This is a genomic window from Klebsiella sp. MBT K-1, from assembly GCF_002556465.1.
GTDB classification, from domain to species: domain Bacteria; phylum Pseudomonadota; class Gammaproteobacteria; order Enterobacterales; family Enterobacteriaceae; genus Klebsiella; species Klebsiella grimontii.
In genome coordinates this window covers 398,652-455,657 of record NZ_PDEL01000002.1, presented here as the reverse complement: position 1 = coordinate 455,657, position 57,006 = coordinate 398,652, and the positions used below count along the sequence as shown (strand labels likewise).

Annotated in this window: 50 protein-coding genes and 1 pseudogene (1 of these 51 cut by a window edge); 25 read left to right on the top strand and 26 right to left on the bottom strand. The window is 57.7% G+C overall.

Features of this window, described 5'->3' with window-relative positions:
- Nucleotides 1-177 precede the first annotated feature (177 nt).
- From CMQ96_RS04630 to CMQ96_RS04620, 3 genes are all read left to right on the top strand, one after another.
- On the top strand, nt 178-495 hold the full coding sequence (locus CMQ96_RS04630) for a type II toxin-antitoxin system RelE/ParE family toxin (RefSeq protein ID WP_004138145.1): 318 nt from the start codon (nt 178-180) through the stop codon (nt 493-495).
- A 75-nt stretch (nt 496-570) separates the two neighbouring features.
- Nucleotides 571-867, top strand: coding sequence for a NadS family protein (nadS, locus tag CMQ96_RS04625; RefSeq protein ID WP_004138143.1), 297 nt, complete (start codon nt 571-573; stop codon nt 865-867).
- A 79-nt stretch (nt 868-946) separates the two neighbouring features.
- On the top strand, nt 947-1,393 hold the full coding sequence (locus CMQ96_RS04620; RefSeq protein WP_049103126.1) for a hypothetical protein: 447 nt from the start codon (nt 947-949) through the stop codon (nt 1,391-1,393).
- A gap of 40 nt (nt 1,394-1,433) precedes the next feature.
- Here CMQ96_RS04620 and CMQ96_RS04615 read toward each other — a convergent pair whose 3' ends face one another.
- From CMQ96_RS04615 to CMQ96_RS04605, 3 genes are read right to left on the bottom strand one after another with little or no spacing between them, the layout of a single operon-like run.
- Nucleotides 1,434-3,038 carry a carbohydrate porin gene (locus CMQ96_RS04615; RefSeq protein ID WP_049131182.1) on the bottom strand — a complete coding sequence of 535 codons (1,605 nt, stop codon included), beginning with the start codon at nt 3,036-3,038 and terminating at the stop codon, nt 1,434-1,436.
- A gap of 43 nt (nt 3,039-3,081) precedes the next feature.
- Nucleotides 3,082-4,464, bottom strand: a complete 1,383-nt coding sequence (locus tag CMQ96_RS04610; RefSeq protein ID WP_049086333.1) for a glycoside-pentoside-hexuronide (GPH):cation symporter — start codon at nt 4,462-4,464, stop codon at nt 3,082-3,084.
- Nucleotides 4,465-4,490: 26 nt separating this feature from the next.
- Entirely contained in the window at nt 4,491-6,062 is a 1,572-nt protein-coding gene (locus tag CMQ96_RS04605) for a family 78 glycoside hydrolase catalytic domain (RefSeq protein ID WP_064342630.1), read from the bottom strand.
- 203 nt (nt 6,063-6,265) lie between these two features.
- Between CMQ96_RS04605 and CMQ96_RS04600 the strand changes: the two genes are divergently transcribed.
- Nucleotides 6,266-7,087: a helix-turn-helix domain-containing protein gene (locus CMQ96_RS04600; protein ID WP_004138139.1), complete on the top strand. Its 822-nt coding sequence runs from the start codon at nt 6,266-6,268 to the stop codon at nt 7,085-7,087.
- Between the two features lie 145 nt (nt 7,088-7,232).
- On the opposite strand, the gene CMQ96_RS04595 is transcribed toward CMQ96_RS04600, so the two are convergent.
- Nucleotides 7,233-7,814 carry a flavin reductase family protein gene (locus tag CMQ96_RS04595; protein ID WP_024358247.1) on the bottom strand — a complete coding sequence of 194 codons (582 nt, stop codon included), beginning with the start codon at nt 7,812-7,814 and terminating at the stop codon, nt 7,233-7,235.
- A gap of 211 nt (nt 7,815-8,025) precedes the next feature.
- Between CMQ96_RS04595 and CMQ96_RS04590 the strand changes: the two genes are divergently transcribed.
- The 4 genes from CMQ96_RS04590 to nhoA all read left to right on the top strand — a co-directional run bounded on the left by CMQ96_RS04590 (nt 8,026) and on the right by nhoA (nt 12,429).
- Nucleotides 8,026-8,730: an ABC transporter ATP-binding protein gene (locus CMQ96_RS04590; protein WP_162685325.1), complete on the top strand. Its 705-nt coding sequence runs from the start codon at nt 8,026-8,028 to the stop codon at nt 8,728-8,730.
- A complete protein-coding gene (locus CMQ96_RS04585; RefSeq protein ID WP_004138132.1) occupies nt 8,727-9,695 on the top strand; it encodes an ABC transporter substrate-binding protein in 969 nt (322 codons plus the stop codon). The genes CMQ96_RS04590 and CMQ96_RS04585 overlap by 4 nt, the downstream gene beginning before the upstream one ends.
- A gap of 156 nt (nt 9,696-9,851) precedes the next feature.
- Nucleotides 9,852-11,507: an iron ABC transporter permease gene (locus CMQ96_RS04580; RefSeq protein ID WP_098066092.1), complete on the top strand. Its 1,656-nt coding sequence runs from the start codon at nt 9,852-9,854 to the stop codon at nt 11,505-11,507.
- A 76-nt stretch (nt 11,508-11,583) separates the two neighbouring features.
- Nucleotides 11,584-12,429, top strand: a complete 846-nt coding sequence (gene nhoA, locus CMQ96_RS04575; protein ID WP_098066089.1) for an N-hydroxyarylamine O-acetyltransferase — start codon at nt 11,584-11,586, stop codon at nt 12,427-12,429.
- Between the two features lie 129 nt (nt 12,430-12,558).
- On the opposite strand, the gene narI is transcribed toward nhoA, so the two are convergent.
- From narI to CMQ96_RS04545, 6 genes are all read right to left on the bottom strand, one after another.
- Nucleotides 12,559-13,239, bottom strand: a complete 681-nt coding sequence (narI, locus tag CMQ96_RS04570; protein WP_004138129.1) for a respiratory nitrate reductase subunit gamma — start codon at nt 13,237-13,239, stop codon at nt 12,559-12,561.
- Entirely contained in the window at nt 13,236-13,931 is a 696-nt protein-coding gene (narW, locus tag CMQ96_RS04565; RefSeq protein ID WP_004138128.1) for a nitrate reductase molybdenum cofactor assembly chaperone, read from the bottom strand. Before narW ends, narI begins: the two co-directional genes overlap by 4 nt.
- A complete protein-coding gene (gene narH / locus CMQ96_RS04560) occupies nt 13,931-15,475 on the bottom strand; it encodes a nitrate reductase subunit beta (RefSeq protein WP_049090359.1) in 1,545 nt (514 codons plus the stop codon). Before narH ends, narW begins: the two co-directional genes overlap by 1 nt.
- A complete protein-coding gene (locus CMQ96_RS04555) occupies nt 15,472-19,212 on the bottom strand; it encodes a nitrate reductase subunit alpha (RefSeq protein ID WP_098066086.1) in 3,741 nt (1,246 codons plus the stop codon). The genes narH and CMQ96_RS04555 overlap by 4 nt, the downstream gene beginning before the upstream one ends.
- A gap of 97 nt (nt 19,213-19,309) precedes the next feature.
- A complete protein-coding gene (locus CMQ96_RS04550) occupies nt 19,310-20,698 on the bottom strand; it encodes a NarK family nitrate/nitrite MFS transporter (protein WP_098066083.1) in 1,389 nt (462 codons plus the stop codon).
- 189 nt (nt 20,699-20,887) lie between these two features.
- On the bottom strand, nt 20,888-21,463 hold the full coding sequence (locus CMQ96_RS04545) for a TetR family transcriptional regulator (RefSeq protein ID WP_024358241.1): 576 nt from the start codon (nt 21,461-21,463) through the stop codon (nt 20,888-20,890).
- A gap of 119 nt (nt 21,464-21,582) precedes the next feature.
- Between CMQ96_RS04545 and CMQ96_RS04540 the strand changes: the two genes are divergently transcribed.
- Nucleotides 21,583-23,073 carry an MFS transporter gene (locus tag CMQ96_RS04540; RefSeq protein ID WP_098066080.1) on the top strand — a complete coding sequence of 497 codons (1,491 nt, stop codon included), beginning with the start codon at nt 21,583-21,585 and terminating at the stop codon, nt 23,071-23,073.
- A gap of 4 nt (nt 23,074-23,077) precedes the next feature.
- On the opposite strand, the pseudogene CMQ96_RS04535 reads toward CMQ96_RS04540, so the two are convergent.
- Nucleotides 23,078-23,916 (bottom strand): annotated as a pseudogene (locus tag CMQ96_RS04535) (IclR family transcriptional regulator C-terminal domain-containing protein).
- A gap of 172 nt (nt 23,917-24,088) precedes the next feature.
- Between CMQ96_RS04535 and CMQ96_RS04530 the strand changes: the two are divergent.
- The 7 genes from CMQ96_RS04530 (at nt 24,089) to benD (ending at nt 30,337) form a co-directional block, all read left to right on the top strand.
- Complete coding sequence (locus tag CMQ96_RS04530) at nt 24,089-25,255, top strand: muconate cycloisomerase family protein (RefSeq protein WP_176518976.1); 1,167 nt, start codon at nt 24,089-24,091, stop codon at nt 25,253-25,255.
- 12 nt (nt 25,256-25,267) lie between these two features.
- On the top strand, nt 25,268-25,558 hold the full coding sequence (catC, locus tag CMQ96_RS04525; RefSeq protein WP_004138111.1) for a muconolactone Delta-isomerase: 291 nt from the start codon (nt 25,268-25,270) through the stop codon (nt 25,556-25,558).
- Between the two features lie 70 nt (nt 25,559-25,628).
- Nucleotides 25,629-26,555, top strand: coding sequence for a catechol 1,2-dioxygenase (gene catA, locus CMQ96_RS04520; protein WP_098066075.1), 927 nt, complete (start codon nt 25,629-25,631; stop codon nt 26,553-26,555).
- Nucleotides 26,556-26,660: 105 nt separating this feature from the next.
- Nucleotides 26,661-28,043 carry a Rieske 2Fe-2S domain-containing protein gene (locus CMQ96_RS04515; protein WP_098066072.1) on the top strand — a complete coding sequence of 461 codons (1,383 nt, stop codon included), beginning with the start codon at nt 26,661-26,663 and terminating at the stop codon, nt 28,041-28,043.
- Nucleotides 28,043-28,528: a benzoate 1,2-dioxygenase small subunit gene (gene benB / locus CMQ96_RS04510; protein ID WP_024358234.1), complete on the top strand. Its 486-nt coding sequence runs from the start codon at nt 28,043-28,045 to the stop codon at nt 28,526-28,528. Before CMQ96_RS04515 ends, benB begins: the two co-directional genes overlap by 1 nt.
- A 9-nt stretch (nt 28,529-28,537) precedes the next feature.
- On the top strand, nt 28,538-29,554 hold the full coding sequence (benC, locus tag CMQ96_RS04505) for a benzoate 1,2-dioxygenase electron transfer component BenC (RefSeq protein WP_098066069.1): 1,017 nt from the start codon (nt 28,538-28,540) through the stop codon (nt 29,552-29,554).
- Nucleotides 29,555-29,563: 9 nt separating this feature from the next.
- Complete coding sequence (gene benD, locus CMQ96_RS04500) at nt 29,564-30,337, top strand: benzoate diol dehydrogenase BenD (protein ID WP_098066065.1); 774 nt, start codon at nt 29,564-29,566, stop codon at nt 30,335-30,337.
- Here the strand turns inward: benD and yddG are convergent.
- Entirely contained in the window at nt 30,334-31,212 is an 879-nt protein-coding gene (yddG, locus tag CMQ96_RS04495) for an aromatic amino acid DMT transporter YddG (RefSeq protein WP_004138101.1), read from the bottom strand. The two genes, benD and yddG, sit on opposite strands and share 4 nt — an antisense overlap.
- A 226-nt stretch (nt 31,213-31,438) precedes the next feature.
- Here yddG and fdnG point away from each other — a divergent pair, with 226 nt between their 5' ends.
- From fdnG to fdnI, 3 genes are read left to right on the top strand one after another with little or no spacing between them, the layout of a single operon-like run.
- Entirely contained in the window at nt 31,439-34,486 is a 3,048-nt protein-coding gene (fdnG, locus tag CMQ96_RS04485; protein ID WP_098066062.1) for a formate dehydrogenase-N subunit alpha, read from the top strand.
- Between the two features lie 11 nt (nt 34,487-34,497).
- A complete protein-coding gene (gene fdxH / locus CMQ96_RS04480; protein ID WP_024358231.1) occupies nt 34,498-35,382 on the top strand; it encodes a formate dehydrogenase subunit beta in 885 nt (294 codons plus the stop codon).
- On the top strand, nt 35,375-36,031 hold the full coding sequence (gene fdnI / locus CMQ96_RS04475; protein ID WP_024358230.1) for a formate dehydrogenase-N subunit gamma: 657 nt from the start codon (nt 35,375-35,377) through the stop codon (nt 36,029-36,031). Before fdxH ends, fdnI begins: the two co-directional genes overlap by 8 nt.
- Nucleotides 36,032-36,072: 41 nt before the next feature.
- Here the strand turns inward: fdnI and CMQ96_RS04470 are convergent, their stop codons facing one another.
- Nucleotides 36,073-36,396: a CcdB family protein gene (locus CMQ96_RS04470; protein ID WP_049086865.1), complete on the bottom strand. Its 324-nt coding sequence runs from the start codon at nt 36,394-36,396 to the stop codon at nt 36,073-36,075.
- A 544-nt stretch (nt 36,397-36,940) separates the two neighbouring features.
- On the opposite strand from CMQ96_RS04470, the gene araJ reads away from it, so the two are divergent.
- Entirely contained in the window at nt 36,941-38,092 is a 1,152-nt protein-coding gene (gene araJ / locus CMQ96_RS04460; RefSeq protein WP_098066059.1) for an MFS transporter AraJ, read from the top strand.
- Nucleotides 38,093-38,097: 5 nt separating this feature from the next.
- Here araJ and CMQ96_RS04455 read toward each other — a convergent pair whose 3' ends face one another.
- The 7 genes from CMQ96_RS04455 to adhP form a co-directional block, all read right to left on the bottom strand.
- A complete protein-coding gene (locus CMQ96_RS04455) occupies nt 38,098-39,189 on the bottom strand; it encodes an alkylhydroperoxidase domain protein (RefSeq protein ID WP_024358226.1) in 1,092 nt (363 codons plus the stop codon).
- A 9-nt stretch (nt 39,190-39,198) separates the two neighbouring features.
- Nucleotides 39,199-40,188 (bottom strand): putative FMN-dependent luciferase-like monooxygenase, encoded by a 990-nt coding sequence (locus CMQ96_RS04450; RefSeq protein ID WP_049090364.1) that lies wholly within the window; start codon nt 40,186-40,188, stop codon nt 39,199-39,201.
- Nucleotides 40,185-41,789: an ABC transporter ATP-binding protein gene (locus CMQ96_RS04445; RefSeq protein ID WP_049100062.1), complete on the bottom strand. Its 1,605-nt coding sequence runs from the start codon at nt 41,787-41,789 to the stop codon at nt 40,185-40,187. Before CMQ96_RS04445 ends, CMQ96_RS04450 begins: the two co-directional genes overlap by 4 nt.
- A complete protein-coding gene (locus tag CMQ96_RS04440) occupies nt 41,786-42,637 on the bottom strand; it encodes an ABC transporter permease (protein ID WP_049090366.1) in 852 nt (283 codons plus the stop codon). Before CMQ96_RS04440 ends, CMQ96_RS04445 begins: the two co-directional genes overlap by 4 nt.
- Nucleotides 42,634-43,578, bottom strand: a complete 945-nt coding sequence (locus CMQ96_RS04435) for an ABC transporter permease (RefSeq protein WP_024358222.1) — start codon at nt 43,576-43,578, stop codon at nt 42,634-42,636. The genes CMQ96_RS04440 and CMQ96_RS04435 overlap by 4 nt, the downstream gene beginning before the upstream one ends.
- 10 nt (nt 43,579-43,588) lie before the next feature.
- Nucleotides 43,589-45,211 (bottom strand): TIGR04028 family ABC transporter substrate-binding protein, encoded by a 1,623-nt coding sequence (locus tag CMQ96_RS04430; protein WP_098066056.1) that lies wholly within the window; start codon nt 45,209-45,211, stop codon nt 43,589-43,591.
- 383 nt (nt 45,212-45,594) lie between these two features.
- A complete protein-coding gene (gene adhP / locus CMQ96_RS04425) occupies nt 45,595-46,605 on the bottom strand; it encodes an alcohol dehydrogenase AdhP (protein WP_098066053.1) in 1,011 nt (336 codons plus the stop codon).
- A gap of 255 nt (nt 46,606-46,860) precedes the next feature.
- On the opposite strand from adhP, the gene CMQ96_RS04420 reads away from it, so the two are divergent.
- Complete coding sequence (locus CMQ96_RS04420) at nt 46,861-47,460, top strand: inorganic diphosphatase (RefSeq protein ID WP_024358220.1); 600 nt, start codon at nt 46,861-46,863, stop codon at nt 47,458-47,460.
- 201 nt (nt 47,461-47,661) lie between these two features.
- Nucleotides 47,662-48,618, top strand: coding sequence for a bifunctional helix-turn-helix transcriptional regulator/GNAT family N-acetyltransferase (locus tag CMQ96_RS04415; RefSeq protein WP_024358219.1), 957 nt, complete (start codon nt 47,662-47,664; stop codon nt 48,616-48,618).
- A 37-nt stretch (nt 48,619-48,655) separates the two neighbouring features.
- Here CMQ96_RS04415 and CMQ96_RS04410 read toward each other — a convergent pair whose 3' ends face one another.
- The 6 genes from CMQ96_RS04410 to CMQ96_RS04385 form a co-directional block, all read right to left on the bottom strand.
- Nucleotides 48,656-50,368: an ABC-F family ATP-binding cassette domain-containing protein gene (locus CMQ96_RS04410; protein WP_098066049.1), complete on the bottom strand. Its 1,713-nt coding sequence runs from the start codon at nt 50,366-50,368 to the stop codon at nt 48,656-48,658.
- Between the two features lie 322 nt (nt 50,369-50,690).
- Nucleotides 50,691-51,371 carry a hypothetical protein gene (locus tag CMQ96_RS04405; protein WP_098066047.1) on the bottom strand — a complete coding sequence of 227 codons (681 nt, stop codon included), beginning with the start codon at nt 51,369-51,371 and terminating at the stop codon, nt 50,691-50,693.
- Nucleotides 51,364-52,059 carry a glycosyl transferase gene (locus CMQ96_RS04400; protein WP_098066044.1) on the bottom strand — a complete coding sequence of 232 codons (696 nt, stop codon included), beginning with the start codon at nt 52,057-52,059 and terminating at the stop codon, nt 51,364-51,366. The genes CMQ96_RS04405 and CMQ96_RS04400 overlap by 8 nt, the downstream gene beginning before the upstream one ends.
- A gap of 152 nt (nt 52,060-52,211) precedes the next feature.
- Entirely contained in the window at nt 52,212-53,909 is a 1,698-nt protein-coding gene (locus CMQ96_RS04395; protein ID WP_004138070.1) for an NAD-dependent malic enzyme, read from the bottom strand.
- Between the two features lie 184 nt (nt 53,910-54,093).
- Nucleotides 54,094-54,234, bottom strand: a complete 141-nt coding sequence (gene sra / locus CMQ96_RS04390; protein WP_004101955.1) for a stationary-phase-induced ribosome-associated protein — start codon at nt 54,232-54,234, stop codon at nt 54,094-54,096.
- Between the two features lie 236 nt (nt 54,235-54,470).
- A complete protein-coding gene (locus CMQ96_RS04385) occupies nt 54,471-55,322 on the bottom strand; it encodes a Vmh family MBL fold metallo-hydrolase (RefSeq protein ID WP_049103571.1) in 852 nt (283 codons plus the stop codon).
- 114 nt (nt 55,323-55,436) lie between these two features.
- Between CMQ96_RS04385 and CMQ96_RS04380 the strand changes: the two genes are divergently transcribed.
- From CMQ96_RS04380 to CMQ96_RS04370, 3 genes are all read left to right on the top strand, one after another.
- A complete protein-coding gene (locus tag CMQ96_RS04380; protein WP_004138067.1) occupies nt 55,437-56,339 on the top strand; it encodes a LysR family transcriptional regulator in 903 nt (300 codons plus the stop codon).
- Nucleotides 56,339-56,818 (top strand): GNAT family N-acetyltransferase, encoded by a 480-nt coding sequence (locus CMQ96_RS04375; protein WP_098066041.1) that lies wholly within the window; start codon nt 56,339-56,341, stop codon nt 56,816-56,818. The genes CMQ96_RS04380 and CMQ96_RS04375 overlap by 1 nt, the downstream gene beginning before the upstream one ends.
- Before the next feature lie 79 nt (nt 56,819-56,897).
- Nucleotides 56,898-57,006 carry the 5' end (the start) of an OsmC family protein gene (locus CMQ96_RS04370; RefSeq protein WP_004138064.1) on the top strand. The gene runs 323 nt beyond the window's last position, so only the first 109 of its 432 coding nucleotides appear in the window; the start codon lies at nt 56,898-56,900; the stop codon falls past the right edge of the window.

The following is a 57,006-nucleotide window of genomic DNA, read 5'->3' as shown; positions in this document are numbered from 1 at the left end:
GCCCGGGCAAGGCGCTCTGCGCCGCCCCCGGGAGCGTGGGCACTGAAGCCAGGTCATGAGCGATACGTCTTGTCCTGGGCCAACGCGTCACAATGTACCGGGTACATAAAATCCTTTGATTACTGTACACAGTACATGTATATTGTCTGGTAAGTCGTAAGGACATCAGGGAATGAGATGTTTACTTTTATTGAACTACAAGGCTTCAGTAAACGACGCCAGGTGCTGTTACCGGATGATGAATTTCGGGCCTTTCAGGAAATCCTGATCAATGATCCTGAGGCAGGTGACACCATTTCGGGAACCGGAGGTTTTCGTAAAATCCGCTGGAGTCGTCCCGGAACGGGCAAGCGCGGCGGCGTGCGGGTGATTTACTATAATGTAACGATAAAGGGAAGAATTTACCTGGCGCTCATCTATCCTAAAAATGAACAGGATGAATTAAGCCAGGAGCAGAAAAAGATGTTAAGGCAGGTTGCTGAGTTATTAAACTAGCCAATAAACATAAAGTGAGGCTGAGCTATTAATGATTGAAACATCGATAGCGCCAGAGAGCCAACTGAGGTGTATATGAAAGACGAATTGTTTGCCGATCTGCTGGCTAGTGCAGAAGAGATGGTCAGGATTGAGAAGGGTGAACAAACGCCGAAGGTGCACCACGTTCATACCTTCAGCGAAGTTGATGTGAAAGCGATACGCGAAGCCACAGGTTTAAAACAGCAGGACTTCGCCGCCGCCGTTGGCGTTAGCTATGAGCTAGTTAAAAGCTGGGAAACGAAACGACGTCATCCAACCGGTGCATCCAGAAAGCTGCTTTTATTGCTTCAGGGCAATCCATTGATTATCAATTTGTTGAAGGTTATTTGAATCGTTACGCTTCGCAACGAAAATGGCAGGATCTGCACCCTTTCGTAACCGAGGACATTTAAAAAGGAGAGTATTATGTATGGAAGCCAATGATTCTATTTTGAAAGAAATCGAGAAATACAGCACTCATATTGATAGGTTTAGAGCGCGAGCAAACACTCATGGTATCTGGTTGTTTATTGCTACCCTTGGATGCTGGGGGGTAACTGAGCCCAGTATTCGGATATTGGCATTCGTTATGCTTTTCTTTATTTTTTTGTTTCTTCTACACGGTAGCTTTCCAGGTGAAAAGCGAACGTTTAAAAAGATTCACGATGATATAAAAAATAAAATACTTAATAATTTAACACCAGAACAACAGCAAGAAAGGTTTGACGATCTTCTCATCGTTGAGAAAAAACGAAAGTCACTTGTTGGAATTATAAAAACAACCTTTATCTTTTTAGCCTGTTATGGTTTTTATTTTATTAGTTTATTTTACTTCATACAGAACTGGCATAGCGATAAAGTTACAGCGTGTATTTAAATAAACCCGTCCAGGCGTTTGCCCCGGACGGGCAACTTTATTAAAACCAAATCTCCGTCTGTACCCCGAAGTTCCAGTTCCCCCCGGCGGTAAAGCCTTTACTACCGAAATCATCGTTAATTGCGTAGCGTTCCAGATCTTTATCCCAGTTCATCCAGGTCACAAAGAAACGAATCTCCGGTCGCGCTTTAATATCCAATACATCGCCCACTTTGAACGTCGGGGCGAAGGTCAGCTTGTAAAAATCGCCGCTCACCGCCTGGTATTGATGCACGCCGCTGTCGTAGCGATAGGTTCGTCCATGGGGATTGAGGTCCATATATTGCCAGGACGCCTCGTACAGCAGGGCGAAGTTGCGGGTGATCCCCTGCGAAACCCGCAGGTTGAAGGTCGCCCAATCGTAGCGGTCGCCGTCGCGGTAGCGATCTTCGCTATGCTGGGCGATAACCGATGGCGCAAGCTGCCAGTTTTTGCCCAGCGGCAAAATACCGTAGGACGCAAAGCGCAGAGATTTGGCGTTTTCAGTAAGATCGCCATCGCTGCCGGGCTGCCGCGCCTCGGCGCCCAGTCCGCCGCCGTACTGCAGGGCGCTCTCCGATACGCCTGGCGCCAGGCCGTAGAACCGCTGTTTATCGTGATACGCCAGCATCGCATAGTAGCCGTTCTTCGCCGTATTATCGCTGCGCAGGGCGTAGCTGCCGGTCGTCGACGTATTATCCTTTAGCGAATCGTTACCCTGCGCGGTCATTGCCGTGGTCATTAGCTGCCAGTTGTTCCAGAAGTGGTTGGCGGTGAACATCAGGTTCTGGATATCGTTATCTTCATAGTTATCGCTACCCAGATCGCCAAAGCTGCGCGCATAAACCGAGTAGTCGCCGCGCAGCGCGCTGTTCCAGTTGACGTCATTGATCCCGCCGCCGGTACCGCCGAGGAACATAATATCGCTATCGGTAAAATGGATATCGAAGTTATCGCGGTCGAAACGCTTGCCCGCCCAGATGGAGGCGTTCCTGAACGGCCCGGAAAAATCGGCGAAATTGCCCATCTCGACGTACAGCTGGCGCACGTTCAGGTGATGGCTATCGTTATCCTGCACCCACGGATCCGGGTTGGTCGCGCCGTCGGCCAGCATGGTTTTAAAGTGCGCCCACGACCCGTCGCTGAAGGTCATTTTCTTGCCGAAGCTCAGCTCGACGTAGTTATCTTTCTCGTTACCGAGACGGCCAACATGGGCGTCACCGTTGAGCGAACTGGCCGGCGAGATCCCCGGACCGCCGCGCGCGCCTTTGCCGTGGCTGTTGACCAGCATTCCGGAGCGGGCGTAGGCGTTAAATTCAAAGCCATCGCTCAGGCGGGTTTTCGCCAGCTGTTTGTCGGCAGCCTGCTGCTTTTGCTCCGTGGCATCGGTGCGCTGGCTTAACGTCTGCACCTGTTTTTCCGCCGCCGCCGCGCGCTGTTCTGCCGCGCTGGTGCGCAGCTCCGCCTGCTGCGCCTGACGCTTGGCCTCTCCGGCCTCCTGCTCCGCATGGTTAAGCCGGGCCTCCAGCTGCGCCAGACGTTGTTCAACGCTGAGCGGGGCCGCACTCGCGCCGTAAGCTGAAAAAAGGGCGCAGCAAACCGCTGCGCTAATCAAAGAGATACGCATATTAATCCTTATTTTTTCAGAGGTATGAAGGGTATGCAGCGCCTTACAGGGCGTGGTTTTCTCCGGCGACTGATGACGCATCCGACGGCGCGCGGCGTCCGGCATCAAGGTCGGCGCGGATCTGCTCGTACTGGTCGTCGAGGCGGTAGAAACGGCCTATCCACAGCATCGAGGCGACAATCAACAGCGCCGGGATATAGAGGTAGCAGGCTTTAATCGCCAGCATCGCGCCATCGCTTTGGGCCTGGTTGGCGATATAGCCGCCGGATGAGAGCAGTACCCCGGTAATAGCGCCCGCGCCCGCCATAGCCACTTTGCCAAGAAAACCGTTGATAGAGGTCAAAATGCCAGCGGTATTGATGCCGGTTTTCCACACCCCGTAATCCACCGGATCGGCCTGCATGGAGAAGTAAATTGCCGTGCGCTGTCCGGCGCCGAGCGATAGCACCACCGCGCCGGCGATCAGCCCCCAGCTGTTAACGCCTGCCGCCATCATCATGCCCATGCCGACCAGGTTGATCGCGCTGGCCACCAGGTAGACGTGGCGTTTTTTCATGCGGCTGGCGAGCAGCGGTACGGTGAGGGTACCCAGCAGCGGCACGAAGGTGGAGATCCCGGCGACGATCGCCGTGAGATCGTTATTGCCGACGTAGTAGTGGAAGAAGTAGACCAGCGCCCCGGTCTGGAAGAAGAACGCGCCCCACATCAGGAAAATATTAATGGCGAAGACGAACCATGGCCGGTTGGCGCGCAGGCTGACCCAGGCGCGTTTTAAAGTCATGCGCTCCTGGGTAATGCTGATATTTTCTTTAACGTTACGAAAGCTCACCAGCAGGAAAAAGGTGGCAATAACGCCGAAAACCACCGCCGTATAGAAGAAACCGTGCTGCTGATTGCCTTTCCCCAGCGCGCTAACCAGCGGCAGAGTGGCGACCGCGACAATGGTTGCGCCGAGCGAGCCGAGCAGGATACGCACCGCCGACAGCGTGGTGCGTTCGCGCGAGTCGTTCGTCAGAAACGGCAGCATGGCGCAGAACGGAATGTTGACGAGGGTATAGAGAAACGACAGGCACAGATAGGTGATAAAAGCGTAGATCAGCTTACCGGTGGTGCCGAAATCCGGCACGTAGAAGGCCAGAATACACAGCAGTCCAAAGGGAAGTGCGCCGATCAGCAGGTATGGACGACAGCGTCCCCAGCGGGTGGCGGTGTTGTCGATAACCAACCCCATCAGCACATCGGCAACGCCGTCCACCAGACGCGTAACGAGGAACATCAGGCCAACGTAATAGGCGGGCAGCCCCATCACGTCGGTGTAAAAGAACATCAGATAAAGAGAGATCATCTGCCACACAAGGTTGCAGGAGAGGTCGGCGATGCCATAGCCAAGGCGCTGCCGCCATAGGGTAAAGGTTGTTTCTGCCATAAAAATAAACTCGCTTATCGTTGTTGTTAAAGTCCGTACTGGCGAATAAACCAGGCCGGGGTGCAGCTCCACGCATGACAGTAACTGTTGATCAGTTTGCTGCCATAAGGGGAAAAGTCAGGATGCGCCGGGTCGAAGATTTCCCAGAAAGTATCGGCGCCGTAGTCGACCATGGCACCCCAGTAGGCCTTGATCTGCGCAATCGCTTCATCCCGCAGCCCGCACTGCAACAGGGCGGCGATATAGTGGTGACGCAGGTACGGCGTGTTCATGGCGATGGCGGGGGGATTTTTCTCCAGGTTGCGCATGATCTCCCGTCTCTGCTGCGGCGTGCCGACTTCCGCCAGCACCAGCCAGATTTGCGATGCCCATGAGACCTGGCGCAGCGGGCCGCTAATGTAGAAGCCTTGCCGCTCGTCCCAGAACGAATCAAGCGCCGCCGCTTTAAGCTGCTGTAAACGGGTGCGATAGCGGGCGGCTAATTCAGGCTCAAAGCGTTCCGCCAGCCAGACCGCGCGCTGCAGGCAGTAAATCAGCACGCCCTGCGCCGCCGCCTGTTTATTCAGCGACGCTTGCCAGTCGATAAACACCCACCAGTCGTCGCTATCGCGCACAATACCGGAGGGGCCGCAGCGGCTTAGCGCCAGCTCTACCTGACGGCGCGCCGTGGGCCACAGCTCGCGGGCCGTTTCAACGTCCTCGGCGCTTTGCCAATGGTTATAAAGAACGTCGACAAAAAACAATGAATAATCAAACAGAAAGGTATCGTCCGCAACGACATCCGGCTGGACGAACACGTTGGCCGACACCATCCCGTCCTCGCGAGTATGCCCGGCGAAAAGGTACAGACAGCGGCGCACCAGATCGTGGCGGGCGAAGGTGACATCGTTCACCAGCGCCTGCAGACGTAAATCGCCAAGCCACAGGCGGCGGTCGCGTTTGGGCCCATCTTCAAACACCTCCTGCATGCAGTTTTGTAGGGTCAAAACGGCGATGCTATCGATGGCCTGGAGCTGCGGGTCGGAGGTGGTCGCCGCCGGGCATGCGCCGCTGGCTGAGGTAACGGCATTAACCTGGATCTGGTCAAACTGCAGACGAAACTTGCGCGAAACGGCTTTGACCTCCACCTTCAGGTAGCGGAAACAGTAGCGACGCGGGAGGTCAACTTCGGCGGGCAGGACATCGAGCCACAGATCCTGCTGCTGCAGCCAGCTGCTGCTGAGCCAGCCCTGATAATCGCTGAACGGTTCGCACACTTCGCTCAGCGTTTCGCCGAAGGTGAACTGCAGATGGGCCGGAGCGTCCGGCGGGCTCCCGGCGCTCCGGCAGAGAAAATGCAGGTAACCAACGTAGTGGCTGCCAAAATCAATAATGACGCTATCGCCGCTGGTCAGCTCGCGCTGGTAAAACGCGGCCAGGGTGCTCACCGGCTCGGCGCGCCAGCCAAAGAGCGCCGCGGCGTCGGCGCGGGCTTCCACCACCGCGCTCGGCAGATGCGCCTGACGGCGCAGCGCGGGCCGGAGCGCCTCGGCGATGCGTAAAAAATGCGGGTGGCGAGTCATCGTGACCTGAGAATTATGCTGAATTGCCTGTGACATACTGCGTCCTCTGTGTTTAATTGTCCGCAGCATAAGACGCCGCCGCCCACGGCAACCACTCTGGCAATGCCAATGCATTTGACAAAATGGCACTGATAATGGGGTGGGCGGGTTGGCGATCACAATTCCACAAATCTGACTCGTGGCCGCCGGTGAAATGCATTATCTTGCCCGTGCACCGTATGTCGTTTTGGACTTAATCGATGATGTTAACCGTTGAGTATTATTTCACCCATCCGCAGGATAAGTTGGGGATGTACGCCAGTGACCCGGAAGATAATAGCCATGAACACAGTCACGAATTTGCTGAACTGGTGATCGTTGAGCAAGGACACGGTTTACACGTTATTAATGGCCGGCCATTATATATTCAACAGGGGGACGTTTTTTACGTTCAGCCGGGCGATGTACATTATTATGATGAGCTGGGAACGCTGAAGTTAATTAACGTATTGATTAACCCACTGGTTGAGTTCCATTATTTACAGCAGCTCGATACGTTATTGCAGACCTTCTCCGCGCGGAAGGCCGCCTGTTACGGCTGGCTGGCTCCGGACACCCGCCATACCTGCAAGGAGCTGGTTGACAAAATCTTTTCACGCGAGCTGCGGCAGGCAGGAAATATCGCCCTGAGAGAAGCCGCGTTTTTCCAGCTGGTAACGACGATTCTGCATGCGGAAACTGAAGCCGAATACAGTAATACCAAATATAAGCTGCATAAGCTGCTGACCTGGCTACAGGAGCACTGTTTTGAAGAACATAACTGGCAGCAGCTGGCGGATAAATTTCATCTGACTACGCGGACCGCTTTTCGTCATATTAAAGAGGCGACGGGACTGACCCCGGATAATTATTTAAAGCGGCTGAGATTAGTTTCGGCGCGCGTAAAATTACGCGAAACCGATATGACGATCACCGAAGTGGCTTATTTATGCGGTTTTGCCAACAGCAATCACTTTACCACCTTATATAAAAAGGTTTTTGGCCTGACTCCCAGCGAAGACCGGCGTCGTTTGCAGCGGTAGTTCTCTCCCCGGAGGCGATGCTGCGCATCTGTCCGGGCTACGCGCCCTCAGCGGTCTGCGGTCCGGTAGCCCGAGCAAGGCGCTCTGCGCCGCCCCCGGGATGAAGCGCGCAGGCCGCTAACCGCGCCTGCGTCAATGAGGGAGCCTACTCTTCCGGGGTATTGGCGCGGACGTGGCGACCGCTGGCGACAAAGTTGCCGGTGCCGAGATGATGCAGGGTATTAATTTTATCGTCGTCGAACTGCCAGCGGCCGGTGACGAAGGCGCGCTCATCGGCGGCGGCGGAAACCACTTCGCCAAACAGCGTATCGTACTGCTCCTGAGCCGCCGTTGCCGGCAGCAGTCGGCACTCCATCCACGCCAGACACTTTTCTTCAATCAGCGGCAATCCCAGCTCCGGGCCTTGCACCACCGGAATACCATAAGCGTTAAATTTATCCTCATCGCGCCCGCTGATGCTGCCGACCGCGTAGGTCCAGCTGGCGGCTTCGACGCCGGGGACGACGATGCCGAAGGTGCCGTTGCGCTCGATAATTTCCCGTGTCCAGGCGCTTTTATCCACCACGATGGCCAGCCGCGGCGGGGCGAACTCCACCGGCATCGACCACGCGGCGGCCATAACGTTGCGGCGTTGAGACGGGGCGTCATAGCTGGTTATCAGAATGGTCGGGCCATGGTTGAGCAGGCGACTGGCGTACTGGAGTTCCACGTGGCGAAAACGGCTCATATGCGTTCCTTGGTAAATGGGTCTGATGCCAGACAACACGTTAATCCGCAATGAAAATGTAATCAATACGTCATCGAGGCTCCCTATAGTCGGCGTCACTAAGTCCCAAAGAGGATAACAAGATGTTAGCTCCCCTGAATTTATCTCAGGTGAGCGCGCGCCGGCGGATGTTGACCGCGGGCAGAGCCTCGCTTTCCCATCGGGGAGGGCGATAATGCGCGCGCTGACCAGCATTAAACTCGACGGCGTTTCTTTCGCCTTCGGCGCCCACACCGTGCTTAATCAGATCGATCTGCATATCGATGCGGGCAGCACTGTTGCGCTGCTGGGGCCTTCGGGCTGCGGTAAAAGCACGCTGCTGCGCCTGCTCGCCGGATTAACCGTACCCGCCAGCGGCAGCATTCACTTTGGCGATCGCCTGGTGGCGAAAGCCGGCTGGGGGATGCCGCCGGAGCAGCGCGATCTCGGCATGGTCTTCCAGGATTACGCCCTGTGGCCACATATGACGGCGGCGCAGAACGTGGCTTTTCCGCTGCGCATGCGCGGCGTCGGGCGTCAGCAACGTCAGCATAGGGTCGAGGAGGCGCTGGCGCTGGTCGGCCTCAGCGGCTTCGCCGACCGCAAACCGTCAGGGCTTTCCGGCGGCCAACAGCAGCGCATCGCGCTGGCCCGCGCCATCGTCGCCGAACCGCGCGTGCTGCTGTTCGACGAGCCGCTCTCCAATCTCGACAGCGAGCTGCGCGAGTCGCTGTGCATCGAAATGAGCCGCCTGCTGCGCCAGCTGGGCATCACCGCCGTCTACGTCACCCACGACCGTCGCGAAGCCGAACTGCTGGCCGACAAGATTGTGCATTTATCCGCGGGCTGCGTTGCCGCCGTCCGCGCCGTTTCTTCATCCTCAGGGGAACCCGCATGAAAGCCGTTATGACCGTTAAGAAAGGAGCCGTGCTCGCGATGATGTTGTCCGCCACAATGATTTCCAGCGCCCACGCGCTCACCGTTTATACCGCCGGTCCGGGCTCGCTGGCGAAAAGCCTCGCCAGCGGGTATGAGCAGAAAACCGGCGTTAAGGTGAATATTTTCCAGGCCACCACCGGCAAGGTGATGGCGCGTCTTGAGGCCGAACAGGCTAACCCGCAGGCGGATGTGCTGATCTCCGCTTCGTGGGATACGGCGGAGGATCTCCATCATCGCGGCTGGCTGCTGCCGTACCAGAGCGCCAACGCCGATAAGGTTCCGGCCAACCTGAAATCCGCCGATTACGTTGCCCAGGGTATTTCGGCGCTGGGGATTGTGTGGAACAGCAAAAGCGGCACCCCGGAGCCGAAAGAGTGGCGCGACCTGACCGAAGCGGCGTTCAAAAACAAAGTGACGACGCCGGACCCGGCGCTTTCCGGCGCATCGCTGGATTTGCTGATCGGGTTACAGAATGGCATGGGCGATAAAGCATGGGCGCTGTTTGACGATTTAAAAAACAACGGCATGGTGGTTAGCGGGCCGAACGCCCAGGCGGTGACGCCGGTGATGCAGGGGGCGAAAGCGGCGGTGTTCGGCGCGGTCGATTATGTGTCATACGGCAATATCGATCAGGGCGAATCGCTGAAGGTGATTTTCCCGGCCAGCGGCACGGTGATTGCTCCGCGGCCGATGATGATCCTCAAAACCAGCCAGCATGCTGACGATGCAAAAGCCTTCGTGGATTATGTGCTGTCGCCGGAAGGCCAGGCCCGGGTCGCCGATGCCTGGCTGATGCCCGCCCGCAGCGATGTTCCGGCGAAGCGCCCGCTGCTCAACGAGCTAAAAATTCTGCCAACCGTCAGCGATGGCAAGAGCGATCGCAGCGCGGTGCTTTCCCGCTTTAATACGCTTTTCGCCCAGTAAACCGATTTTGCCCGGGGCTGCGAAAATTTGCCCCGGCACATTCCCCGGAGGCGGCGCTGGCGCGCCTGTCCGGGCTACCGGACCGCAGATGGCTGTGACCCTGTAGCCCGGCTAAGCGCAGCGCGAGCCGGGTAAGATCGTATCCAGGAAAATACCGTGAAACAGAAACTGATTTCCGCTGGCACGCTGGCGGTGCTGCTGGTGCTGGTGGCGTTGCCGCTGCTCTTTATTATTCTGCAGGCGATTTTCCCCCGGTTTAGCGCCGGATCGCTGGAAGGCGCGTTTAACGGCGTGGCGGCGCTGATTGCCGACCCGCAGCTGCCAATGATGCTCGGCGGTACCCTGTGGGTGGCCTGCGGCGTGGCGCTGATGAGCGTGCTGATCGGCCTGCCGCTGGGCGTGTTGCGCGGGTTGTTTAATGTGCCGTTGCCGCGGCTGTGGGATGTGTTGTTTCTGATCCCGTTTCTTACGCCGCCCTATATCGCTGCGCTGGCGTGGACGCTGTTGCTGCAAAGCAACGGCTATCTGCAACAGCTAACCGGCTGGGATCTCAACGATCTGCTGTTTAGCCGCAGCGGGATCGTGCTGGTGATGACGCTCAATATTTTCCCGGTGGTCTATTTTGCCGTTTCGCGCAGCCTGCTGGCGAGCGGTCAGCGGCTGGCGATCGTCGCTCGGGTGCACGGGGCCAGCGCCTGGCGGGCGTTCTGGCACATCACGCTGCCGATGCTTTCACCGGCGCTGGCGGCGGGGATGCTACTGGCGTTTACCCTGGCGATTGAAGAGTACGGCGTTCCGGCGGCCCTCGGGCCGCGCGCGGGTCTGCTGATGCTCACCGTGGGAATTGAGAAAAAGCTCGCCGACTGGCCTATCGATCTCCCCGGCGCGTCGCTGCTGTCGCTGCTGCTGATGGCGGTGGCGCTGCTGGCCTGGTGGCTGCAAAAACGGCTGACAGGCGATAAAGAGGTCACCAGCGTCACCGGCAAACCGGGAGAGAATAGCGGGGCGGAGTTGGGCTGGCTGGCGCTTCCTGCGACGTTGTTAATGGCGAGCGTCGGGGGCGTGGCCGTGATGCTGCCGGGAGCATCGATGGTGCTGACCAGCCTGATGAGTACCCTGTCGGGCGGTATTCATGGCGATAACTTTACCCTCCGCCATTTCACGGCGCTGTTTGCCCAGCAGGGCGACGCGCTGTCGGCGCTGGGCACCAGCCTTTCGCTGGCGCTGGCTTCGGCGCTGATTGTCGGCGTCATTGGCCTGCTGGCGGCATGGCTGGTGCTGGTGCAGAAAATGAAGGGCAGCGCGATCGTCGATGCGCTGTCGTTGATGCCGGCGGCTTTGCCGGGCGTGGTGGTCGGCGTCGGGCTGATTCTGCTGTGGAACCAGCCGTTCTGGCCGGTGTCGCCTTACAACACCGGGTTTATGCTGCTGCTGTCCTACTGCTGTCTACTGCTGCCGTGGCCGGTGCGCTACGTTGGCAGCGCGCTGCGCCAGCTTGGTCATAACCTTGAGCCCGCCGCGCGGGTGCACGGCGCCACGCCCCTGCAGGCGCTGCGCCTGATCGTCCTGCCGCTGGTCTTTCCGGCGCTGCTGGCGGCGATGCTGATGGTGTTTGCCATCGCCTCACGCGAGCTGGTGACCTCGCTGCTGCTGGCCCCCGCCGGGACGCAAACCGTGGCGGTGTTTATCTGGCGTCAGTTTGAGCAGGGATCCCCAGGACAAGGCATGGCGATGGCCTCGCTGACGTTGTTTACCGGTCTGGGGCTGATGCTCAGCGCGCTGGCGTTGATGCAGCGGGGCGCGCGCGAATAACGCCGATCGCACAAAATACGCCATCAGGCGACAAAAAAAGGCTATAAATGTCGGACACCGATTGCTGGAGGCATTGATGAGTCCCTTTTTAAGCGCCTATTTTTCTCGCCTGGGCTGGGTGGGCACCCCGGATGTATCTCTGAACACCCTGCGCGAACTACATATCCATCATAATGGCGCCATCCCCTTTGAGAATCTCGATGTGCTGCTGCCCAGAGAGATTCATCTCGACGATCGTACCCTTGAGGATAAGCTGATTCATGGTCGCCGCGGCGGCTACTGCTTTGAGCAAAACGGCCTGCTCGAGAGGGCGCTGCGCGAGATCGGTTTTAACGTGCGCAGCCTTCTGGGCCGCGTGGTGCTGGCCAATCCGCCGCATATGCCGCCGCGAACCCACCGGCTGCTGCTGGTGGACGTGGAGGGTGAACGCTGGATTGCCGACGTCGGCTTCGGCGGCCAGACCCTCACCGCGCCGATTAAGCTGCTGGCGGATATTGAACAAGCCACGCCGCACGGCGAGTATCGTCTGATTTACGAAGGGGATGAGTGGGCGCTGCTGTTTAGCCATCACGGCCACTGGCAGTCGATGTACCATTTTGATTTAGGTCGCCAGTACGCTGCTGACTATGTGATGGGCAACTTCTGGTCGGCGCACTGGCCGCAGTCGCACTTCCGCCACCATCTGCTGATGTGCCGCCATTTACCGGACGGCGGCAAGATGACGCTGACCAATTTCCACTTTACCCATTGGGATAAAAACCATGTGGTCGAAAAGCTGGATTTAGCGGATGTTCCGGCGCTGTATGAAGCGCTGAAAACGCGTTTTGGTCTCGGCGTCGATGATGCCAAATACGGCTTCAGCGAAGCGGAGCTGGCGGCGGTGATGGCGGCGTTTGATACCCATCCCGAGGCCGGAAAATAAACATCGTACAGAACCATTGGCTGTCAAACGTTGATGTTACCCGGCTTGCGCGATGCTTAGCCGGGCTACAGGCTCCTGTGGCCCGGGTTAGGCGTTGACGCCGTCACCCGGGATGATTGCCGATTTTGCTCAGCGTCTTGAACGCACCACCTGGTAGCGGCGGGTGAAATATTCAAACGGCGCGCTCCAGACGTGAACCAGGCGGGTGAACGGGAACAGCAGGAAAATCGTCATCCCCAGCACCAGATGCACGCGGAAGACAAAGGCGACGCCGCTGAGCATTTCAGACGAGCCGCCGCGGAAAGTCACGATGCCCTGCGCCCAGCCAACCAGCTTCATCATTTCACTGCCGTCAGGATACTGCGCCGAGAAAGGAATCGTGCTCAGCCCGAGCAGACACTGAATCAGCAGAATGCTCATAATGATAATGTCCGGCATCGTCGAGGTGGCGCGCACGCGCTGGTTGGTCAGACGGCGCCAGAGCAACCCCGCGCCGCCAATCAGCGTCAGAACGCCGCACACGCCGCCGAGCACCATCGCCATCTGCTGCTTGACCGCAATCGGCAAAAACCAGGCATACATCCAGTGCGGCGTTAGCATGCCGAACAGATGGCCAAAGAAAATGCCGAGTATGCCGATATGGAACAGATTCGACCAGATTACCATCCCGCGTTTATCCAGCATCTGGCTGGAGGAGGCGCGCCAGGTGTACTGACCGTAGTCGTAGCGCAGCCAGCTGCCGAGGAAAAAGACCGTCGCGCAGATGTAGGGGTAGATGTCGTAAAAAAAGACGTTCAGGTACTGTATCATTTCGGGCCTCCCGCGCTGACGTCGACGTACTGCGGCGCCACGTCCTGGCTAAAGCGTCGTTGATATTGCTGTAACGGTGAGCTGTCACAGGCCGTAGCGTTGTCTTCGATAAATTTCACCTGTTCTTCTTCCCAGACCGCATCCAGCGCCTGCCGGGTGTCATCCCGTGTTTCTTGCTTGACCTGCTTCGTGACACTGTCACTTGAAAGAGGGCTTCCGGCAAGGTTCAGCAGGGCGTCAAACAGCAGGTACCACGGCGTATCGCGCTGCTTGAGCCGCCCGCCCAGCAGGGCCAGAATCGGCGCGACGTTTTGCAGCCCTTCGCGGGCTTCGGCTTCCGGCAATATGCTGAGGTATTCCAGATACAGCGGCAGATGGTCGGGAAGTTCGCGGCAGTCGAGCACCAGGCCCGCTTTTTCATACTGGGCGAGCAGATCGACCATCGCCTGGCCGCGATCGCGAGACTCGGCGTGAACATGTTCAAACAGCAGCAGCGACGTGGCGCGGCCCCGGTCGAACACTTCGCACCATTCGGCCTGCTTGTCCAGCAGCGGGGCATTCAGCATCGCCGCGGCGAAGTCGTCGAGCAGGGGGGCGTCGCGACGCACCATGCTCAGCACCTCCTCCTTGCACTGCCAAAGAAACTCATCCGGGTACTCCATCAGCAGGCCGATCGCTTTGAGGATTTGCATCATTCCCCCTCCGCTTTATCGCGCACTTCGGTGATGTTGATGGCATCGATACGGCTACTGTTGAACAGGTTGAATTTGCTGTCGGAGCCGTGGCAGCCGTCGCCAAAGGTAAAGCCGCAGCCGTTGCGCTCGGGGAAAGCGTCGCGCGCCATTTCGCGGTGGCTGGTCGGGATCACGAAGCGGTCCTCGTAGTTGGCGATCGCCAGATAGCGGTACATCTCCTCGACCTGCTCAACGCTTAAGCCCACCTCCTCGATGGCGCGGGTATCGGTGACGCCTTCCACCGTTTGCGAGCGCATGTAATGACGCATCGCCATCATGCGCTTCAGCGCGCGCAGCACCGGGCCGGTATCGCCCGCGCTGAGCATATTGGCGAGATACTGCACCGGAATACGCAGGCTTTCGATGGCCGGAAGCACGCCGTCGCTTTTCGGCAGACCGCCGGCGTCGGCGTAGGACTGAATCGGCGACAGCGGCGGCACGTACCAGACCATTGGCAGGGTGCGATATTCCGGATGCAGCGGCAGGGCCAGCTTCCAGTCCATCGCCATTTTGTACACCGGCGAGCGCTGGGCGGCATCAATCACGTTGTGCGGAATCCCCTGTTTCAGCGCTTCTTCAATCACCGCCGGGTCGTGGGGGTCGAGGAACACCTCGCACTGCCGCTCGTAGAGATCGATCTCGCGCTCGGTGCTGGCGGCTTCTTCAATACGGTCGGCGTCGTACAACAGCACCCCGAGATAGCGAATACGTCCGACGCAGGTTTCCGAGCAGACGGTGGGCTGTCCGGACTCGATACGCGGGTAGCAGAAGATGCACTTCTCCGATTTGCCGCTCTTCCAGTTGAAGTAGATTTTTTTGTACGGGCAGCCGCTGATGCACAGACGCCAGCCGCGGCATTTGTCCTGGTCGATCAGCACGATGCCGTCTTCTTCACGCTTGTAGATGGCGCCGCTCGGGCAGGTGGCGACGCAGCTCGGATTCAGGCAGTGCTCGCACAGGCGCGGCAGATACATCATGAAGGTGTTTTCAAACTGGCCGTACATCTCCTTCTGAATCTTGTCGAAGTTACGGTCGCGGGCGCGCTTTTCAAATTCGCCGCCGAGCAGCTCTTCCCAGTTGGGCCCCCAAATGATTTTATCCATCCGTTTACCGTCGATAAGCGAGCGCGGGCGGGCGGTAGGCAGATGTTTGCCCTCCGGTGCGTTGTGCAGATGCTGGTAATCAAAGGTAAACGGCTCATAGTAGTCGTCAATCTGCGGTATCACCGGATTGGCGAAGATCTTGGTGATGACGCCCATTTTGCCGCCCAGACGCGGGCGTATTTTGCCATTAACGTCGCGCACCCAGCCGCCTTCCCATACCTCCTGGTCTTCCCAGTTTTTCGGATAACCGATGCCCGGTTTGGTTTCGACGTTGTTAAACCAGGCGTATTCCATCCCTTCGCGTCCGGTCCAGACGTTTTTACAGGTGACGGAACAGGTGTGGCAGCCGATGCATTTATCAAGATTGAGAACCATGCCGACCTGTGAGCGTATTTTCATTTTTTCGCCTCCTGTACCCCATCGCGACCTTCGTCATCCAGCCAGTCAATATTTTTCATTTTGCGGATCATGATGAACTCATCGCGGTTGGAGCCGACGGTGCCGTAATAGTTGAAACCGTAAGCCAACTGGGCGTAGCCGCCGATCATATGGGTTGGTTTCGGGCACACGCGGGTCACCGAGTTATGGATCCCGCCGCGCCGGCCGGTGACTTCCGAGCCCGGAATATTCATCAGGCGTTCCTGGGCGTGGTACATCATGGTCATGCCCGGAGGTATGCGCTGGCTGACCACCGCGCGGGCGGTGAGCGCGCCGTTGGCGTTGAAGGCCTCGATCCAGTCGTTATCTTCGATACCCAGCTCGCGGGCGTCGGTTTCGCTGATCCACACGATCGGCCCGCCGCGCGACAGAGTCAGCATCAGCAGGTTTTCGCTGTAGGTGGAGTGGATGCCCCATTTCTGGTGCGGCGTCAGGAAGTTGAGCGCTTTTTCCGGGAAGCCATTGGGCGGGATCGCTTTCATCTGGCTGACGCTGCGGGTGTCAATCGGCGGACGATAAACCACCAGGCTTTCGCCAAAGGCGCGCATCCAGGGATGATCCTGATACAGCTGCTGGCGGCCGGAAAGGGTGCGCCAGGGGATCAGCTCGTGGACATTAGTATAGCCGGCGTTGTACGAAACATGCTCGCTCTCAAGTCCTGACCAGGTCGGGCTGGAGATGATTTTGCGCGGCTGGGCCTGGATATCACGGAAGCGAATCTTCTCATCTTCTTTGTTCAGCGCCAGATGAGTGTGCTCGCGGCCGGTAAATTCGCCGAGGGCCTGCCAGGCTTTTACCGCCACCTGGCCGTTGGTTTCGGGGGCCAGGGCGAGGATCACTTCCGAGGCGTCGATGGCGCTGTCGATGCGCGGGCGGCCTTTCGCCGGGCCGTCCAGCTTGACGTAGTTCAGCTTGCCGAGGAAATCGACTTCGCTCTGGGTGTTCCACGTAATGCCTTTGCCGCCGTTGCCCAGCTTGTCGAGCAGCGGGCCAAGGGAGGTGAAGCGCTCGTAAGTCGCCGGGTAATCACGCTCAACCACGGCGATCGACGGCGCGGTTTTACCCGGCGTCAGCTCGCATTCGCCTTTCCGCCAGTCCAGCACCTCGAAGGGCTGCGACAGCTCCGCCGGGGAGTCGTGCTGCAGCGGCACCAGCACCACGTCGGTCTCTTTATCGAGGTGGCCGACGCAGACCTCGGAGAAGGTTTTGGCGATATCTTTGTAGATTTCCCAGTCGCTTCGTGATTCCCAGGCCGGATCTACCGCGGCCGACAGCGGGTGGATAAACGGATGCATATCCGAGGTGTTCATATCGTCTTTTTCATACCAGGTGGCGGTCGGCAGAACGATATCGGAGAACAGGCAGGTGCTGGACATGCGGAAATCGAGGGTCACCAGCAGGTCGAGCTTGCCTTCGATGGCCGCGGTCTGCCACTCCACCTCTTCGGGCTTCACGTTATCGCTGGCGCCCAGCTCATCGCCCTGAATACCGCTGTCGGTACCCAGTAGATATTTGAGCATATACTCGTGGCCCTTGCCGGAAGAGCCCAGCAGGTTAGAGCGCCAGATAAACAGATTACGCGGATGGTTTTTGCCGTTATCCGGCTGTTCGCAGGCGAAGCGGATCTCGCCGGACTTCAGCGCCTGGGCGGTGTAGTCGGCAGGGGAAAGACCCGCAGCGGCGGCCTGTTCCTTGATAGTCAGCGGGTTGACGCCCAGCTGCGGCGCGGAGGGCAGCCAGCCCATGCGTTCGGCACGGACGTTAAAGTCGATAAGGCTGCCGCTGAATTGGCTGGCGTCGGCCAGCGGCGACAGCAGCTCCTGGGCAGTCAGCTTCTCATAGCGCCACTGGCTGGCGTGATTGTAGAAAAAAGAGGTGCTGTTCATCTGGCGCGGCGGGCGGTTCCAGTCAAGGGCGAACGCCAGCGGCAGCCAGCCGGTTTGCGGGCGCAGCTTCTCCTGGCCAACGTAGTGCGACCAGCCGCCGCCGCTCTGGCCGACGCAGCCGCAGAATACCAGCATGTTGATCATCCCCCGGTAGTTCATATCCATGTGGTACCAGTGGTTGACGCCGGCGCCGAGGATAATCATCGACCGCCCGTGGGTTTTGTGCGCGGTATCGGCAAATTCACGGGCGATCTGCTCGATGTGCTGGCGCGGGACGCCGGTTATCTGTTCGGCCCACGCCGGGGTATAAGCTTTCATCTCGCCGAAGTCCTGCGCGGCGTTGGGATCGTCTAAACCGCGATCGAGCCCGTAGTTGGCGAGGATCAGATCATAGACGCTGACCACCAGGCCGGTTTCGCCGTTGGCCAGCGGCAGCTGTTTAACCGGCAGCTGATGCAGGGTTACCGGCTCCTGCTTAACGCTACGAAAGTGCGGGTTTTCGTTGCCGCCGAAGTAGGGGAAACCCACCGTTACCACGTCATCACGGCTATCCAGCAGCGACAGCGAGAGTTCAATCGCTTGCCCGGCGGCCTGCTGTTCGAGGTTCCATTTGCCTTTCTCTCCCCAGCGGAAGCCAATTGAGCCGTTAGGGGCAACCAGATTGCCTGTGCTGCTGTAAGCGACGGTTTTCCACTCCGGGTTGTTGCTTTCGCCCAAATCGTCAACCAGATCGGCGGCGCGCAACATGCGGCCGGGAACGTAGAAACCCTCCTCGCGGCGTTCAAGCATCACCAGCATCGGCATATCGGTGTAGGTGCGGCAGTAGTTGAGAAAATAATCGCTGGGGTTATCGAGGTGAAAGGTTTTAAGGATCACCTGGCCCATCGCCATGGCCAGCGCGCTGTCGGTACCCTGTTTCGGCGCCAGCCACTGGTCGCTGAGCTTGGCGACTTCCGAAAAGTCCGGGGTTATCGCGATGGTTTTGGTGCCCTTGTAGCGCACTTCGGTAAAAAAGTGGGCGTCCGGCGTCCGGGTCTGCGGGACGTTGGAGCCCCAGGCGATGATATAGCTGGAGTTGTACCAGTCGGCGGATTCGGGAACGTCGGTCTGTTCGCCCCAGGTCATCGGCGAGGCGGGGGGAAGGTCGCAGTACCAGTCGTAGAAGCTCAGGCAGGTGCCGCCGAGCAGCGACAGATAGCGGGTACCGGCGGCGTAAGAGACCATCGACATCGCCGGGATCGGCGAAAAGCCCGCCACCCGGTCCGGGCCGTAGTTTTTGATGGTCCAGACGTTGGCGGCGGCGATCAGCTGGTTCAGCTCCTTCCAGCTTGAACGGATAAACCCGCCTTTGCCGCGAACCTGCTTGTAGCTAAGGGTTTTTACCGGGTCGCGCATGATGCTGTCCCACGCCTCTACCGGATCCGGATGCTGGGCCAGCGCTTCGCGCCACAGCGCAATCAGCCGCTTACGCGCCAGCGGATACTTCAGGCGGTTGGCGCTATACAGGTACCAGGAGTAGCTTGCGCCGCGGGGGCAGCCGCGGGGCTCGTGGTTCGGCAGGTCAGGACGGGTGCGGGGATAGTCGGTTTGCTGGGTTTCCCAGGTCACCAGCCCGTTTTTGACGTAAATTTTCCAGCTACAGGAGCCCGTACAGTTCACGCCGTGCGTTGAGCGGACGATTTTGTCGAACTGCCAGCGCTGACGGTAGCTGTCCTCCCAGTCGCGGTTGGTGTTGTACACCTGGCCGTGACCGTTGGCAAAGCTCTCGCCTTTCTGCTTAAAGTAGCGAAAGCGATCCAGTAGTTTACTCATGACATTTCTCCTGCTTCGATAATGTCCGGCCTGACAAGACCTTACGATCCCGTTTGCCGGATAAGGCGTCAGCCGCCATCCGCTAAAAAAGATGTCGTTATTTTTTTGCCGGTTTGCGCCGGCCGTAGACCAGCCAGGTCACCAGCACGCAGACCACGTAGAACACAAAGAAGACCTTCATCGCCCCGACCGGAGAGCCGGTCATCGCCAACGAGGTACCGAAGGCTTTCGGGATAAAGAAGCCGCCAATCGCGCCGATGGCGGAGATAAAGCCGAGCGCCGCCGCGGTATCGGTCACCGCTTCGTGCTGGGCCTGCTCATCGCTGCCGCCGCGTTTCTTCACGCTGTCGATGGTGATTTGGCGGAAGATCACGGCGATCATCTGGAAGGTGGAACCGCTGCCGAGACCGGCGGTCAGAAACAGGCCCATAAACACGACGTAAAAGGCGAGAAAGCTGCCTGATCCGGTGCCGGGTAGGGTAAGAAACAGCAGGCCGGTAAACAGCGCCATCAGCACAAAATTGACCAGCGTTACCCGCACGCCGCCGAGGCGGTCGGAGATTATGCCGCCAAACGATCGCGCCAGCGCGCCGATAAACGGCCCGAAGAAGGCCAGCTTAAGGATGTTAACGTCGGGAAACTGGGTTTTCGCCAGCATGGCAAAACCCGCGGAAAAACCAATAAACGAGCCGAAGGTGGCCAGATAGAGCAGGCTCAGCAGCCACATATGCGGGCGTTTCAGCACCGGGAGCTGATCGCGAATGGATGCCTTCGAGCTGGCGATATCGTTCATGCCTACCCATGCGGCGATGGTGGCTATCACCAGCAGCGGTACCCAGACGAGGGCGGCGTTGCTTAGCGCGAGGATTGAACCATCTTCCTGAGGCACGCCGTGTACGCCAAGAAAGGCGAAAATGGGCACAAAAATCGCCGCCGGGGCGATCATCTGCATCACGCTGACGCCGAGATTACCGAGGCCGCCGTTGATGCCCAGGGCGCTGCCCTGTTTCGCTTTAGGAAAGAAAAAACTGATATTTCCCATGCTGGACGCAAAGTTCGCCCCGGCAAAACCGCAGAGTAAAGCAATCGTAATAAATACCCAAAAAGGAGTAGCGGTGTTCTGTATAGCTATGCCCAGCCAGATGCAGGGCGCGACCAGAATAATCGTGCTTAATACCGTCCAGTAACGCCCGCCAAATATAGGTACCATAAAGGAGTAGGGCACGCGTAATATTGCGCCAGAGAGCGAAGGCAGGGCGGTTAATAAAAAGAGCTGATCGGTGGTAAAATTAAAGCCAACCTTATTGAGATTGACGGCAACGGCGCTAAATAGCATCCAGACGCAAAAAGCGAGTAGCAGACAAGTTACGGAAATGCAAAGATTTCTGCGGGCTATTTTCTTTCCCTTATTCTCCCAAAACGCCGCGTTTTCTGGTTTCCACTCTTTTAAAAGATAATGATTCTTTTTCTCATTTTTGCTCTGCATATTGCCCTCGAATGAACAGTCGTCAGTCAAAAAGAATAAACTTGTAAAACAGCAAATTAATAAAAGGAATAAAACCAGGGGATGGGTGATGTATCTGTTGTAATGAATGAAGAATAGATAAGAAAAACGCGTCTAAAAGAGAAGCGCGAATAATAGGTGGGGATTATTTGTTACAAAGTGTAACCCGAATTAAAATAATTCCAGCGAAATATAATGATTGATATGTTGGTTAAAGGCGGCATCATCAATTTCCTTCATTCCCAGGGCGTAAATACCATCCAGACCGCAGACGAGGGCAATCAGCCGCCAGGCGATACTTTCCGCGGGATCATTTGGCCTGAACTCACCCGCTTCGGTCCCGCGCTGGATTATCTTCAGCGTCTCTTCATGCCACATGCTCATCGTCAGCAGATACGCGCCTTTAATGTCAGCGTCGCTATCGGCCAGCAGCTGCGCTTCGCGCCATAAACGAATGTAGGGCTCCAGTCTGCCGTCATCGCTGCCCACCATGGAAAACAGGCGTTCGCGCCATGTGGCATCGTCGGCGACCAGCGGCATATCCATCATTTCGCGGATCAGGCGCACGAAGGTATGGGCCTTTAACTCGCCCGCGGAGGTGAAATGGTGGTGCAGCTGGCCGGCGGAAACGCCGGCTTCGGCGGCGATATTGCGAACGGTCATGGCGCTAAACCCGCCCTGAAGCGCCACGCGCATGGCCGCCTGTACAATAACTTCCCGACGCGCATCGCGATTTAAGTAGCTCATAACGTTTGTGACCCCGGTTTTTTTGCCGATAGTAACAAAAAGTTGGACACTCGTTCAACATTCCGGCAGGATCGCTTTCCTGGACAGCTGTCCAATATTTAACTTTGAGGAAAGGTAGTATGTCTCGGCAATGGTTGACGCTGATGGCGATTTTGCTGGTTTATATTCCGGTGGCGATTGACGCCACCGTTCTCCACGTGGCCGCGCCCACGCTAAGCGTAGCGCTGGGCACCAGCGGCAACGAGCTACTGTGGATTATTGATATTTATTCGCTGGTCATGGCAGGCATGGTGCTGCCTATGGGCGCACTGGGCGATAAAATCGGCTTTAAACGGCTGCTTCTGCTCGGCAGCGGTATTTTTGGCTCGGCGTCGCTGGCGGCGGCGTTTTCCCCAACCGCGGAGACGCTGATTGCCTCCCGCGCGCTGCTGGCGGTGGGGGCGGCGATGATCGTCCCGGCGACCCTTGCCGGTATCCGCAGCACCTTTTCGCAAGCGCAACAGCGCAATATGGCGCTGGGTCTATGGGCGGCAGTCGGTTCCGGCGGCGCGGCGTTTGGCCCGCTGATTGGCGGCATGCTGCTGGAGCACTTTTACTGGGGGTCGGTATTCCTGATCAACGTGCCGATCGTGCTGTTGGTGATGGCGATTAACGCCAAAGTGGTGCCGCGCCAGCCCGCGCGGCGCGAGCAGCCGCTCAATTTTTTCCAGGCGCTGATCCTCATCGCCGCCATCCTGATGCTGGTGTTTAGCGCCAAGACGGCGCTCAAAGGGCAAATGGCGCTGTGGTTAACCGGGCTGGTGGCGGTATCGGGCGCCGCGATGCTGTTGTGGTTCGTGCGCAAACAGCTCTCGGCAACGCGGCCGATGGTCGATATGCGTCTGTTTACCCATCGCATTATTTTAAGCGGGGTGATGATGGCGATGACCGCGCTGATTACGCTGGTGGGGTTTGAGCTGCTGATGGCGCAGGAGCTGCAGTTTGTGCATAGCAAAACGCCTTTTGAAGCCGGGCTGTTTATGCTGCCGGTGATGGTGGCGAGCGGTTTCAGCGGACCGATCGCCGGCATGCTGGTGTCGCGTCTGGGGCTGCGCGAGGTCGCCACCGGCGGAATGCTGCTGAGCGCGCTGAGCTTCCTCGGCCTGTCGATGACCGATTTCAGCACGCAGCAGTGGCAGGCATGGGGGCTGATGACGCTGCTGGGCTTCAGCGTCGCCAGCGCGCTGCTGGCCTCCAGCTCGGCGATCATGGCCGCTGCGCCGAAGGAGAAAGCGGCGGCGGCGGGGGCCATCGAGACCATGGCCTATGAACTGGGCGCGGGCCTGGGCATCGCTCTGTTTGGCCTGATCCTGACCCGCAGCTACACCTCGTCAATCGTCCTGCCGCAGGGGATCGAGGGCGCGGCGGCGGAGCAGGCGTCCTCCTCCATCAGCGAGGCGATTAAGCTGGCGCAGTCGCTGCCCGCCATTCCGGCGCAAAGCCTGCTTGAGGCGGCGAAGGCGGCGTTTATTCACTCGCACAGTACCGTGCTGGCGACGGCTGGCGTCCTGCTTCTGCTGCTGGCGGCGGGGATCTGGCGAAGCCTGGCAAAAGCGCCTGAACTCAATTAATCCTTTATAGCTGAAGAGAAAGCGCCATCGCCGCCCGCCGTAACGGGGCCAGGGCTTTCTCTTTCAACGCCGCGGCGTTGGTGCTGCCTGCGGGAACGCCAACGTTAAGCGCCGCTACCACCTGGCCGCTGCGGGAAAGCAGCGGTACCGCCAGCGAACACAATCCCACCTCAATTTGCCGATCGGCGAGCGCGTAGCCTTGCATGCGCACTCTGGCAATCTCTTCGCGTAATCCCGGTATATCGCAGAGGGTATGCGGGGTATAGCGGATTAAATTTGCCCGTGACAGTGTCACCTCTAGCTGCTCTTCTGGCAATGCGCTCAGCAGGACTCGTCCCATGGAAGTCGCCCATGCCGGCAGGCGGCTGCCGCGGCCGATATCCACGCTGAGCAAATTATTCACCGCCGTGCGGGCGATATACAGAACGTTATCGCCGTCCAGCGTGGCGGCGGAACAGGACTCTCCCAGGTTTTTACCCAGCGTATCCAGCGCGCTCTGCGCGACTTTAGCCAGGGGCGTTCCGGCCAGATAAGCGTGGCCCACCGCCAGTACGCGAGGCAGCAGTTCATAGCTGCGGCCATCCGGACTGTGCACCATCCCCAGCGCGGCAAGGGTATACAGACAGCGGCGCACTGCCGCGCGTGAGATCTGCGTTTTCTGGCTAAGCTGGGAGATGGTCAGGCGCTGCCGCTGGGGGCTAAACGCGTTCAGCACCTCCAGACCGCGCGCCAGGGATAACATAAAGTTAGGGTCGTGTTCAGCCTGGCGGGCGCTGAGTGTGCCAGGTTGTTTTTCGCTCATATAACCCCCTCGATTGTTGAAGATATAGGCTCACGGAGCATCACTATATCGCGGGTAAAAAACGCGGGGATTCCTGGTGCTGGTTTTACCACGCCGATCACATTATTAACCTCAACTTAACAACTGCGTCGATAATCGCACAACATTTCGATTATCGCCGTTGACCCTCTCCATTGCGCAGTCCTATTGTCATCAGCATCGTTACCCCACGTTATGAACCGGGGTAGGAAAAGTTATGTATTTCATCACCAGGAAAAAAAGATGACCGCGACCATTGAACGTATTGAAAGCTGGCTGGTAGATATCCCGACCATTCGGCCGCATAAACTCTCCATGACCACGATGGGCTGTCAGACGCTGGCGATAATCCGGGTTACCCGCTCGGATGGCATTTGCGGGATTGGCGAAGCGACCACCATCGGCGGACTCAGCTACGGCGTGGAGAGCCCGGAAGCCATCGTATCGGCGATAAACCACTACCTGACGCCGTTGCTGAAAGGTCAGGCGGCCGATAATTTAAATGCCCTGACCAGCCGTATGGACGGCGCGGTTAAAGGCAATACCTTCGCCAAATCGGCGATTGAAACCGCGTTGCTGGATGCGCAGGGTAAAGCGCTCGGTCTGCCGGTTTCGGCGCTGCTTGGCGGGGCGCTGACGACCTCGCTGCCGGTTCTCTGGACGCTGGCCAGCGGCGACACCGAGAAAGATATTGCCGAGGGCGAAAAGCTTCTTGCGGAGCGCCGCCATCAGGCGTTTAAGCTGAAAATCGGCGCCCGGGCGCTGGAGACCGACCTGCGCCACACGCGCGCGATTGTTGAAGCGCTGGGCGACCGGGCCAGCATCCGCGTCGACGTGAATCAGGCGTGGGACGCCACCGTAGCGGCAAAAGGCTGCCGCGAGCTGGCGGCGATGGGCGTGGATTTGATTGAACAGCCGGTCGGCGCTCAGGATAACGCTGCGCTGGTGCGCCTCAGTCATCATATCGACACGGCCATTCTGGCCGATGAAGCGGTGGCGACCCACTACGATGGATATCGCCTGGCGCAGCAGGGGTTTAGCGGCGCCTATGCGCTGAAGATTGCCAAAGCGGGGGGGCCCAATAGCGTACTGGCGCTGGCGAAAGTTGCGCAAGCAGCGGGAATTGGGCTTTACGGCGGCACGATGCTTGAGGGAACCGTTGGCACCCTGGCCTCTCTGCACGCCTGGTCTACGCTCCCCCTGCAGTGGGGCAGCGAGATGTTTGGCCCGCTGTTGCTGAAGGACGATATTGTCAGCGCCCCGCTCACCTTTGCCGAGGGCGAGGTGACGCTGCCGCAAACGCCCGGTCTTGGCGTTGAACTGGATGAAGACAAGCTGCGCTTCTATAGCCGCAAAGGATAAAGGAGGATTAGTATGCTATTTAAAGTCGATATGACCGTGAATATTCCGCTGGGATTTCCTGCTGACGAAATAGAGGAAATTAAGCTGCGAGAAAAAAATTATTCACAGCAGCTGCAGCGTGAAGGTAAGTGGCGGCATATTTGGCGCGTCGCCGGTCTTTACGCCAATGTCAGTATTTTTGATGTGAAAGATGCTGAGGAATTGCATCAAATCTTAATGGCTTTACCACTATATCCCTTTATGCAAATTCGCGTGGAGGCGCTCTGTCGTCATCCCTCCTCGATTCGCGAAGACGACCGTTAATAAATAATAATCACTAACCTCGCGCCGAAGAAATTCGGCGAATATCCTACAATGATAAGTGAGACTAATTATGAGTAATGCATTCGTACAACCAGATGCTGTGCAACATTTATTGCGCGAAAGCGCGGGCTTAAATATTAGCGGCGGCGACGAACGTTTTAAAATGATTATTCACCGCCTGCTGGAAAACATCTGTACGCTGATTGATGACTATAACATCACTGAAGAGGAGTTCTGGCATGCGGTGAATTATCTGCATGAATTAGGCGGGCGCCAGGAAGCGGCGCTGCTGGCGGCAGGCCTCGGGCTGGAACACTTTCTCGACCTGCGCCAGGACGCTATCGACGCCGCGGAGCAGCGGGAAACCGGCACCCCTCGCACCATTGAAGGCCCGCTGTACGTGGCGAACGCGCCGCTGGCCGACGGACATACCCGTATGGATGATGGTAAAGATGCGGGGGAAGTGATGTGGCTTTACGGCCAGGTCAACGACACTCAGGGCCGCCCGGTTGCCAACGCTATCGTTGATATCTGGCACGCCAACACCCTTGGGAACTACTCTTTCTTTGATAAAAGCCAGAGTGAATACAACCTGCGTCGCCGTATCCGTACCGGCGCCGATGGCCGCTACAGCGTGCGCAGCATAATGCCTTCCGGCTACGGCTGCCCGCCGGATGGACCGACGCAAAAGCTGCTTAACCAACTGGGGCGCCACGGTAATCGTCCTGCGCATATCCACTTCTTCGTCTCTGCGCCAGGTTATAAACATTTGACCAGCCAGATTAATCTCAACGGTGACAAATATCTATGGGATGATTTCGCGTTCGCTACCCGCGATGGCCTGATTGCCGACCCGGTAAAAGTAAGCGACCGCGAGCTTATTCAGCAGCGCGAACTGGATGGGGAACATACTGAAGTACGCTTTGATTTTACCCTGTGTAAAGCGCTTAACGCCGATGAAGAACAGCGCGGTACGCGCCTGCGCGCACAGGAATAAAAAGCTGCGTTAATGCTATTCTCCGGCCATATCGCGGCCGGAGAATAAAACGAAATTACGAGTTCTCTTTTTTCTATTCCTGAATTATGCAGGAGGGGCCGACTCATGCAAAAAACGTTCGCCAGATTAAAAGATAAAATCAGCAATGCATTAATTGTTGATCGTGAAAAACATATTTATCGCTGCCATCGCTCAATATTTACCGACCCGCAGTTATTTGATTTTGAAATGAAGCATATCTTCGAAGGCAATTGGCTGTTCCTTGCCCATGAGAGCCAGATTGCGCAGCCAGGAGATTATTACACTCTGACCCTTGGGCGCCAGCCGGTGATAATAACCCGCGATAAAAAGAATGAGCTACATGCGCTAATTAACAGCTGCGCCCATCGCGGAGCGATGTTATGTCGGCGCAAAACCGGTAATAAAAATTCATTGACCTGCCCGTTTCACGGCTGGACGTTCAGCAATAACGGCAAGCTATTAAAAGCCAAAGATGAAAGCACCGGTGGTTACCCGGACAGCTTCAAACAGGAAGGCTCTCATGATTTAACAAAGCTGCCAAAGTTTCAATCGTATCGCGGGTTTCTGTTCGGTAGCCTGAATGCTGATGTGCAGCCGTTGGAGGAGTACCTCGGCGAAACCCGCAAAATTATCGATCTGATCGTCGACCAGGCGCCGCAAGGGCTGGAGGTTCTTAACGGCTCTTCAAGCTATGTTTACGAAGGCAACTGGAAGCTGGGGGCGGAAAACGGCGCTGACGGCTATCACGTCAGCGTGGTGCACTGGAACTACGCTTCCACCATGTCGCGCCGCAACTACGAAGCGGAAGGAACGCACGCGGTAGACGCAAACGGCTGGTCGAAAAGCGTCGGCGGCGGATACGGCTTTGAGAATGGGCATATGCTGCTCTGGACCCGGGCGCTTAATCCGGAAGTGCGCCCGGTCTATGAACATCGCGAACGTCTGCAGGCTGAGTTCGGCGAGTCTCGCGCCGATCGGATGGTCAACGAAACGCGCAACCTGTGCCTCTATCCGAACGTCTACCTGATGGATCAGTTTTCGACGCAGATCCGCGTGATCCGCCCCATTGCGGTGGATAAAACCGAAGTCACCATCTGGTGCTTCGCCCCGAAAGGTGAATCTGACCAGGCGCGAGCGCTGCGTATCCGCCAGTATGAGGATTTCTTCAACGTTAGCGGCATGGGGACGCCTGACGATCTGGAAGAGTTCAGCGCCTGTCAGCGCGGTTATCTCGGCGAGAATCTGGCATGGAGCGACCTCAGCCGCGGGGCGCTGCACTGGGTCGACGGCCCTGACGATCACGCCTTGCAGGCGGGCTTTAGCCCGCAGCTAAGCGGAGTGAAATCGGAAGATGAAGCGCTGTATATCGCCCATCATCATCACTGGCAAAACGTGATGCTGGCGGCGCTGGAAACAGAGCGGCAGCGCTACGACCAGTCGATCACTCAACGCGTGGAGGTGGCCTGATGCTGACTCTCGAACAGGTTCGCCAGTTTCTTTATTACGAAGCCCGTCTGCTGGACGATCGCCAGTGGGATGAATGGCTGAACTGCTACAGCCCGCAGGTGGTGTACTGGATGCCCGCCTGGGGCGATGACGACCAGCTTACCCGCGATCCGCAGCGCGAAATTTCGCTGATTTACTACCCGAACCGCGATGGCCTCGAAGACCGGGTATACCGCATCAAAACGGAACGCTCCGGGGCCAGCACGCCGGAACCGCGAACCACCCACATGATCGGCAACGTTGAGCGGCTTGGCGAAACCGAACAGGGGATGGAGGTGCGCTACAACTGGGTCACCTACTGTCATCGCTATCAGCAGACGGATACCTGGTTTGGCTCTACCTGCTGCACGCTGATTGAAAGTGCCGGCAAACCGCAGATTATCCGTAAAACCGTGCGGCTGAATAACGATTACATCCGTCAGGTGATTGACGTTTACCACATTTAAGAGGCGTTTATGACCTTTAATATTGCTCTCAATTTTGAAGACGGCATCACCCGCTTTATTCAATGCCATGCCGGGGAAAAAGTGCTGGATGCCGCCTATCGTCAGCAGGTGAATCTGCCGATGGATTGCTCGGACGGCGTCTGCGGCACCTGCAAGTGCCGCTGCGTCAGCGGCGAATATGGTTTGGGCGACGATTTTCTTGAAGAGGCGCTCAGCGAGGACGAAGCCGCAGAGCGTCAGGTGCTGACCTGTCAGATGGTGCCAACCAGCGATTGCGTCATTGATGTTCCGGCCGCGGCGGCCCAGTGCAAAACCGCGCTGGCAAGCCTGGGCGCAGCGGTAAAACAGGTAAATCTACTGTCGGATACCGCCATTGAGCTGGTCGTTGTGCTGGATGAACCGCTGGATTTTCTGCCGGGCCAGTACATCAATATTGAGGTGCCAGGAACGCCGCAGGCGCGCGCCTATTCGTTTAGCTCTCTACCGGGCTCGCGTGAGGGGAGCTTTCTGATCCGTAACGTGCCCGGCGGCTTGATGAGTCAGTGGCTGACGCAGCGGGCTAGCCCCGGCGATCGTCTGACGCTAAGCGGTCCGATGGGCAGCTTTTATCTGCGCGGCGGCGAGCGTCCACTGTTGCTGCTCGCGGGGGGCACCGGCTTAGCGCCGCTGCTCTCGATGCTGCAAACGCTGGTTATGCAGCGCAGCACCCGGCCCGTCACCTTGCTCTATGGCGTGACCCGCGACTGCGACCTGGTGAAAACTGATGTGCTCGAAGCATTTACCGGCCAGCTTCCGGCCTATCGCTGGCTGCCGGTGGTTGCCGACGCGCAAAGCGGATGCCCGCAGCGCGGTTTTGTGACCGAACATCTCGATGACGCGATACTCAACGATGGCGATGTGGATATCTATCTGTGCGGGCCGCCGCCGATGGTCAATGCGGTAGCCACGGCGCTGCGCGAGAGAGGCGTTTCGCCGGCGGGTTTCTGGTATGAAAAATTTATCGCCAGCCAGAGCGCGGCGGCATAAGGAGCAACGATGCGATTTAGCAATAAAGTCGTGACCATTACCGGCGCCGCGCAGGGGATAGGCCGACAGACGGCTGAGCAGGCGGCGCGTGAGGGCGCCCGACTGCTGTTGATTGACCGTTCTCGTTATGTTCACGAACTGGCGGCGGCGCTGAACGACTCCGGCAGCGAAGCGCTGGCGCTGGAGACCGATCTTGAGCAATGGGAAAGCACCGAGCGGGCGTTTGCCGAAGGGGTGGCTCATTTTGGTCGCCTTGACGTGCTGATTAACAACGTCGGCGGCACCATCTGGGCGCGGCCGTTTGCCGAATATCAGCCGCAGCAGATTGAGAAGGAGATTCGCCGCTCGCTGTTCCCGACCCTGTGGGGCTGTCGGGCTGCGCTACCGTGGATGCTCAGGCAGGGAAAGGGAAGCATCGTCAATATTTCGTCCGTGGCGACGGCGGGAGTGAACCGGGTACCTTATTCCGCAGCGAAAGGCGGCGTTAACGCGCTGACCCGTTCGCTGGCCCTGGAATATAGCGCAAACGGGATCCGTATTAATGCCGTGGCGCCGGGGGGAACCGAGGCGCCTGCGCGCCTGACGCCGCGTAATGAAGAGCAGCCGACGGCGCAAGAGCAGAAGTGGTATCAGCAGGTGGTGGATCAGACGGTGGCGAGCAGCCTGATGCATCGCTACGGTACGCTGGCGGAACAGGCCAATGCCATCCTGTTTCTCGCCAGCGATGAGGCCAGCTATATTACCGGCGTGACGTTGCCCGTCGCCGGGGGCGACCTCGGTTAGCGCCGGGTCGCCTGCCAGCAGAGCAGGGAGCCGATACATACCATCCCGGCGCCCTGCCAGAACGACCACGACAGCGCGGCGCTGAGCAGTACCGCCGCCAGCGCCGATGAGAGCACCGGGGTAAAGTAAGAGGCGGCGGCCAGCAGGCTGACGTTGCCGTGCAGGATCCCGACGTTCCACGCCGCGTAGCCAAACCCCAGGGCGACGGACAGCGCGATCAGCTTGATCGTCACCGGCCAGCTAAAGACCATCGGCGGCTGCTCGCTGAACAGGAATTTCAGCCACAGGGTCAGGGCGGTGAGCAGAACAAACAAGGTAATTCCGTTTTTGCCTTTGGCGTATTTCGCGGTGACCGTGCAGTAGGCCGCCCAGATAAATGCGCCGATAAACGCCAAAATATAGCTCAGCGGGCTGGAGACCACGTTGCTGATAATTTCGTCTATATTCAGACCATGCTCACCGCCTAATACCCAGGTGACGCCAAATATAGCGAGGAATAAACCGGGGATAACCAGCCAGCTGCTTTTTTGGCCGTTAAACAGAATGGCGAATAAAATCGTCAGGCTGGGCCACAGATAATTGACCATCCCCACTTCAATAGCCTGCTGGCGGGTACCAGCTAAGCCAACCGACAGCGCCAGGCAAATTTCATAGCTGACGAACAACAGGCTCCCCGCCAGTAAATAGGGGCGGGGGATCTGGCGTATTTGTGGGAAGCCGACGGTAAAGATCAGCAACATGCCGCTCAGGCTGTAGAGCATCGCCGCGCCGCCCACCGGGCCAAGGCCTTCGCTGACGCCACGAATCAGCCCGACCATGGTGCTCCAGAGTACGATAGCGGCCAATCCAATGAGCGTGGCTCTCTTTTTCTCCATATTTAACCTGATGTTGGTTCAAACGCAGTCGGGTTTTATAACACTTTTTACGCCCGCCGGGGGGATATTTTCCGCCATGCTTAATACTATCGGAGTAATAAAAATTGGCGCCGCTGACTATTAAGGGGGCGTCAGTTTTCGACATTGATTTGACGCAAATAAAACAGGGATATTGCTGTTAGTTTTGCCCTCCGCGATGAATAAACATCCCGCATGGAGGGGAACAATGGACGTCAGCCGCAGAAAGTTTTTTAAAATCTGCGCAGGCGGTATGGCCGGAACAACAGCCGCTGCTTTGGGGTTTGCGCCCAAAATGGCTCTGGCTCAGGCGCGTAATTACAAGCTGCTGCGCGCTAAAGAGATCCGCAACACCTGCACATACTGCTCCGTAGGCTGCGGGCTATTAATGTATAGCCTGGGCGACGGCGCGAAGAACGCGAAAGAAGCGCTTTATCACATCGAGGGGGACCCGGATCATCCGGTAAGCCGCGGCGCGCTGTGCCCGAAAGGGGCCGGGCTGCTGGACTACGTCCACAGCGATAACCGCCTGCGCTACCCGCAATACCGCGCGCCGGGTGCGGATAAATGGCAGCGCATCTCCTGGGATGAGGCGTTTGAGCGTATCGCCAGGCTGATGAAAGCCGACCGCGACGCCAACTTTATGGAGAAAAACGAGCATGGCGTCACGGTAAACCGCTGGCTTACCACCGGGATGCTGTGCGCCTCGGCGGCCAGCAACGAGACCGGCATGCTGACGCAGAAGTTTGTGCGTTCCCTCGGTATGCTGGCGGTAGACAACCAGGCGCGCGTCTGACACGGACCAACGGTAGCAAGTCTTGCTCCAACATTTGGTCGCGGTGCGATGACCAACCACTGGGTGGATATCAAAAACGCCAACGTCGTGGTAGTGATGGGCGGTAACGCCGCCGAAGCCCATCCGGTGGGATTCCGCTGGGCGATGGAAGCGAAAAACAACAACGATGCGACGTTGATTGTCGTCGATCCGCGCTTTACGCGTACGGCGTCGGTGGCCGATATCTATGCGCCGATTCGTTCCGGCACCGACATTACCTTTCTGTCGGGCGTACTGCTGTACCTGATCGAAAACAACAAAATCAACGCCGAGTACGTGAAGCACTACACCAACGCCAGCCTGCTGGTGCGCGACGATTTTGCCTTCGAAGACGGCCTGTTCAGCGGCTACGATGCTGAAAAGCGTCAGTACGATAAATCGTCGTGGAACTATCAGTTCGACGAAAACGGCTACGCCCTGCGCGATGAAACCCTGCAGCATCCGCGCTGCGTATGGAATCTGCTCCGGCAGCACGTTTCTCGCTATACGCCGGAGGTGGTGGAGAATATCTGCGGCACGCCGAAGGCCGATTTCCTCAAGGTGTGCGCAGTGCTGGCCTCAACCAGCGCGGCGGACCGGACCACCACCTTCCTTTACGCGCTAGGCTGGACGCAGCACACCGTCGGGGCGCAGAACATCCGCACCATGGCGATGATCCAGCTGCTGCTCGGTAATATGGGGATGGCGGGCGGCGGCGTGAATGCGCTGCGCGGGCACTCCAACATTCAGGGGCTTACCGATTTAGGGCTGCTGTCGACCAGCCTGCCGGGCTACCTGACGCTGCCGTCGGAACAACAGACCGATCTGCAAAGCTATCTGACGGCGAATACGCCGAAAGCGCTGCTGGCGGATCAGGTGAACTACTGGAGCAACTATCCGAAATTCTTCGTCAGCCTGATGAAATCGTTCTACGGCGATGCGGCGCAAAAAGAGAACGACTGGGGCTTTAACTGGCTGCCGAAGTGGGACCAGGCTTACGACGTCATCAAGTACTTCAATATGATGGATAACGGCAAGGTGACGGGATATCTCTGCCAGGGCTTCAATCCGGTGGCTTCGTTCCCGGACAAAAACAAGGTGGTCCGCAGCCTGAGCAAGCTGAAGTACATGGTGGTGATCGACCCGCTGGTGACGGAAACGTCGACCTTCTGGCAAAACCACGGCGAGTCGAACGATGTCGATCCGGCGGCGATTCAGACCGAAGTCTTCCGCCTGCCGTCTACCTGCTTCGCCGAAGAGGATGGTTCGATCGCCAACTCCGGGCGCTGGCTGCAGTGGCACTGGAAAGGTCAGGACGCGCCGGGGGAAGCGCGCAACGACGGCGAAATCCTTGCCGGGATTTACCACCGTCTGCGCGAGATGTATCGCACCGAGGGCGGCAAAGGCGCCGAGCCGTTGCTGAAGATGGGCTGGCGCTATAAGCAGCCGGATCATCCGCAATCGGAAGAGGTGGCCAAAGAGAACAACGGCTACGCGCTGGACGATCTCTACGACGCAAACGGCGCGCTGCTGGCGAAGAAGGGCCAGTTGCTGAACAGCTTCGCGCTGCTGCGCGATGACGGCACCACCGCTTCATCCTGTTGGATCTATACCGGCAGTTGGACCGAGCAGGGCAACCAGATGGCCAACCGAGATAACGCCGATCCGTCAGGTCTTGGCAATACGCTCGGCTGGGCGTGGGCGTGGCCGCTCAACCGGCGGGTGCTGTATAACCGCGCGTCGGCGGATATCAACGGCAAGCCGTGGGATGCGAAGCGGATGCTGATCCGCTGGAACGGCAGCAAGTGGGTCGGCAACGATATTGCGGACTTTAATAACGCCCCGCCGGGCAGCAAAACCGGGCCGTTTATTATGCAGCAAGAGGGGATGGGACGACTGTTTGCGCTGAATAAGCTGGCGGAAGGCCCGTTCCCGGAACACTACGAGCCGATGGAAACGCCCCTTGGCACCAACCCGCTGCACCCGAACGTGGTCTCCAGCCCGGTGGTGCGACTGTACGAAGAGGATGCCCTGCGCTTAGGCAAGAAGGAGCAATTCCCCTACGTCGGTACCACCTATCGTCTGACCGAGCATTTCCACACCTGGACCAAACATGCGCTGCTCAACGCCATCGCGCAGCCGGAGCAGTTTGTTGAAATCAGCGAAGGCCTGGCGCGAGCGAAGGGGATTGCCAGCGGCGATCGGGTCACGGTCAGCAGCAAGCGCGGCTTTATTCGCGCGGTGGCGGTGGTGACGCGTCGTCTGCACACGCTCAACGTTAACGGTCAGCAGGTGGAAACCGTCGGAATCCCGCTGCACTGGGGTTTTGAAGGGGTAGCCCGCAAAGGTTACATCGCCAACACCCTGACGCCGAACGTCGGGGATTCCAACTCGCAAACGCCGGAGTATAAGGCGTTTCTGGTCAACATCGAGAAAGCGTAAGGAGCGATTCAATGGCGATGGAAACCCAGGACATCATTAAACGCTCCGCCACCAACCCGATAACTCCCGCGCCGCGCGCGCGGGATTTTAAGGCGGAAGTGGCAAAGCTGATTGATGTCTCCTCCTGCGTGGGCTGTAAAGCCTGCCAGGTGGCCTGTTCCGAGTGGAACGATATTCGCGATGACGTGGGGCACTGCGTCGGCGTGTACGACAATCCCGCCGATCTGAGCGCCAAATCCTGGACGGTAATGCGTTTTAGCGAAACCGAACAGAACGGCAAGCTGGAGTGGCTGATACGCAAAGACGGCTGTATGCACTGCGAGGACCCGGGCTGCCTGAAAGCGTGCCCGTCCGCCGGGGCGATTATTCAGTACGCCAACGGCATCGTCGATTTTCAGCAGGAGAACTGCATCGGCTGCGGCTACTGCATCGCCGGGTGCCCCTTTAACGTCCCGCGCCTCAATAAAGAGGATAACCGGGTTTATAAGTGCACCCTGTGCGTTGACCGGGTCAGCGTCGGCCAGGAGCCGGCCTGCGTGAAAACCTGCCCAACCGGCGCGATTCATTTCGGCAGCAAGCAAGAGATGCTGGAGGTGGCCAACGAGCGGGTGGAAAAACTGAAGAAGCGCGGCTATTCCCATGCCGGGGTGTATAACCCGCCGGGCGTCGGCGGCACGCACGTGATGTACGTGCTGCATCATGCCGACCAACCGGAGCTATACCATAACCTGGCGAAAGAACCGCAGATCGATACCGCGATCAACCTGTGGAAAGGGGCGCTGAAGCCGCTCTCGGCGGTCGGGTTTATCGCCACCTTTGCCGGGCTGATTTATCACTACATTGGGATTGGGCCGAACAAAGAAGCGGATGACGATGAGGAGGATCACGATGAGTAAATCGAAAATGATTGTGCGCACGAAGTTTATTGACCGCGCCTGTCACTGGACGGTCGTCATCAGCTTCTTCCTGGTGGCGCTCTCGGGGATCTCGTTTTTCTTCCCGACGCTGCAGTGGCTGACCGAAACCTTCGGTACGCCGCAGATGGGGCGTATTCTGCATCCGTTCTTCGGCGTGCTGATTTTCGTGGCCCTGATGTTTATGTTTGTACGCTTTGTCCACCACAATATTCCTGACAGGCAGGATATTCCCTGGCTCAAGGGGATTATTGAGGTGCTGAAAGGCAACGAGCATAAAGTGGCGCGGGTAGGGAAATATAACGCCGGGCAGAAAATGATGTTCTGGACCATTATGAGCATGATTTTTGTGCTGCTGGTGACCGGGGTGATCATCTGGCGACCCTGGTTTGCCCACTATTTTCCGATTCAGGTGATTCGCTATAGCCTGCTGATTCACGCGACCTCGGCGATTATTCTTATTCACGCGATTCTTATTCATATGTATATGGCGTTCTGGGTTAAAGGATCGATTAAGGGAATGGTTGAGGGGAAGGTGAGTCGCCGCTGGGCGAAGAAGCATCATCCGCGCTGGTATCGCGAGGTGGAGCGTCAGGAAGCGAAGAAAGAGAGCTGCGAAGGACTGAAATAAGTTCTGCGTCGTAAACCCGCTCCGGTTAAACCCGGAGCGGGTCAGGTATTGGTGATAAGGGCGTCAATGGCGGAAATCACTTCGCCTCTGGCGCTTTTTAAGCTACCGATAAAATCTTCGCGCTTGATCAGCTTATTGTTAAGGTTCGTCATCATCGGCGAACAAAGCATAAACGTTTCAAATTCAATATTGACCTCAGGAACTAAAGGATGCTGCCATAGTGGCAGATGAGCATTACGCATCAGGGGAATAATTACCCTGGTGGGTAGGTCTGCATAAAAATCATTTTGCACAATCATAAAATAGGGTAGAGAGTTCTTCGTTTGCGAAGAAGGGTTCCGATAAACGTCGAATTGCTTAAGCATCAGAGCACCCTGAAGTATTCATCATCGGTGATAGACCCATGCTCGTCGACGAATTCATTCATTAACCGGAACAATTCGTTACGGGGATGCATTGACTGACTTTTAGCTGTGGGTATCGAGGATAAATGGCACTTTTTACTCGTTGATGCCGCCGACTGGAAGCTATCTTCCGCTGTGTATTCTTTCATTATCCTGCCTCCGTGTGGTTAATGTCGCCATTATCAGTCTACTACTTTAAAAAACAATACCGATTGCCCTGGTTAAGTCGCATTTGCGAGACGGGTTCCATTGAAAAGCAACGGCATGAAATGATGAAATTTTAATGGAACCGCGGTTGTGAATTGTTATCGCTATGCCGTTGCTGGCTACTGGGCAGCGGCGGGGCGCGAAATGGCTTTATTCGTTTTTTCCAATCTGCGAATAAGCTTATGAAATAACCGCGCCGTTATATGGATAAAAATGTCACCCGGCGTTTTTATCTGGTTTGCCGCTGGATAATGCACAATAATGCCGTCGGTTTATTTTATAACAAGTGATTAGTTGTATGAAAAAGACTATTTTTTCGTTAGCGCTTGGCACCTTTGGTCTCGGGATGGCGGAATTTGGCATTATGGGCGTATTACCTGAAATCGCTCATGATGTCGGGATATCGATTCCCGCCGCAGGCAATATGATCTCATATTATGCGTTTGGCGTGGTGATCGGCGCGCCGGTGATGGCGCTGTTCTCCAGCCGCTTTTCGTTAAAGTCGGTTATGCTGTTTCTCGTGGCGCTGTGCGTTATCGGCAATGCCATCTTCACTTTATCTTCCAGCTATTCGATGCTGGCGCTGGGCCGTCTGATCTCCGGCTTCCCGCACGGCGCATTCTTTGGCGTGGGGGCGATTATCCTGTCAAAAATCGCCCCGCCAGGAAAGGTGACGGCGGCGGTGGCGGGGATGATCGCCGGGATGACGGTCGCCAATTTGCTGGGGGTGCCCGCCGGGACCTGGCTCGGCCATCAGTTTAGCTGGCGCTATACTTTTCTGGCGATTGCGGTATTTGATATCGCGGTGCTGGTCTCCATCGCCTGGTGGATGCCCACGCTGTTTGATAAATCCACGGCGCGCCTGCGCTCGCAGTTTCATTTTTTAAAATCGCCCGCGCCGTGGTTAGTTTTTGCCGCCACGATGTTCGGCAATGCCGGCGTATTCGCGTGGTTCAGCTATATTAAGCCGTTTATGATTAACGTCTCCGGTTTCGGTGAGAGCGCCATGATATTCATTATGATGCTGGTGGGCCTCGGAATGGTTCTCGGAAATCTCTTTAGCGGTAAAGTTTCCGTTCGCTACAGCCCGCTGCGTATTGCCGCCGTTACCGATGGCGTTATTGTGGTGACCTTATTATTGATTTTTCTGCTGGCTGAGCATAAAGCCGCCTCATTAACCCTGGCGTTTATTTGCTGCGCGGCGCTGTTCGCCCTGTCGGCGCCGCTGCAAATTCTGCTGCTGCAAAACGCCAAAGGCGGCGAGATGCTGGGCGCGGCGGGCGGCCAGATCGCCTTTAATCTCGGTAGCGCCATCGGCGCGCTGTTTGGCGGAATGATGATTACGGCCGATTTTGGCTGGCGTTCCGTTACCTTACCGGCCGCGCTGCTCTCGTTTCTTGCCCTCAGTTCGCTGCTGATTTATGCCCGCTATCAGCAGCGTCTGGCCTGATTCATTTACTCCTGCCAGGGTTCGCCGAGGGTTAACATTAAACGGTTGGCCCAGGCGAAGAACGCTGCCGATTGCAGTAAATCCAGCTGAGCGAGCGTATCCAGGCCCTGCTGTTCGACTGCGGCAAGGTGGCCGGCGGCCAGGGCGGGCGGGGTAACGGAAATCGCGGCGGCGAAATCGATTTGCGCCTGCCAGCCCGGCGTCTGCCCGTCGCTCAGGTTCTCTCCGGGCGTCACCGCCAGCAGCGTCTCTACCGCCGTTTCATCCTTCGCCAGCTGCGCGGCCTTACGCGCATGCACCGATGCGCAATAAATACAGCCGTTAACTTTGCTCGCTACCGTCGCCGCCAGCTCGCGTTCGGCGCGGGGCAGGCCGCCGGGAGTATAAAAAATGCCTTTGTCGGTTAACGTACGCTGCTCCAGTATCGGCTGGTTACGCGCCAGCAGGCGGAAATAGGGGGAATCGCTGTGGCCGAACTTCGTCAGCAGCGCCTGCTCATCGGGGGAGAATTCCGCCAGCGGTTTAGCCGCCAGCCAGGGCTCCCAGTGCAGTTCGTCGCGGGTAAAGCGCACCGGCGCGCGCTTACCGCTGAGGGTTTGCGGCGAGGTATGCCAGAATCCGGCCGCGACCGGGGTTTGTGCGACAGTAATGCTTTTGCCGTTAAGCAGGCGCAGCCCGGTGACCAGCCGACTCTGGAAGCTGACAAAGGCGATAAGCTGGGCGAGGGTGACAATGCCGCGCAGGGTCCATCCGGCGCGGATTAAGGCCTCCAGCGGCGATGGTGTAGCCTCCACAGGCGTAAAGGTTAACAGTCGGGCAAAGGCCAGCGCCGGGGCCAGCCGCGGGGATGTGGGGTCGGCAATACCAAAACCGGCATAGTGGGCCGCCAGCGCATCGCTGTCATGCAGCTTAGCCACCCTGGCGGCAACGGCAAAACGCTCATCGAGCGGAAAGTCGTTATCCTGCTGACCAAACAGCGTTTCATAGCTTCCCTGCGCGTGGCGGGTGGCGGCCTCGCGCACGGCGCGCGCCGCGGCTAAAGCGGAATCGGGGGCGATCTCTGCCAGTTCGGCCAATATATCCTGACTTAGCGTCATGGTGACTCCTTATCGTAACTGAGGGGCAATGTGCTGAGCGATCAGCTCAAGGGAACGCAGCGTGTCCCGGTGCGATGGTTCAACGGAGTGCACCTGAAACGAAATATCGGTCACCCGCCGCAGCACGCTATCGCGCGCCAGCGAGGCGGCGACGTGCGCGGGGTCGCCGACGTGAGCGTCAAGCTGCGGTAGAAATTCGGTGACAGTGTCACCAATAATTTCATGGCCGGCGGCGCGATGCTGGGCTGCCTGCCGGCGTAAACCGGGTTCGGCGACCTGTAGCGCGTACTCCTGGCTGTCGGCGACGAAGGCGGTACGCGAGGCGAGGATCCTTGGCTCGACGCCCGCGGGCAGCGCGGCGAGATAGGCGTCGATAATCGGATTCTGAATCGCGTCTAGCGGCAGCGTCGGTTGTCCGGCCGGACGCGGCTGAGTGCGCGAGAGCATCAGTCCATGTCCGGCCTGCGCGGCGCGGACCGCGCCGTCGACGGAAAATGTGGCAATCCAGATACGTTCCGCCAGCTGCGGCGCCTGAGGGTAAAGATGATTATCCGGATGGGCGAGCGAATCCCCGCGCCAGGCGCTTTGAATCAGATGCAGATGCTCGGCGAATACCGCGCTGCGCTGGTCGATCGTCAGGCCGAAGGGTAAAAACGAGGTGGGGGTGCCGCCGGAGCCGAAGCCTACCTCCAGCCGTCCATCGGCGAGCAGATCCAGCACCGCCGCATCCTCCGCCACCCGTAGCGGGTTTTCCATCGGCAGGGTGATAATGGCGGTTCCCAGACGAATGCGTTCGGTGTGCGCTGCCGCATGGGCGAGAAAAACCAGCGGCGACGGCAGGCCGCCTTCGTGCTCATGAAAATGGTGCTGCGCAATCCACGCGCTGTCGAACCCCAGGCGTTCGGCGTGGCGAATTTGCTCGGTGGCCAGCCGATAGCGCTCTTTGGGCGTGGCGTGGTCCAGCAGGCGGGTGAAAAAGCCCAGTCGTTTACGCGTCATGCAACCTCCTTGCTCGGGGATGAAAAGTGGGGAATCGCGGCGATAAGCTCGCGGGTATAGTCATGCTGCGGGGCGCTGAACAGCCGGCTGACGTCGCCGTGTTCAACCACCTGGCCCGCCCGCAGCACCGTCACGCTGTGGGCGATACGGCGCACCGTCGCCAAATCGTGAGTGATAAACAGATAGCTCAGCCCGAGCTGCTGCTGAAGCTGCTGCAGCAGGGCGAGAATTTGCGCCTGCACCGTGACGTCCAGCGCTGAGGTCGCTTCATCCAGCACCAGGATCGTTGGCTCAAGGATGAGGGCGCGGGCGATGGCCACCCGCTGCCGCTGGCCGCCGGATAGCTCGCGGGCGGTTCGCGACAGCAGCTCCGGCGCGAGCGCCACGCGGGCAGCGACCGTTTCCACGCGCTGGCGTCTTGTCTCGGCGTTGAGGCGGTCAAAGTTTTTTAACGGCTCTTCGATAATCTCAAACAGCGTTTGCCGCGGATCCAGGGACGCAAAGGGGTTCTGGTAGACGAACTGGATTTTACGCCGCAGCTGGCGGAGCGCCTCGCGGCTGAGATGCCCGGCATCGATACCGTCAATAGCGATATGGCCAACATCGGCCTTTTCGAATCCCAGCAGGATCCGCGCAAGGGTGGTTTTGCCGGAGCCGGACTCGCCGACCAGCGCGTGGGTGCTGCCCCGTTTCACCTCGAAGCTCACGGCGTCCAGCGCCTGTAAATGCGCGCGGCCGAGCGAAAAACGTTTGCTGATGCCCTCTACGCGGATCGCCGGGGTCGCCAGCACGCGCCCGCTGGCCGGGGCAATGGTCAGCGTCGAACCCTGGAGATCGCTGAGCAGTTGGCGGGTATAGGCGTGCTGCGGCGTGCGCACCACATCGCCGGTCGCGCCCTGTTCCTGAATTTCACCGTGGCGAAAGACCAGCAGTCGGTCGGCGCGTTCCGCCGCCAGCGCCAGATCGTGGGTCACGAACAGCACCGCCGTGCCGGACTCCCGGCGCAGCGTATCCAGCAGGTCGAGGATCCGTTTTTGTACCGTCACGTCGAGGGCGCTGGTGGGCTCATCGGCAATGATTAAGTCGGGTTTCAGGGCGATGGCGATAGCGATCAGCACCCGCTGCTTCATACCGCCTGAAAGCTGGTGGGGATATTGATCGATGCGCTGTTCCGGGTGGCTCAGCCCAACCTTCGCCAGCAGCGCCAGCACCTGCGCTTTACGCTCTGCGGCGCTGCTTTGCTGATGCAGGCGCAGGATTTCGCCCACCTGCGCGCCGATAGTTTTTACCGGATTCAGGGAGTTGCCCGGATCCTGAGGCACCAGACTAATCCGCGCGCCGCGAAGGCCGTCGAGGCGTTTGGCGGACCAGCCGCTGATCTCTTCGCCGTTAATCGAGATGCGCCCGCTGTCACGGCGCGCGTTATCCGCCAGCAGGCCGATAATCGCCTGCGCGGTGGTGGTTTTACCCGAACCGGATTCGCCGACGAACGCCAGCATTTCGCCGCGTTTTACCGCAAAACTGACGTCGTGCACCACTTCGCGCCATTCGCGCTGCGAACGATAGCTGATGCGCAGATTCTCGACGGTCAAAACATTCATGGGCGTTCTCCGCTAAATTGACGGCTGATGCGGTTGGCGGCGAGCACCACCGCGATCACCGCAAGGCCGGGAAGGGTGGTGAGCCACCAGGCGGTGGAGAGATAGTTACGGCCCTCGGCGATCAGCAGCCCCCACTCTGGAACCGGCGGCGGCGTGCCGTAGCCGAGAAAACTCAGGGTTGAGAGCGCCAGAATGGCCTGGCCGAACTGGAGGGTGGCAAAAGCCAGTACCGCGGTGAGTGAATTGGGCAGAATATGCCGCCAGAAAACGGCGAAAAAGGTGCCGCCGCTGCCGTACGCCGCTTCGACGAAGTCGCTGTGGCGCACGCGAACCACTTCCGCTCGCGCCAGGCGGGCAAAGCTGGCTATTGCCGCGACGCCGACCGCGACGGCGGCGTTAAGGGTGCCGAAACCGAGCAGGATGATGACCGTCAGCGACAACAATAAAGAGGGGATCGCCAGCAGCACGTCAACCAGCCGCATGATCGCCGACTCCACGCGTCCCGCCAGCGCACCGGCCAGGGTGCCCAGCGCGGTACCGATGAACAGGCCGATCGCCACCGCCGCCAGTGCGGCGGAGAGGGAATGTACGGCGCCGTAAACAATGCGGCTCCACAGATCGCGACCCAGCTGGTCGGTACCCAGCCAGTGGCCGGCCTGCGGCGCCAGCCGCTGGGCGCCGGGAAGGCCCTCCAGCGGGTTATACGCGGTAAACAGCTGCGGGGCGATCGCCATCAGCGCGGCAACGATCGTTACCGTCCATGCCAGCAGCAGGCCGGGCTGAACGCGTAGCGTACGCCAGTTTACCCTGCGGCGGCGCGCGGCGATTGCGTAATCCACCAGGCTCATACGGCACCTCCGATAACGGTTTTCAGGCGCGGGTCGAACAGCGGCATCAGCAGGTCAACCAGCAGGTTAATCAGTACGAAACCGAGGGCGGAGATCATCACCACCGCCTGCAGTACCGCGATATCCTGATTATTGACGGCCTGCTGCGTCAGCAGTCCCAGACCGCCGCGACCAAACACGGTTTCGGTAATCAGCGCTCCGGCGATCAGTTCCCCCAGCAGCAGACCGGCAATATTGAGCACCGGCAGCAGGGCGTTGCCGGTAACGTGCCGCCACAGAACGCCGGTTTCGCTCAGGCCTTTGGCGCGGGCAACGGCGACAAACGGCTGCGCGGCGACCTGATCCAGACTGCGCATCAGGATTTGCGCCAGCGGGGCGGAAATCGGCACCGCGACGGCAATAATGGGCAAAATCAAGCCCTCAACCGGTCCCGGGTTGATCACCGGGATCCAGCGCAGCTGAAAGGAGAACAGCTGAATCAGGGCGATACCGAGCCAGAACGTTGGCAGCGAGATAAACAGCACCGGCAGCGATTGCAGCGCGTTGCTCAGCCAGCGCAGACCCGGTAGCCGTGAGGCGAGGGCGAGGGTGAACGCCAGCGCCACCGCCAGCGCAAAGGCGGGCAGCGCCAGGCTTAATGTCTCCGGCAGGTTGCTGGCGATAAGCGCGCTGACCGGCAGCCCGGCCTGCAGCGAATAGCCAAAATCGCCCCGCAGCATGGCCCATAGCGTGTGGAAATACTGCTTCCACAGCGGGCTATCGGCCCCGTAGGCGAGGCGCATTTCGGCGATCTGCTCGGGGCTCAGTCCCAGATCCGGGTTCTGAAACTTGATCAGTACCGCATCGCCGGGGAGCACCTGCAATAGCGCGAAGGAGAGAGTAAACGCTGCCCACAGCACCAGTAGTCCCTGGCCGGAGCGCCGCAGAAGATAGTGGCTCATCGCAGACTCCTTAGTGCTTTTCCAGCCACGCGCCGTAGAACGACGGGCGGCCAACCGCTTCAAAACTAACGCCCTTAACCCACGGGGCGCCGGCAAAGACCTGCGGTTCTTCAAAAATCGGGATTACGTAGGCGTTATCCAGCAGATAGCGCTGGGCGTCGCCGGTCAGCTGGAGGCGTTTTTGCGGTTCGACTTCGGCTGAAATCGCGGTCAGCAGCGCGTTGAGCTTATCGTCGCGGAAGCTTTGCACTTTGTCGCTGGAGCCGCCTTTTTGCAGCAGCGCGTCGCGGTTAGTGGGGAAGAACATGCTCTTAACCACATCCGGGTCGGCGCGGCCCACTTCCGACACGGTGAGCGGCGTTTTTAACGGGTCGAGGCTATCCAGCGTACGGCTACCGGCATCACCGGCTTTGACCGCCAGCGCAACGCCGACCTGACGCCACTGCTGGGCGATAAGCTGGAGCACCTCTTTGTTTTGCGGCTGGGGCAGGGATTCATAGACGGTTAACGCCAGCCGCTGGCCATCTTTGACCCGTATACCGTCGGCGGCCGGTTTCCAGCCCGCCTCATCCAGCAGCTGTTTCGCTTTGGCCGGGTCGAAAGCCAGCCTGTCGCTGAGGTTAACGTATCCGGCCGCGCTACTGGCGACGACGGAGGTGGCCTGCGGATAGTTGGCGGAGAACAGGGTTTCGACCACCTGTTTCGCGTCGGTGGCGTGCAGTAGCGCCTGGCGGACGCGCAGGTCGGCAACCAGCGGGTTATCGGGGCGGAAGCTGAGGCTGTCGTTGACGCCGCGCGTCGGAGCAGCATAGATTTTAAAGCCTGCATCGGTGGCCTGCTTTTCATCGTAGGCCTGCACCTGGCGGATAAAATCGGCTTGGCCCGCCAGCAGCGCGCCAATACGCACGCCATCCTCCGGGGTGACGATATAGGTTATGCCGTCGAGATTGGCCGGTCCCTGCTGGGCGAGGCTTTTTGGCCCCCATTGATAATCTTTACGCGCGACCAGCGTGAGTTCACGCCCCGGTTTTTCATCTTTAACCGTAAAAGGGCCGGAACCAATAATATGGCGGGCGTCGCCCAGCTCTTCAAAATTACGCGCCAGGGTGCTGAGGGAAACCAGCCCGGAGCCGATGGTCGCGGTGCCCTGCAGAAATCCCGGCGAGGGCTTTTTAAAGTAGAATTTTACCGTCAGCGGATCGATGACTTCGCTGCGATCGTAATTATTAATCACCTCGGAAACGGGCAGGCGGCGCGCTTTATTCCCAAGCCCGTAGGTATCAAAGTTTTTGGCAACCGCATTGGCGTCAAGCGGGGTTCCATCCGAGAAGGTGACGCCAGGGCGAATCTTAAAGATATATTCTGTTTTATCGGCGTTAACGCTCCAGCTTTCGGCAATCCAGGGTTCGACTTGTAGAGTTTCGGGATTTTGCCAGGTTAACTTATCGGTTATTTGATTCAGAATCCCGCCGTTGGGATAGAACCCGCCGGCCGGTGGATAAAGATTAGTATGCGGCTGCTGCTCCAGATAAATTAACGTGCCGCCTTTAACCGGCGCATCGGCGGCCCACGCGGAAAAGGCGCCGCTTAAAAAAAGTGCCGCCAGCGCGGGCAGGCGAAAACGGGTGTGCATGGTGAATTCCTTTGTTATCTATTGTTTGGTCATCATCGGGCGCGCGTTTTAACAAAGGAAGTGAGGATTTGCGCTAAGCATTTGCATAAAAAGCATTTATACCCGCCACATTTGATGCCGGGCCGGGGATATCTTTGTTGCCATTCAGGGTGACAGATTTCGTCCGTTAGCCGGTTCGATTCTTGGGGGCTGGTATTCGCATGTGTTTCAGCTAACTCTCAAGCTGGATAATTTAATGACGGAGAGATATTAGCACGCTAGGGACGATCGCTCTGATTCCGCTGGTACCGCTATTTCCGCTGGTGATGATGTACGGTTGCGCGACGGGGCCGCGCGTGTAAAGGGGAAATAAACCTCTCCCGCTGCGGGGAGAGGTCCGACGATTAGCGGCGGAAATCAATGACCATACGGCCGCGAATCTGCCCCTGTTCCATCTCTTTAAAGATCGCGTTGATATCGCCCAGCGGGCGCAGGGTGACTTTTGGTTCGACTTTACCTTCCGCGGCGAACTGGAAGGCTTCGGTCAGATCCTGACGGGTGCCGACCAGTGAACCGACCACTTCGATACCGTCGAGGACCAGACGCGGAATGTCCAGGCTCATTGCTTCCGGGGGCAAGCCTACCGCCACCACGCGTCCACCGGCGCGAACCGCGTCTACCGCTGAGTTGAACGCCGCTTTGGCGACGGCGGTGACCACTGCGGCATGCGCGCCGCCGGTTTTCTCGTGAATGATTTTGGCCGCGTCTTCGCTGCGTGAGTTGATGGTCAGGTCCGCGCCCATTTCCGCGGCCAGCTTCAGCTGTTCATCGTTAACGTCAAGGGCGATCACTTTGGCGTTAAACACGTTTTTGGCGTACTGCAGCGCCAGGTTGCCGAGGCCGCCGAGGCCATAGATGGCGATCCACTGGCCGGGTTTGATATGGGAGACTTTTACCGCTTTATAGGTCGTCACGCCCGCGCAGGTGATGCTGCTGGCCGCCGCTGAATCCAGCCCGTCCGGCACTTTGACCGCATAATCGGCCATGACGATGCACTCTTCCGCCATACCGCCATCGACGGTATAGCCGGCGTTTTTCACCGAGCGACACAGCGTTTCATTGCCGCTGTTACAATATTCACAATGCCCGCAGCCTTCGAAGAACCATGCGACGCTGGCGCGATCGCCCGGTTTCAGAGAATGCACGCCGGGGCCGACCTGCTGTACGACGCCCACGCCTTCATGGCCCAGAATGACCCCGGTTTTATCGCCAAAATCGCCGTTCTTAACGTGCAGGTCGGTGTGGCATACGCCGCAGCAATCCATTTTTAATAGGGCTTCGCCATATTGCAGTGGACGAAGCGTTTTTTCCGTAACATTGACCTGATGATCTTGCGTGACGACAGCAGCTTTCATTCTGTTCTCCTTATTGAACATAAGCGTATTAACACAGTTTTGTTTTTTACGCATGTTAAGGTTTAGCTTAAATCATCACAAAATCAAGGGAATAATTGCTGTTCCTTGCTGGGGTGAGTTTTATGTGCCGTTTTTTTTATCAGATTTATTAATGAAATTCTCGTCACATTACCGTCATCGTTACGTCATGCACGCTTCATTTGCGGCCTCTATCGTTCTGTTTTTCAATTCTTATAACGAAAGAGCGACACGACAATGCATCTGGTGAAAACCCTCCTTGCCGCAGGCCTTCTGCTTTCCGCTACCGCCGAGGCGCAGAACGTGCTGGATTTCCCGCAGCCGAAAAACAATCCTGAAGAGTTTTATGCGGTGACCGAAATTCCCGCTGGCGGGATTATCAAATATGAAACCGACGCCAAAACCGGCTTTCTGATCGCCGATCGTTTTCAGTCAATGCCGGTGGCCTATCCGGCTAACTACGGCTCGCTGACCCAATCCCTGGCAGGGGATGGCGATCCGCTGGACGTGGTGTTTTACACCCGTGCGCCGATGGCACCGGGAACGCTGATTAAGCTGCGCGCGATTGGCGTGCTGAAGATGATTGATGGCGGCGAGAAGGACGACAAAATCATTGCCGTTCCGGCCAGCAAAATCGACCCAACCTACGATGAGATCAACACGATCGGCGATCTGCCGAAAATTGAGCAGGAGCGTTTGCAGGCTTTCTTCCGCGTTTACAAACAGCTGCCGGAAGGGCGTAAAAAAGTGGAGCTGAACGGCTTTAATGATGCCGCCGCCGCGAAACAGGAAATTAAAGCGGCATGGGAGGCCTGGAAAGCAAATAATGCGCAATAAGCGTAAAAACAGGCATCGCCCGGTGCCTGTCGCTTTTTCTTCGTCTTATTGTCCGCAGAACGAGGCAATACGCTACGAAATCGCCGATGACCCCCGATTTGATGCTAACGCGGGCGGATGACCGGAAAGCCCAGGGCATTGACACGTATGTCCTGAAGATGGTTGTATTATGCAACTATTTGCCGACCAGGCTGACTGACCATGACCTCATCCCCGCTTATTGATGAAATTCGCACCGCATCGCGCCTGATGGTGCGGGAGCTTGGCTTTATGAGCGCGACGCTGGCCGCCACGGACTATTCACCTTCCGCCGTGCACACCTTACTGGAAATATCGCTGCGCGGGGCGATGACCGCCGCGCAGCTGGTGCAGATTCTGGGGCTCGAAAAATCGAGCGTTAGCCGAATGCTCGCCCGCCTGGTTACCGCCGGCGAGCTCCAGGAAATACCCTCCGCCGGCGACGGGCGTTTTAAGCAGCTTGCGTTAACGGCCAAAGGCGCGGCGACGGTGGCAAAAATTAACGCCTATGGCGCAATGCGGGTGGTCAACGCGCTGGCGCACCTGAGCGACGAGCAGAAACAAGGTGTTGCTCAGGGCCTCACCGACTGGGCCTGGGCGCTGGAAAAATGTCGCGACGTTGAGGCGACCGCCGCGAAACAGGCGATTGCTATCGTTACCGGCTATCGTCCGGGAATGATTGGCCGCATTGCGCAGATGCACGGCGAGTACTATGCGAAGCACTACGGATTTGGTCACTTTTTCGAGAGCAAAGTGGCCAGCGGGCTGGCGGAGTTTTCCGGTCGTCTTGATAAACCGCGCAATCAGGTTTGGCTTGCCGTGCAGGGCGAGCAGATTGTCGGGTCGGTGGCGATTGACGGCGAAGATCTCGGTAACAATCAAGCGCATCTGCGCTGGTTTATCCTCGACGATAGCTGTCGGGGAAGCGGTATTGGCCGCCGTCTGCTGAATGAAGCGTTGGCTTTTTGCGATAGCCAGGGTTTTGCTGCGGTGCAGCTGTGGACCTTCAGCGGGCTGAACGCCGCCCGCAGGCTATATGAATCCTTCGGCTTCACGCTGCATAAAGAGTGGCAGGGGGATCAGTGGGGGCGGATGATGACCGAGCAGCAGTTTAGCCGGCAGCAGGCCCGCGCTGAATAATCTCCCGGCGCGAATCGCCGCGCCGGGAGAACAGCATTTAGCTTAATTTCGTATTGATCGTCGTCATCTCCTTACGCCACTGCGCCTGCAGCTGCGGTTTTTGATGTTTTGGCTTGCGCGCCAGATCGTCGGCCAGCAGCTGCTCAAGCGTGATTAACCGCTCCAGCAGCGCATCATGATCGTCCTCTGCTTCGCGGCTGTTCACCGTTGTTTCCTCGATGAGCGGACGGCGAACGGCGGCGCGTAAAACGTCATACACCTCGTCGGCGCTTTGCCATTCGCTCAGCCCGCGCTCGTCGATAAGCCAGAAGCGATTGCAGCTGTGGTTGATGAGCTCGCGATCGTGGCTGACCAGCAGCAGGCCGCCGGGGTAGTCGTTCAGCGTCGCCGCCAGCGCCGTTTTGCCATCCATATCTAAATGGTTGGTGGGCTCATCCAGCAGCAGCAGGCTATAGCGGGCCAGAGACAGGCCGACGAACAGCAGGCGCGAACGCTCGCCGCCGCTTAAGGTGGCGACCTTTTGCCCGTGACGCGCCCAGATAAATCCGGCGGAGATCAGCGCCCGCCGGCGCGTTTCCGCCGCTGGTTCAAAGGGCTCCAGCGCGTCGAGAAGGGTGTCGCCATCCGCCAGCTGATGCAGGGTCTGGTCGTAGTAACCGGGCTTCAGCCGCGGATGCAAACGCAGACCGGGATCCGTCGTTTCCTGCTGCATTTGCCGCCACAGCAGACGCAGCAGCGAAGACTTGCCGCAGCCGTTACGCCCCATCACCGCCACCCGATCGCCGCTTTTCAGGCGCGCCAGGCCCGCGGTGAACAGGGCCGGCAGACCCGGCGCGGGCGGAACGGGGAGCAGTTCCATCTCCAGCAGTCGGTCAGCCCGCAGCATGTCGCCGCGCAGCGCCAGCCGCCAGGGCGTTCCATCGGTGAGCTCGGTTTGGCTCTCCTTCAGGCGCTGAACCTGCTTTTCCATCTGCTTGGCTTTGCGCGAGAGATCTTCGTTATCATACGTCCGGCCCCAGATGGCCAGCCGTTTAGCGCTGGCGGCGACCCGGTCGATCTCCTTTTGCTCCGCTTTATGGCGCAGCGCGTCGCTGGCGTCCTGGGCTTCCAGCGCCTGACGGGCGGCGCTGCAGGGCAGGGAGAAGGCGTGCAGGGTTCTGTCGCGCAGGATCCAACTGGCATTAGTTACAGCATCCAATAGGATATTATCATGCGACACCAGAACGAAGCTCCCCTGCCAGGTCTGCAAGAAGCTTTCCAGCCACAGGAGGGTCGGCAGGTCGAGGTGGTTTCCCGGCTCATCCAGCAGCAGGAGATCCGGTTGCTGGATCAGCGCTCTGGCAAGCAGCAGTCGGGTGTGCTGACCGCCGCTAAGCGTCGACGCTCGCTGCAGGACCTCATCTGGCGTAAAACCCATCTCCGCCAGCAGCCTTTCCGCTTGCCAGCGCTGGCTCTCACGCTCAAGGACGGGAAGTTTCGCCAACACCGCCTGCAGCAGAGGCTGCGCTAACAGCGTATCGGGTAGATGCTGTTCCACTCGCGCCATCAGACAGTGATTGGCCAGCGCCACGCTACCCGAATTGGGCACGATCGTGCCGTCCAGCACCTGTAGCAGAGTACTTTTTCCGGAGCCGTTGTAGCCAATCAGGCCAATACGGTCGCCTTTTTTCAGGGTAAAGGAGAGGTTTGTGAACAGCGGGCCAAACGCCGTATCAACATGAAGAGATTGTGCAGTTAGTAATGTGCTCATTGGGAACTTACTCAAGAGTTACAGGCATGTGAATGCCTCGTCAAACATCGCTGACGATAACCCGGTAAGCCCGAGGGAAGGGAGTTACTCTTTGGTTTCTTCGCTCAAGCTGAAGTTATCGCAGCACGATACCGATAACGCTTGAGCTGGTGCGATCGCCAAATGCACGTGAAAAAAACATTTCACAGTACGACATGGGATCCTCCTTTTCTATTCAGTTAGTTGATGGGTGCTGGCAGTGTAGAGGGAGAAGAGCGTTTTGGCTAGCCTTAAAGCAAGCGGGGCTGTAGCCAGTCACAGCCCTGTTCTGGTGATGCCAGCGCTATATCGGAAACCAGCGAGCACTGGAAAGCGTGTATTCCGATAGTGAACGAATATCTTTAATCTGAGTACAGTGCGCGTCCATGATGTTGGGATAATCATCTGGAAACCAGGTTTTATTGATTACCAGGGGGAAAAATATCGTTTCTCTTTCAGTTTCACAAACATAAGCATTCTTTATATTCTCCGGCTCGCGATAGCCTCTTGGGTCTTTGTATTCAAGAAATGTCTTGTATTCGGATTTAGTGCTGATGTAATTATCAGCGGACATTTTTTGCCAGCGAATTTTTTCGTAATAAAGACTATGCGCTCCATAGCGGTAAGTTGTCGTTTCCCCACCGGGAATAACTTCCGGTTTGAGAAAGAAAAAAAGAATAGATAATAAAAAGAAAACTAATGGTATAACGCCATGCGTTACTGCCATTAACTTTCGTTTGTTAACAACAAGCAACCAGAGTAAGGGCGGAGCAAAAGAGAATATCAGAGCGAAGAATATTTTTGCTGGAGTGTATAGCTCATGCGTTGTCACGTCTCCGGTTGCCGCTTTGAAATAATCTACTGTTTTATTAAAATACCAGCGCTCTCCATTGAACGCGCTGAGAACACTAATGAAAATGATTATGGAAAATATCGCCAGCCATATTCTTAAAATGGGGTTGAGTATAACTTTTTTATTATTCATTTTTCATGTTCCATTTTGCAACGAGCAGCGTTTCTTCAGAGAGCATATGGATGTCTGTGATTTTGCGACATTGAGCCTCCAGCACGCGGGCGTCGCCATCAGGAAACCAGCTCTCATAGATTGACAGGGTGAAAAACATTGAATAACGCTGAGTTTCGCAGGACCATGCGCTTTTAATATTATTCCTTTCCATGTACCCATCAGGATCTTTAGCCTGAAGATAGGTTTCATATTTCGACTGATGATTTAAATAGTGGCCTGGTTTTTCTTTCCGCCATGATATAGAGGTATGATAAATATTGTGACGACTGTATTGATAGCCTGCATCGCGGCCTGGTGTGATTTCAGGGTGTAGAAAAATGAATATCACCGCGAGAATAAATAGTAATAAAGGGAATGTTGAGCTCTGGAGGATGCGACTGTGGATTGTACGGATAAGTAATAACCATACCAGCGGTACAATGAAGGCATACAGTAACGCGAAGAAAAATTTACTTGGTGAATAGATGATCAGGCCAACGATATCTCCGGCTTTAGCATTTATGGAATCATAATAGGGCGTTACCCTCCACATATCACCGCTGAGGAGACACACGCCGGTGATGATGGCGGTAACACTTAATAGAACCAAAACTATTCTGATCGTTCTGGCCGTTTTTTTCTTTTCGTCGGGGTTTGATTTTATCACCTAACATTCCTTTGTATTGTCCAGGGGGATATATTGTGTATCCTGTATAAGGTGATAAATATTATCTTTATCATCGGTATAAAACAACAGAGGCTGAAGTGATTGGTGCGGTGTATATAACCGGGCCAAACACTTGGCCCGGTTATTATTAATTAAATTGAAGTGCGACGATAACTGCGATATTCCGGCTGCCAGAAGTTATCGGCAATCGCCTGCAGCAGCGCTTCAGCTGAGGTTTTCACCGCCACGCCTTGTTCCTGCGCCACCTTACCGACCGCGAAGGCAATCGCCCGCGAGACGGTCTGGATATCCTTCAGCTCCGGCAGGACCGGGCCTTCACCGTTATTCACCAGCGGCGAGTGTTTCGCCAGGGTTTCGCTGGCGGCCATTAGCATCTCATCGGTCACGCGCGACGCGCCCGAAGCGATCACGCCGAGGCCAATTCCCGGGAAGATATAGGAGTTATTGCACTGGGCGATAACGTACTGTTTGCCTTTGAGCGTGACCGGGGCGAACGGGCTGCCGGTAGCAACCAGCGCCGCGCCGTCGGTCCAGCTGAGGATATTTTGCGGCGTGGCTTCCACCCGGGAGGTCGGGTTGGACAGCGGCATGACGATTGGCCGCGGGCAGTGCTTATGCATCTCGCGGATAATCTCTTCGGTGAACAGACCCGGCTGGCCGGAAACGCCGATCAGGATGTCCGGTTTGACGTTGCGTACCACGTCAAGCAGCGACAGCACATCATTCGTGGTGTCCCACGCTTGCAGATGCTCACGCTTTTGCACCAGTTTGCTCTGGAACGGCAGCAGGTTCGGCATGGCGTCGGTCAGCAGGCCGAAACGGTCAACCATAAACACGCGCTTGCGGGCTTCCTCTTCGCTTAACCCTTCGCGCTGGATCTGGGCGACGATCTGCTCGGCGATACCGCAGCCCGCGGAGCCGGCGCCGAGGAAGACAATTTTCTGCTCGCTCAGCTGGCTGCCCGCGCCGCGGCTGGCGGCGATCAGCGTACCGACGGTGACCGAAGCGGTGCCCTGGATATCATCGTTAAAAGAGCATACCTCGTGGCGATAGCGGTTGAGCAGGGGCATGGCGTTTTTCTGCGCGAAGTCTTCGAACTGCAGCAGCACGTCCGGCCAGCGGGCTTTAATCGCCTGGATAACGTCGTCGACAAACTGATAGTACTCGTCGTCGGTAATACGCGGGTGACGCCAGCCCATATACAGCGGATCGTCCAGCAGCTGCTGGTTGTTGGTACCGACGTCCAGCACTACCGGCAGCGTGTAGGCCGGGCTGATACCGCCGCAGGTGGTATACAGCGACAGTTTACCGATCGGAATGCCCATCCCGCCGATACCCTGGTCACCGAGGCCGAGAATACGTTCGCCGTCGGTCATCACGATCACCTTGACGTTGTGGTTCGGCACGTTTTGCAGAATATCGTCGAGGTTATTGCGGTTCTGATAAGAGATAAACACGCCGCGGGCGCGACGATAGATCTCAGAAAAGCGTTCACAGGCGGCGCCGACGGTCGGGGTATAGATAACCGGCATCATCTCTTCGAGATGGTTGCCGACCAGACGGTAGAACAGCGTTTCGTTAGTATCCTGGATGTTGCGCAGATAAATGTGTTTGTCGATCTCGGTTTTAAATCCCTGGTACTGGATCCACGCGCGTTCGGCCTGCTCTTCAATGGTTTCGACCACTTCCGGCAGCAGACCCAGCAGGTTGAAGCTGCTGCGCTCTTCCATGCTGAAGGCGCTACCTTTGTTGAGCAGCGGAAATTCAAGCAGCACGGGGCCGGCGTAAGGGATGTAAAGAGAGCGGTTTTTCTTATGGGTGAATTGCATCGCACTAACTCCTTGATAATCGCTTCAGCCCGGGCGCGGCGACAGGCGGGGGGCTGGCAGAGAATGGCAGCGTGCAGAGTATAAGGCAGATGGCATCAAAGGAGAGTAAACAAGAGGACGATAGCGTTAAAAAAACACCATCCTGTGGAAAGGACGGTGTTTTTATCATCATTCAGCTGAAAAGTTAGCCACCGCGGCGTTTGCGGCCGGTGGCGCGAACATGGTTAACCGTGGTTTCCGCATCGCCCTCCAGCAGCACTTTTTTCTGCTGAGAAAGCTTGTAGTTCAGACCGAGAAGATGACGTGCCTGTTGGTTCGATTTCATTCTTACTCCTTTATCCTGTGTCGGTTTCAAGGACAAGCCCGACGGGTGTCGGACGAAATTTAACCCTTAAGTACGCCGCTCATTTTTAGCGCGGCGATAATCAGCGTGGCCCATTTTGCCGGGATTAGCAACGTTGCGGCGGCAGATTAAGAACAGTCTCTTCAGCGGACCGCGGTTTGTCGGCCGGATAAGGCCTCAGCCGCCATCCGGCCGACATACCCGCGCGATAGCCGGAATTACCACTTCATTTCGCCGGTATTCACCCTGGCGCTTAGATCCAGCGAACTCTCTTCCGCCAGTCCCGGCCAGCGCTGTTTCATCGCCTTGATCACGCCGGCGGAATCTTTGTGCGCGTTGAGCGCCTGCTCGAATTGGGTCAGATAGTCGCGAGTAAAGGTAATCGCGCGGTCGCCTGCGGGCGGCGTACCCAGGTAATGGCCGGGGATCACCTGCTGCGGATGCAGCGCGGCCATCTCATCGAGCGTATTGATCCACTGCTGGCGGCTTTCGACGCTCTGGGTGTCCGCGGTCCAGACGTGCATCCCCCACGCCACGCCTGTGCCGCCAAGAATGGCTTTATTCGCCGGGATCCACACATAGGCGGCGTAATTTTGCGGCTGGCGGATCTCCACTTTTTCGCCGTCGATGGAGAAGGTATTGGTCGTCAGCGCTTGCGGGACGTAAACCTGCTTTGGCGCGCCGTCCTTCATCTGCGGGCCCCAGTAGGCCAGTTTGGCCTCCTTGGTGGCGTTAATATGTTTAACCACTTCCGCGGTCGCCACCACTTTGGCGTCCGGGAAGGCCTTCACCAGCGGCTCGAGGCCGAAGTAGAAATCCGGATCGCCGGAAGTGATCACGATGCGGGTCAGTTTTTTACCGCTTTTCTGAATCATTTCAACCAGCTTCTCGCCATCTTTAACGCTGAACTGGGCATCGAACAGCACCGCTTCATGCGGGCCGGAGGCGAGGGTGGAGTTCACTGCGAAAATGGCGTTTTCCTGCGGGTTGTAGGTTTGCAGCGTTAAAGGGGCGGCCAGAACGGAAGTACTGAACAGCGCGGTCGCGATAGCCAGGGCAGATAATTTCATATTCATTTTCTCTTGGTCAGGTGAATGAGCGCTATTTTACGGATTTCCTGATTTGCGAAAATTCCTGAAAAAAGAGATGCTGAGTTTCATAAAACGTGCAGATGGAAATCAGTTATGGATCGGGTAATCGCCGCGCAGGTGTATATGCGCATTTGTGAACTGGGGAGTTTAAGCGCCGCCGCGCGCGCGCTGGGGATGTCGCGCCCGATGGTCAGCCGCTATCTGGAGCAGATGGAGCAGTGGGCCGGTACTCGACTGGTCCACCGTTCCACCCGCAAACTGACCTTAACGGCCGCCGGTGAAAAGGTGCTGCAAAAAACGCGCACCCTGACGCAGCTCTCGGATGAGATCGCCGGGCAAAGCGAGCGCGCGATCCCCAGCGGGACCCTGCGCGTCGCCTGCGCGCACTTCACCGCCATGCAGCTTATTTCTCCGCTGTTACCCGATTTTCTCGCCCGCTATCCGCAGCTGCGCCTGGAGCTGGATATCAATAATCACCCGGTGAGCCTGATTAGCGAGCGTATCGACGTGGCGATACGGATCACCGATAACCCGGAACCGGGGGCTATCGCCCGCCGCCTTGGCGTATGCCGTTCGGTGCTCTGCGCTTCGCCGCGCTGGCTGCAGCAGAACGGCCCTCTGCAATCGCCAGAAGATCTCGCCCGCCACAACTGTCTGCACTACAGCCATTTTGCCAGCCAGACGTGGCAGTTTAGCGACCCCGACGGCGAAAGCGTAGCGGTGGCGGTTTCCGGCAACCTTAGCGCCGGGATCTCTTCGCTGCTAATGGAGGCGGCGGTCGCCGGCTGCGGCATCGCGATGCTGCCGGAGCTGGAGGCGCAGCGGGCGCTTAACGGCGGGGCGCTGAAACAGGTGTTGCCGGCCTGGCGGCCAAAACCGTTAAGCGTGTATGGGATTTACCTCTCCAGGGACTACCAGCCGAGCGCGCTGCCGCTGTTTCTCGGCGAGATTCAGCAGCTACTGGCGCAAACTCACGATATAAAAGGAAACCTTTGATGATAGTGCTTCGCCCCATGCGTAATGAAGAGTATCCCGCTTATCTCGACTATTTTATCCCCGACTACGCGGCGGAAATCTCGGCCAATTATGCGCTTTCGCCGGCGGCCGCTTTAGCCCAGGCGCAGCGCGAAATCGCCGCGGATCTGCCTGACGGCGTCAATACCCGCGGCCAGGTTTTATGCTGCTTATTCGATGACAGCGACGGAGCAGAAAAGCGGGTCGGCTATCTCTGGTACAAGCCGGATGAAGAAATGCGCTCCGCCTTTATCTGCGATTTTTATATTTATCCGGCATTGCAGGGGCAAGGGTTGGGTAAACAAGCAATGGCGGCTTTTGAGCATGCGCTGAAAAACCAGGGCATCAGCCAAGTTAAGCTGCGCGTCGCCGGGGATAACCCGCGCGCGCGCCATCTCTACGACGCCGCGGGTTTCCGCGTGACCGGCGTTAATATGAGTAAAAATATCCCGACGGATTGATCTGAAAAATGCCGCGCGCCGCCCAAATGCGTAAGGGGGTTCTATACTTAACCCTTTAATGTCAAAAAGGAGCGATATTATGGCAATCCATAAGAAAGGTCAGGCGCATTGGGAAGGGGATCTGAAAAGCGGTAAAGGAACCGTCTCTACCGAGAGCGGCGCGCTGAACCAGCAGCCTTATGGTTTTA

What these genes read in the sequence shown, in the direction of transcription:
- CMQ96_RS04630 (WP_004138145.1), top strand. Translation starts at nt 178, where the DNA reads ATGTTTACTTTTATTGAACTACAAGGCTTCAGTAAACGACGCCAGGTG.
- nadS (WP_004138143.1), top strand. Translation starts at nt 571, where the DNA reads ATGAAAGACGAATTGTTTGCCGATCTGCTGGCTAGTGCAGAAGAGATG.
- CMQ96_RS04620 (WP_049103126.1), top strand. Translation starts at nt 947, where the DNA reads ATGGAAGCCAATGATTCTATTTTGAAAGAAATCGAGAAATACAGCACT.
- CMQ96_RS04615 (WP_049131182.1), bottom strand. Translation starts at nt 3,038, where the DNA reads ATGCGTATCTCTTTGATTAGCGCAGCGGTTTGCTGCGCCCTTTTTTCA.
- CMQ96_RS04610 (WP_049086333.1), bottom strand. Translation starts at nt 4,464, where the DNA reads ATGGCAGAAACAACCTTTACCCTATGGCGGCAGCGCCTTGGCTATGGC.
- CMQ96_RS04605 (WP_064342630.1), bottom strand. Translation starts at nt 6,062, where the DNA reads ATGTCACAGGCAATTCAGCATAATTCTCAGGTCACGATGACTCGCCAC.
- CMQ96_RS04600 (WP_004138139.1), top strand. Translation starts at nt 6,266, where the DNA reads ATGATGTTAACCGTTGAGTATTATTTCACCCATCCGCAGGATAAGTTG.
- CMQ96_RS04595 (WP_024358247.1), bottom strand. Translation starts at nt 7,814, where the DNA reads ATGAGCCGTTTTCGCCACGTGGAACTCCAGTACGCCAGTCGCCTGCTC.
- CMQ96_RS04585 (WP_004138132.1), top strand. Translation starts at nt 8,727, where the DNA reads ATGAAAGCCGTTATGACCGTTAAGAAAGGAGCCGTGCTCGCGATGATG.
- nhoA (WP_098066089.1), top strand. Translation starts at nt 11,584, where the DNA reads ATGAGTCCCTTTTTAAGCGCCTATTTTTCTCGCCTGGGCTGGGTGGGC.
- narI (WP_004138129.1), bottom strand. Translation starts at nt 13,239, where the DNA reads ATGATACAGTACCTGAACGTCTTTTTTTACGACATCTACCCCTACATC.
- narW (WP_004138128.1), bottom strand. Translation starts at nt 13,931, where the DNA reads ATGCAAATCCTCAAAGCGATCGGCCTGCTGATGGAGTACCCGGATGAG.
- narH (WP_049090359.1), bottom strand. Translation starts at nt 15,475, where the DNA reads ATGAAAATACGCTCACAGGTCGGCATGGTTCTCAATCTTGATAAATGC.
- CMQ96_RS04555 (WP_098066086.1), bottom strand. Translation starts at nt 19,212, where the DNA reads ATGAGTAAACTACTGGATCGCTTTCGCTACTTTAAGCAGAAAGGCGAG.
- CMQ96_RS04550 (WP_098066083.1), bottom strand. Translation starts at nt 20,698, where the DNA reads ATGCAGAGCAAAAATGAGAAAAAGAATCATTATCTTTTAAAAGAGTGG.
- CMQ96_RS04545 (WP_024358241.1), bottom strand. Translation starts at nt 21,463, where the DNA reads ATGAGCTACTTAAATCGCGATGCGCGTCGGGAAGTTATTGTACAGGCG.
- CMQ96_RS04540 (WP_098066080.1), top strand. Translation starts at nt 21,583, where the DNA reads ATGTCTCGGCAATGGTTGACGCTGATGGCGATTTTGCTGGTTTATATT.
- CMQ96_RS04530 (WP_176518976.1), top strand. Translation starts at nt 24,089, where the DNA reads ATGAACCGGGGTAGGAAAAGTTATGTATTTCATCACCAGGAAAAAAAG.
- catC (WP_004138111.1), top strand. Translation starts at nt 25,268, where the DNA reads ATGCTATTTAAAGTCGATATGACCGTGAATATTCCGCTGGGATTTCCT.
- catA (WP_098066075.1), top strand. Translation starts at nt 25,629, where the DNA reads ATGAGTAATGCATTCGTACAACCAGATGCTGTGCAACATTTATTGCGC.
- CMQ96_RS04515 (WP_098066072.1), top strand. Translation starts at nt 26,661, where the DNA reads ATGCAAAAAACGTTCGCCAGATTAAAAGATAAAATCAGCAATGCATTA.
- benB (WP_024358234.1), top strand. Translation starts at nt 28,043, where the DNA reads ATGCTGACTCTCGAACAGGTTCGCCAGTTTCTTTATTACGAAGCCCGT.
- benC (WP_098066069.1), top strand. Translation starts at nt 28,538, where the DNA reads ATGACCTTTAATATTGCTCTCAATTTTGAAGACGGCATCACCCGCTTT.
- benD (WP_098066065.1), top strand. Translation starts at nt 29,564, where the DNA reads ATGCGATTTAGCAATAAAGTCGTGACCATTACCGGCGCCGCGCAGGGG.
- yddG (WP_004138101.1), bottom strand. Translation starts at nt 31,212, where the DNA reads ATGGAGAAAAAGAGAGCCACGCTCATTGGATTGGCCGCTATCGTACTC.
- fdxH (WP_024358231.1), top strand. Translation starts at nt 34,498, where the DNA reads ATGGCGATGGAAACCCAGGACATCATTAAACGCTCCGCCACCAACCCG.
- fdnI (WP_024358230.1), top strand. Translation starts at nt 35,375, where the DNA reads ATGAGTAAATCGAAAATGATTGTGCGCACGAAGTTTATTGACCGCGCC.
- CMQ96_RS04470 (WP_049086865.1), bottom strand. Translation starts at nt 36,396, where the DNA reads ATGCTTAAGCAATTCGACGTTTATCGGAACCCTTCTTCGCAAACGAAG.
- araJ (WP_098066059.1), top strand. Translation starts at nt 36,941, where the DNA reads ATGAAAAAGACTATTTTTTCGTTAGCGCTTGGCACCTTTGGTCTCGGG.
- CMQ96_RS04455 (WP_024358226.1), bottom strand. Translation starts at nt 39,189, where the DNA reads ATGACGCTAAGTCAGGATATATTGGCCGAACTGGCAGAGATCGCCCCC.
- CMQ96_RS04450 (WP_049090364.1), bottom strand. Translation starts at nt 40,188, where the DNA reads ATGACGCGTAAACGACTGGGCTTTTTCACCCGCCTGCTGGACCACGCC.
- CMQ96_RS04445 (WP_049100062.1), bottom strand. Translation starts at nt 41,789, where the DNA reads ATGAATGTTTTGACCGTCGAGAATCTGCGCATCAGCTATCGTTCGCAG.
- CMQ96_RS04440 (WP_049090366.1), bottom strand. Translation starts at nt 42,637, where the DNA reads ATGAGCCTGGTGGATTACGCAATCGCCGCGCGCCGCCGCAGGGTAAAC.
- CMQ96_RS04435 (WP_024358222.1), bottom strand. Translation starts at nt 43,578, where the DNA reads ATGAGCCACTATCTTCTGCGGCGCTCCGGCCAGGGACTACTGGTGCTG.
- CMQ96_RS04430 (WP_098066056.1), bottom strand. Translation starts at nt 45,211, where the DNA reads ATGCACACCCGTTTTCGCCTGCCCGCGCTGGCGGCACTTTTTTTAAGC.
- adhP (WP_098066053.1), bottom strand. Translation starts at nt 46,605, where the DNA reads ATGAAAGCTGCTGTCGTCACGCAAGATCATCAGGTCAATGTTACGGAA.
- CMQ96_RS04420 (WP_024358220.1), top strand. Translation starts at nt 46,861, where the DNA reads ATGCATCTGGTGAAAACCCTCCTTGCCGCAGGCCTTCTGCTTTCCGCT.
- CMQ96_RS04415 (WP_024358219.1), top strand. Translation starts at nt 47,662, where the DNA reads ATGACCTCATCCCCGCTTATTGATGAAATTCGCACCGCATCGCGCCTG.
- CMQ96_RS04410 (WP_098066049.1), bottom strand. Translation starts at nt 50,368, where the DNA reads ATGAGCACATTACTAACTGCACAATCTCTTCATGTTGATACGGCGTTT.
- CMQ96_RS04405 (WP_098066047.1), bottom strand. Translation starts at nt 51,371, where the DNA reads ATGAATAATAAAAAAGTTATACTCAACCCCATTTTAAGAATATGGCTG.
- CMQ96_RS04395 (WP_004138070.1), bottom strand. Translation starts at nt 53,909, where the DNA reads ATGCAATTCACCCATAAGAAAAACCGCTCTCTTTACATCCCTTACGCC.
- sra (WP_004101955.1), bottom strand. Translation starts at nt 54,234, where the DNA reads ATGAAATCGAACCAACAGGCACGTCATCTTCTCGGTCTGAACTACAAG.
- CMQ96_RS04385 (WP_049103571.1), bottom strand. Translation starts at nt 55,322, where the DNA reads ATGAAATTATCTGCCCTGGCTATCGCGACCGCGCTGTTCAGTACTTCC.
- CMQ96_RS04380 (WP_004138067.1), top strand. Translation starts at nt 55,437, where the DNA reads ATGGATCGGGTAATCGCCGCGCAGGTGTATATGCGCATTTGTGAACTG.
- CMQ96_RS04375 (WP_098066041.1), top strand. Translation starts at nt 56,339, where the DNA reads ATGATAGTGCTTCGCCCCATGCGTAATGAAGAGTATCCCGCTTATCTC.